Origin of the sequence: Heyndrickxia sp. FSL W8-0423, from assembly GCF_038009395.1 — a bacterium.
Classification (GTDB): Bacteria; Bacillota; Bacilli; order Bacillales; family Bacillaceae_C; genus Heyndrickxia; species Heyndrickxia sporothermodurans.
The window spans coordinates 2,821,956-2,879,626 of the sequence record NZ_JBBPBE010000001.1 but is presented as its reverse complement, the minus strand read 5'-3'; the positions used below and the strand labels follow the sequence as shown (position 1 = coordinate 2,879,626).

Genomic DNA, 57,671 nt, shown 5'->3' with positions numbered 1-57,671 from the left:
ATTGTATTCCCATTGCCTCCTTTTATAAAGCCATAGCCTACTTCTAAGTAAAAATCCCTAAGTTCTTTAGGTAACGTAAACCCAAGTCTCTCTTCTGCAATTAGCAATTCGTTTTCTTGCAGTTTAATAAATTTATGTTTTCCGTTTTTCACAAAATCAAATGTAGCCATTAAAACTACCTCCTTGGAAATAACTTATTTGATGGCGAACCTTTACCATGAATCCCTGCCTGGTGTTCATCAGGAAATTTAGTAGGATGTATATTCCACCATTCTTGAGGACCACCAAAATTATTTTCTATTATATGATGCGCATCATAGGGTTGGCCTATATCCCTTATTAATCTACCTTTTTTATCATAAATTTCCTCAGTATATCTTGGCTATATTTGTCCTGTGTTTTCTTCCCATTCACTAATCAATTTATTTTTTACACTATTGAATTTATTTCTGTGTTTTAAAGTTTCCAATGGTGTCATTTTTTCATACTTATATACCCTTAAAGCATCCTTTAATTTTTCAATTTGCGTTTTATGAAATTTTAAACCTGTTTTTGACTCAACATCTCTGATATACTCTTTAGCTAAATCGTAATCAATTTTCACTGTACCCTATGTTGTAATCTTAAAAGCTATAAATAAAAAAGTCAGCCATTTTGCCACCCTATTAAACTACTTCTTTCTCCTGCACTATCGGTAATTTATAGGCTGTTTTATGCTTCATCATTCCATAAACAATGTTCACAAGCCTTCTCATTATGCAAACCAATGCTTGTCCCTTTGTTTTGCCTTCTTTCAGTTTTCGTTGGTAATAAGCATGGAAAACTGGATTCCTCGGCAGTTTACTTCCATTTGCTACTTGCACTTGCTGGACTGCTAAATTGTAAAATAAAGCGTGCAGCTCCCGATTTTCCTGTTTGCTTTTTTGTTCCTTGTCTTTCCCACCGAACCTAAAGTAAACAGGCGCAAATCGTGCTAATTTGTTGGCATTTGGAAAACGTCTAACTTCACCAATCTCCGCAATTAAAGCGGAAGCTGTCACAAAGTCAATGCCTGGCATGGAGTCTAGTTGAAAGTCTAGTAAACTCATTAACTGTTTTAATTCTCTTTCCACGTAGCGCATTTCCTGCTTTTTAAATAAAATGTCTCGGACGGACGATGCTTCTCACAAGAAAGTCTCTTGTTTCTTGATGTTTTAGTTGTATTCCCATCTTCGTTCACTAGTTTAAATATTTCATTCGCTTTTTTCACTGAACAAATCGCCCATTTCTCGTACTTTTCTTATTATTCCTATATAAAATAAAACTCCATGATGGCATTACCTTCATGGAGTCTCTATTTTAAAACGTATCATTGTTCCTTTTGTCCAACTCAAAAATTTCAATTGTATTTCAGTTCACTTGCTTTATGTGCATATACGTAACAACCTTTCATATAACTAGTTTAGGCACTCGAGAGTGCTCTAAACACTTTACCTTTCCTCTCTACACAAATGAATGTAATGACCAAATTCAGGAAATACATCCCAGTTTCTTTCAAGGGTATCGCTAGTTTCGCGCTCCTCGACTGAACCGGTCTTTAAATCTCTTTTTTCCATTGCTATATAGCCATCTTCTCGGAAGCCCAAAATCAAGCTACTTACTTCCGTGTCAGTTTCATCATCATATTCCCAATACATGGCTGTTCTTAAAAAAATCTTACCATCACTCATAACTTCAAAATCATAATTTAAATACTTACGCATCAGGTCATCATAAAACCCCACCGAAACCCATTCATTTGTAACATTTACAATATACTTAGGTTTCTCATCCTCTAATAATACCGCCGTATATGGTTCATGTTTTTGATGGTATATGTAAGCAGTACGGTCATCAAGAATGTTCCAAGGCTTCTTTTTGATATCCGACCATTCGTCACAATAATAAACTTTCATAGTCAATTATACACCTTCCCCTTAATATCCCTAATAATAATCCTGTTTTTTGTTGCCTCATCAAGAATTGTTTGCGGAATTGGTTTATTTTGAACTGGTACTTCTAATATTAATTCACCTTTAAGTCGCCCTCCTTTGAGAGCATTAGGATTAAAAGTACCATTTGATATTTTAGAACCCGAAGAATATTTTATTGTGATTTCATTTAAGTAACTCTTAGCTGTCTTTTCTTGCACTTCACTAAGTTGAGTAAATTTTCTCGATACGATTTCCTTATTGGGTGCATATGAGTCAACTACGTACTTTTTACCCCCTACTTCTTTTGCTTCCAACTCTACCTCATTATAAGGGTAACGAGGACGATTTTCCTTATTAAAATTATTACCTGCTTCCCATCGCTCTTTTAGCCAATCTGGTACAGATTTCTTTTTAGGTGTAGCTTCACCCGTACCCTTAGTACCATCACCAAACGCTTTCCTCGCCGCTAGCTGAATCTGATCCTCCAAATGATTCATCACATTATAAGGAACGGGTCCAGCAGTAACGGTACCCATAGATGGAGTAAACCCCTCAACCTTGGTCGTTATTCTACCAAGGTTCCCCACTACCTGCTTTACTGATCCCTTTATCACCTAAAACTCCAATTCCTAAAGTGGTAAAAAGGTAAGTAAAATTTTTACTCCTACTTTCCGCATCTCCGTTGATGACATCTCGAACAAATCCATCTTTTATAGCCTTCACCATATATTTGCCCGTATCAACAGCTCTTCCGAATACAGCTTTTGAATCAAGGTAAAGTTCGGTTCCGATTAAGGCGGCTTTCAATAGAAGGTCGGGGCTTGAGGTGGGACCTAGATATTTTTCAGCCAATTTGTAAAGGCCTTTCCAGCCCTCAATGGTATCTCCTACTGCTTTGCCTGACCCTACATATATTCCTTTCAGGATTTTATCAATGGTTGGCTCGATAATTCCTTTTGCGCCATCTTTCACTTCCTTGGGAATGTCGGTAACTACCTCATAATATACATCTGAGTCTTTCCCGATTTTTTGATATTCCATGACGATAAGTCCGTCTGGATATACTTGGTATTTGATACTTTTGTAGTTTCCGTAGGCTTCCCTATGAATCGTTTGAATGGGAGTCATGTTTCCTTTTTGTACGAATTCACCTAGTAGACTCCGATATGCTTCTTCCCTCATTAATTTCTGAGGTGTAAAGTTGGTGATGATTTGCTTGTTTCCCTTAAGTTTGGAATCCATTTGTTCGATAAATCGGGACATTGTTTGAATATCTTTGCGAACGGAATCCAGTGATCGTGTTGCTTGTTGGTCAAAGGAATGCAGTTGATGAAGCGTCGTCTTCACCTTTTCTTTTGCTCGCTTGATTTGATGCATTGTTTCGTCGTCTTGTAATTTCGGCAAGTGGACAATATCACTGACTTTCTGCATGAGGCGATTGCCCTCGTCCGTTAGTGAACTTGTTACACTTTCAATCTTTTTTAAGCCATATTCTAAATTGTAATCAAGAAAAACTTCGTTTATCAACCCATTTTCATCGGGTTACTGTCCATGCAATGAATGATGGCTGTTCAATGCTTTTAATATCACAGCCATATTTCTTCAGCTCTCGTTGTATCAGTACCTTCACACTATCTTACCGCCAGAATCAGCTTGTGTTCAGCACCACCAAATAATCAATTTAGAAAGAAGAAAGGTGAGCCAACATTTCCTGTAAGCCCACCCTATCAATTTCTAATGCTTCTTCATTCAGTTTTGCGCCACTAATTCCTTCATCTCTAAAAATATGAATCAAGTTTAAGCCTTTTTCCTTACGATATGCTTTGATTTCATCTTCTTGATATTTCAAGCTATATCCATCTCTTGTCTGCCCTTGAGTTGAGACTCGTATATACCCAACAACGTTCAACTTTTCACCCCCGTTACATAAATTATAATTTTCTTAACGCTTATTAAACGAATAGCGAGTATTATACGACCGTCTTTAGTTAAAATACAACCCAAAATTTATATGCCAAAGGCAGTAAAAGAACGTCCTTTAACGTTACCTCTTGTTTATCGCTACGAGCTTTGTCAATCTCGTTAGTTTGTCAGCCACTCCTTATCATAACTACCCCTGCCATGTAAAATGTCATCTTGCCCATTTGTCTTTCTTATTCAGTTCCGCAAAGTATCAAACCGAAACTCCTTGATGGTACAACCATCATGAGCTTTCGATTTTCAATTAAATCATTTTCTTTTTACTCACTCTAAAATCCCCACTTTCTTTTTATTCACTAGATTTATGTATCTATGTCGTTACCATCCTTAGCATTACGAGCTTTGTCATTGTCTTTAGTTTGTGGGTTTTGCAGTATCATAAGTCTTCCTGCCACTTACAATGTCATCTCGCCTATTTATCGTACTTCTCTCAAAATCCAAATATAAAATCAATACTCCATGATGGTACTACCTTCATGAGCTCTGAATTTCATTTAAGCATTGTTTATGTTGCTCACACATCTTTCCTTTTTGTTACTAAGTTTATGTGTTTGTATGTTGCCACCATTAGCTTTACTTGCTTTGTCATTCTCGTGTGCAAATATAAACCAATTAGTAAGTGTGGTTGTATTTTTTATATGTCACTGCAACCAATCTCGTAAGTTTGCTAACCATCATGAGTTTTTGATTCAAAAGTGATATTGTTTTAACCATAAAGTTCTTAAAGTCAAAAAACCTTGAAGGCATATTAAACCAATCAAGGTTTTAAGTTTCTCTCTGAATTAACTTTTATTGGACCATAATTAACAATTAAAATATGCCTTCAAGAAATCAAAAAACGATGACCAACTTTCCTTTAATTCACCTTTAATAAGTAGTTCATCTCCACCCTCAAAATTAACTATATAAACTTTATCTGTTACAGTATCCAGTACTAATACAGCATTTGCTGACATTTCACTTAAAACCAGATATTGCTTCGGAAAACCATGTTCTTTTCTAGAAATGAGTGTGTATGATTCAATATTGTTTTCTTCATCTGCTATATCTAGTAATTCAAAGGGTACATGCTCTTCCCAAAAAGGTCCTGCATACTGGATATAAAATTCTTGGAAAGTATCCGATGCGTTTACACCTAGCCTTATTAAAGCATCCTGTACTAGATTGCTATCTTCACGTTTATATATTTCTTCTCCTAGAACTTCATCTAGTCTCTCAGGCAATATGCTCATATTATCTTCCTCCTAAAGCTTCTTCTCCTCGTATTTTCCAATAATTAATAGAATCTACTTTTTGAAACGCTCCTCTAGTTGTCTCATCCATTGGATAAAATGGGTTTAACTTTCCTTTATAAGGATGTAGTGGAGCTCTTTTAGCATTAGCGATATTATGGTACCTTGTTGAAGCTTCATATAATGGTCCAACACCTTTTTGTTGTGAATGATGCAATGTTGCAACACTACCTGCTTCATCAAGAATAGGGGCAAGTCCGTATTTCGCAGATGCTTCAGCATTTGTTAGCCCGCGACCTTTTTTAGCACCTTTTGTTCGGACCATATCCCAATTAATATCTCCTCTTTGATATACTTTATAAGTAAATCCTGTGCCATCTTTACCTGCATTATACTCTACACTTCTAGTAAAATATTTATTATTTTTATAGTCCTTTAGATGTTGATAAGTTTCTTTACCCGTACCCTTAGTACCATCCCCAAACGCTTTCCTCGCCGCCAGCTGAATATGATCCTCCAGACGATTCATAACATTATAAGGAATAGGTCCAGCATTTACAGTTGCCAAAGATGGGCTCAGGCTCTCAACTTTTGTTGTTATTCCGCTAAATCCGCCAACTTTTGTACCTACTTTACCAATTTTGCTGACCCCTTTATCACCTAAAATACCGATTCCTAAAGTCGTAAAGAGGTAAGTAAAATATTTACTCCTACTTTCCGCATCTCCGTTGATGACATCTCGAACAAATCCATCTTTTATAGCCTTCACCATATATTTGCCCGTATCAACAGCTCTTCCGAATACAGCTTTTGAATCAAGGTAAAGTTCGGTTCCGATTAAGCCGGCTTTCAGTAGTAAGTCCGGGCTCGGGGTTGGGCCTAAGTACTTTTCAGCCAATTTATAAAGGCCTTTCCAGCCCTCAATGGTATCTCCTACTGCTTGCCCGGAACCTACATATATTCCTTTCAAGATGTTATCAATTGTTGGTTCAATGATTCCTACCTTTGCGCCGTCTTGGACTTCCTTAGGGATATCTGTGACGACTTCATAATAAACATTTGAGTCCTTTCCAATCTTCTGGTATTCCATAACGATAAGCCCGTCTGGATAGACCAGGTATTTAATACTTTTGTAGTTTCCGTAAGCTTCCCTTTTAATCGTTTGAATGGGAGTCATGTTTCCTTTTTGTACAAATTCACCTAGTAGACTCCGATAGGCTTCTTCCCTCATTAATTTCTGAGGTGTAAAGTTGGTGATGATTTGCTTGTTTCCCTTAAGATTCGAATCCATTTGTTCGATAAATCGGGACATCGTTTGAATATCTTTACGAACAGAATCCAGTGATCGTGTTGCTTGTTGGTCAAAGGAATGCAGCTGATGAAGAGTCGTCTTCACCTTTTCTTTTGCTCGCTTGATTTGATGCATTGTTTCGTCATCTTGTAATTTTGGCAAGTGTACAATATCACTGACTTTTTGGATGATGCGATTGCCTTCGTCCGTTAGTGAACTTGTTACACTTTCAACCTTTTTTAGGCCATATTCTAAATTGTAATCTAAAAATACTTCATTTATAAACCCATTTTCATGCGGTTCCAGTCCATGCAAGGAATGTTTCATCTTTTCTATCATCGTATCATAATTTGCGAGAAAGGATTGAAAAAAGAGTAGAAATGTTTGATGAATTTCCTGATAGTAGGAGCGGATTGCCTCGCCGCTGTTCCCTTTTAACGAATCTTCCAGCGTAATGATTCCGTCAATGGCATGCTGTAATTGTTCAATTTGTTCATTCAATGCTTCCAGTCGTTCTTGAATTTGATCCATATCAGCACGAAACCCATGAACATCAAGTACTTTCATTCTCTCACCAGCTTTCTACTTCATCGGCTGAAATTGCTCGGAAACTCGTTCGTATAATTCTTTCATACTTTTAATTGCTTCCTTTGTGGCATTTTCACTTTTTAGTAAAAAAGATTGATAGCTTTGTAGAATTTTTTGAACGTCAGCCCCTATTTCATTAAACCGTGAAATGACATCCATATGATTTTTACCACCAATATCTGTTGGAAATGATGTTTTTAGGGATTTGGCTTCGGATTGAAGATTGGCTAGTTTTTGTGCTATTTCTGTATACTGAACCTTAATTTCTGTACTCATTTCTCCTTTTCCTCCTCCCTCAGTCTTTCGATTTCGGATTGAATAGCTCTTCTAAAACTATTTATTTCGCGGGTTATTGTTTGAATTTCTTGATGTAAAACGGTTAGAGATTTATCTATTTGATTATTTTTAATATCTTTATAGTTTTGAAGAATGCCATCGCGACGGATCCGTTCAAAATCCTTTGCAAACTTACCACGCCAAGTTGTGGGACTTAACTCAGGAGATAAACAAAATCGTTGATTGGCTTTAAACTCATTCCGACATTCTTTTAATTCACGTTCGCATGTATGTAGTCGTTCTAATTGATCCTGCTTGTTACATAACTGTCTATTTAGATAAGAAAGTGTACTCATACGTTCACCACTTTATTGTTAATGAGATTTTATGGGTATATTATCCAACTAAGGGAGGATAGAGTCAATTTGAATTTGGATTTTTATATAGGGGTCTCAATTCCCTTTGAGGTGTAAACAATGAAAGTTCGTCTGCGAAAAATTTGTCATATTAGCTTCTTCACTATTAATTTCTAAATACAGGAATTACATAGATCGAATTGATGATTTTTTGGAAACAATAAAACTTAATCACTTATATTACAGGAATAAAAAAATGACCGATAATGTACTAACATCAACGGTCAACTATCTGTGTTTTTTATTTTTTTAATATCGATTATAATTTCTTTCTATTTATCTATCTTAAAAGTCTTCTTCCCATGCTTCTTTTGCATCCAACAACCTTTGTGATAAAAACTCATAAAAATTTTCTGCCGTATTGTAGTCATCAAGTCCTCCTTGCTTATTCCACGCTATTACTGGGCACTCATTATTCTCCATATTGCTTGTATCTAAACAATAAGCATATTCATCTACATCCTCAATAACTACTAAATTCTCATTCATTCCTAATTCCCTATAACGCTCCGTTTCCATAACAACAGTAGCAATATTAGACCTAGCCACTCCTAAAATATCTACACCATATAAACCACCAGATCCGTAATTATTTAAAAACCATTTGTAACTTTCTGGCAATTTTAGCTTGAGGGTATCTTGAACATAATCAATCTGTTTTCCATCTACTCCTCCAGTAAAATCATCTAATTCCATATTTTTTTTAATAAAATTGGTTAATTCCTGTTTATTCATACAGAATTTCTCCTTTTATAATTCGCCATTATCTATTTGTTTAGCTCTCCATCTCCAATATTTCAATCTGAAGTTTTCATATTGTTTTTTCAATACAGGGTCATTTCTAAAGCTTCCTCCATTCTCCACTAAACCATGTAATATTCTATAATATTCTTTATGCATACTACCTGGGAGTTCTACCATTGAACCAGGTTCTCTTTGGATTATATGATGAAGTTCTATTTTAGTCCCATCTTTCCAAATTGGAGGTCTTCCGCTTTTCATTAATTGATAATTTGTCTTACCAGTTTTAGGGTCAACCCTATCATAATCAATATCTATCCTTTGATAGACCCGTCTGCTAGTATCCCTAACTTCTCCATTAATTTTAGTTGTACCATTATACTCTACAGTCTTATAATTTTTATAGTCTTTCCACGTACCCTTAGTACCATCCCCAAACGCTTTCCTCGCCGCCAGCTGAATCTGATCCTCCAAATGATTCATCACATTATAAGGAATGGGGCCAGCAGTAACGGTACCCATAGATGGAGTAAATCCCTCAACCTTGGTCGTTATTCTACCAAGGTTCCCCACTTTTGTACTTACACTACCTGCTTTACTTATCCCTTTATCACCTAAAACACCAATTCCTAAAGTGGTAAAAAGGTAAGTAAAATATTTACTCCTACTTTCCGCATCTCCGTTTATAACATCCCGAACAAAACCGTCTTTTACAGCTTTCACTATATATTTGCCTGTATCAACAGCTCTACCGAAAACAGCTTTTGCATCAAGGTAAAGTTCGGATCCAATTAATCCAGCTTTCAATAGTAAGTCAGGGCTCGGGGTTGGGCCTAAGTACTTTTCAGCCAATTTATAAAGGCCTTTCCAGCCCTCAATGGTATCTCCTACTGCTTGCCCGGAACCTACATATATTCCTTTCAAGATGTTATCAATTGTTGGTTCAATGATTCCTACCTTTGCGCCGTCTTGGACTTCCTTAGGGATATCTGTGACGACTTCATAATAAACATTTGAGTCCTTTCCAATCTTCTGGTATTCCATAACGATAAGCCCGTCTGGATAGACCAGGTATTTAATACTTTTGTAGTTTCCGTAAGCTTCCCTTTTAATCGTTTGAATGGGAGTCATGTTTCCTTTTTGTACAAATTCACCTAGTAGACTCCGATAGGCTTCTTCCCTCATTAATTTCTGAGGTGTAAAGTTGGTGATGATTTGCTTGTTTCCCTTAAGATTCGAATCCATTTGTTCGATAAATCGGGACATCGTTTGAATGTCTTTACGAACAGAATCCAGTGATCGTGTTGCTTGTTGGTCAAAGGAATGCAGCTGATGAAGAGTCGTCTTCACCTTTTCTTTTGCTCGCTTGATTTGATGCATTGTTTCGTCATCTTGTAATTTTGGCAAGTGTACAATATCACTGACTTTTTGGATGATGCGATTGCCTTCGTCCGTTAGTGAACTTGTTACACTTTCAACCTTTTTTAATCCATATTCCAAATTGTAATCTAAAAATACTTCATTTATAAACCCATTTTCATGCGGTTCCAGTCCATGCAAGGAATGTTTCATCTTTTCTATCATCGTATCATAATTTGCGAGAAAGGATTGAAAAAAGAGTAGAAATGTTTGATGAATTTCTTGATAGTAGGAGCGGATGGCCTCGCCGCTTTTTCCTTTTAACGAATCTTCCAGCGTAATGATTCCGTCAATGGCATGCTGTAATTGTTCAATTTGTTCATTCAATGCTTCCAGTCGTTCTTGAATTTGATCCATATCAGCACGAAACCCATGAACATCAAGTACTTTCATTCTCTCACCAGCTTTCTACTTCATCGGCTGAAATTGCCCGGATGCTCGTTCGTATAATTCTATCGTATTCTTATTTTGCACTCGCACTATTTAATAACCCCTAGAGTTAATTACTCTAAGGGTAAAAGCGATGATTCAATTATTTTTTTCTTTTGTACATCTACTATTCTTAATTATTATTAGTGGATGTCCTTAAAAATTCTATACTGATTCGGTCAACTCTGATCTCAACATTTTTATCGACCAATTCGGGATAATCTGAAAAATATTCATCTTCGTCAGTAAAAACTATCCCTGCATCAATTGTATCCTCATGTAACAAACCTCTTATATAATATTCATATCCCAAACCAATACGTTCTATTTCTTTCTTCTCTTCCTAGATTTCACGAATCATTAACTCATCTAAGATAGTAAACCATATTGATACAGGATAACTTTTCTCTAATTCAATTTTATAAGGGCAAATAAAAGAAAATCCTGTAAATTCAATACCCTCGATTTCAATTGTCACTTCTTCCTCAATTTGTGAGTCTAGCCTTTTAACAAGAGCCGTATATACCATATTTAAAGTCTCTCTTCCTATTCTGCCGGATTAATTACTGGCATATTTCCACCATTAATTATCTTACAAATCTTTTTGCCACTTCGGTTTATTATTTCTTAAGCTATCATTTTGCAAAATATCATGTGGAGATTACAACAAATAGACTTATTCTATATATGAAATACGGTTTACAGCGCTAGGGAGCCACACAAATAAAAAATCTTGAAAGACAATTGAGATATGCTATCTTTAGGATATACAGATTAAAAAATATATATTCTAACTGTGCTCTTTATGAAGACCTCTGTAATAAAAAATCCAATTAGCTGTTACTATCCTTTTCCTCTATGAATTCTAAAAACGAATCTTGGAGTTCTCCTTCCGTATCAATAGAATCGAGCAGTAATTTAGGTTCTAACGAACAATCTTTTAAAGTCGAACTTCCATCAATTACTCCTAGCATGTTTGAAATAGTATCAATCATAGTTTGTTCAATTATCTTCATTAAAGTATCTTTATTTTCGTCAGTTAAACTATCGTAAAAACCAATAGCTTTTTTCCAATAAACATCTGTTTTAGAAGTAACATTCGTTGTTTCATACAAGTCTTTGTATAGTTGAAGGTTCTCTTTAACGATAGACTCATACAGTGATTTCACAAAAATATCATTCATTTTATTTCCTCATTTCTGGATAGATTTTTTTGTTTAATTCAATAAGTTCTTTTAAAGTAGAATTCGGTATGCCATCATAGACTCTTCTAAGTTCCCTACTATCTCTTGCCAATAACTGTCTAGGATTATCTATTCCTTTTGTACTTTTTGAAACGATTCCATTAGGTCCTTTAATGGTGTGCCCCACCTTTGGAACGTGCAGCATTTATATCATAATTATCTACTAATTTCTTCATTGCTGCCTTCTGTCCTGTACGATTGCCCGTTGCACAAAAAAATGGCCTTGATATTATTTCAAGGTCATTAAAAATAGAAATCATCTACAAGCTTCTTCCCATTCCTTCATTCAATCTTTATACTCTTCTACAATCTTCTGTCTCCATATTAACATCAACTATAAAAATTCATCAGTTTCTATTGTATTTTCCAAAGGTTCATCAATCCGATAATGATGTTCAGCTATTGTTACATTTTTCTTGATATTTACACTCGTAGCATTCAATGTAATTTCAAAGTCTTTATATACCCCTTCTAAAACTTTCTTAACGTATCCTATATACTCATCCACTTCTTTTATTGTTGAAATATCTTCAATAAAATCCGAGAAAATACTTATTTTTTCTGGTAGTTCTATTCTTGTAATACCAAATGGATCTTTCTTAAATTCATATGAATATTTCATATTATTTATCACCTTCTATGCTATTTATTATATAATGGATAGGCTACTACAGCTACAGCTTGTTTATTGCAAAATAAAAATACACAATGTTGCAGAGAATTTGGCGTAGCCCAACTTTACATGGAGAGGCGGGCATGTTAGCCTTGTTTGGCAAAGCCAGCCCTTGATACTGCTGGCTTCTTGGCTTGGTAGTCATGCCCGTAGAGGCTCCATGTCAAGTTGCAATTCTCTGCATTCCCCGCTGCAAAACTATGTATTTTTCGATTGCACAAAACAACAGCTATTGAACCGTCCTTTTTTAAGAACATTTCAATTTTTATTCCAGATGAAGTTTCACCTATATATTTATAAGAACCTATCAATAGCTTTTAACACATCAACACGATTCCATTTCTTTGGAAAGAACTCGATTTAGCTACTTTTTCAACCCCCATCAATTTCAACTTTAGCTTTATTTACCACATTTTAATTCGGGCTCACATTACATAGTTCGAAGAATTGATGATTTTGGAAACAATAAAACTTAATCACTTATATTACAGGAATACAAAAAAATGACCGATAATGTACTAAGATCGGATTAACCCCCGTATTTTGGACACTATCTCTCTTAATCTAGCTTTTTCTTAAAATTACATTGTTTTTCGTTTCCTTTTGTCCTTTTTGGAGTCTAGCCATTTCTTCCATTCCATCAAGGGTAAAGGCTTCGCCCGACTATCGTCGCCCTTGATTCCACTCCAGAAATAGCTGTTTTTATTTTGGGACAAAAGGAAGAAAAAATGGAAGGGCAGATTAAACCCGAACCTCTTTGATTTGCATCTTTTCCTGCATTTGTTTCTTGTAAAATTCCATTGGTGATAAGTCTAAAATACTAGAATGCATGCGTCTCTCATTGTAGTAAACCATGAATTCTGTGACAACTTCATAGACCTGTGCATATGTTTCAAATTGCCATCTGGATAAGCAATCATCCTCAAAGATCCGATGGAACGACTCAATATGGGCATTCATATTCGGTGTTTTCGGTGGAATTCTTTCGTGCTCAATTTTGTAATTTTCACAAAACTCCTCAAAGGTATGGGAAATAAACTGTGGTCCATTGTCTGTTCGAATCACAGGTTTTTCCAATTTATCGAATTGTTGGCGTTTAAATAAAGCACGCTGCAACGCTTGAATCACGTCGCTGCCTGTACAACTAAGGCCGATATGGTAATCCACAATGCTTCGGTCATAGACGTCGATTATAGACATGACAAAGAAAAATCGATCTTCACCTTCGATGAAACCGTACTTAATGTCTGCCTCCCAAAGTTTATTAGAACAGCTAATGATGCGGTTTCGTGCTAGTTTTCTAGGGTACGAGACTTTCTTTTTGCGTTGCGGACGTAAAACGCCCAGTTCTTTACACAATCGGTAAACCTTTTTCTTGTTAATTTTAAGGTTGTATTTTCGACGAAGGACCTTAGTTAGCTTACGGTAGCCGTAGTTATAGCCATCGCCGGCAATCTCTTCGAGCAGAAATTCTTTGATCTGTTCATCGGATACCTTTTGACCGTCCTCTTTGAAGGAATAACCTGGTGCCGGACGCCCCTCACTCACTTTTTTCTCTTCCACCCGGTAATTCTTTTGATAATAGTAGGTAGAACGAGGAATACCAATGATTCTTAGCACCGTTGATACGGAGTAGCCTTTATTAATCCATTTGTCAGCTACTTCAAGTTTTTCAGTAAGTGAGGGTTTTTCTTTTTTATAAGATCTCGTAAAATCGCTATTTCAAGGTCTTTTTCGCCTAGCAGTGTCTTAAGTCTTTCGTTTTCTTTTGACATCTCCTTTGGATCAAAATCAGGTATTACGGCAACATCTACATCTCCATACTGGCCATTTTTGTATTCGGTGCACCAACGACTTACCATGTTGGCATTTAGGTTATAACGACGAGCTACTAGGGTCTTATTCCCTGTATCGATCGCCTCTTTGATGACTTGTAATTTAAATTCTTTTGAATGTTTTGTTCTTGGCATGATGTCAACCTCCTTGGTACATTAAGCAGTATAAAATAAATCACTCTTATTGTCCAAGTTCATTTAGGGGCTTATAAGAGATCAACGGTCAACTATCAAGTGTTTTTATTTTTTTAATATCTATTATAATTTCTTTCTATTTATCTATCTTAAAAGTCTTCTTCCCATGCTTCTTTTGCATCCAACAACCTTTGAGATAAAAACTCATAAAAATTCTTTGCTGTATTGTAGTCATCAAGTCCCCCTAGTCTATTCCACACTATTACCGGACACTCATTATTCTCCATTTCACTGATATATAGACAATAAGCTTATTCTCCAGCATCTTCAATAACTACTAAATCCTTGTCCATTCCTAAATCTCTATATCTCTTTGTATTAACAACAACAGGAGCTCTATTTGACTTAGCCACTCCTAAAATATCAACTCCGAATAACCCACCCGAACCATAGGTAGTTAAGAACCACTTATAACTTTCTGGTAATTCCACCCCTAGCTCATTTTGGATAGAATTAATTTGACTTTCATCCACTCCACCTGTAAAGTCATCTGATTCCTTATGTTCATTAATAAAGTTTATTAATTCCTCTTTATCCAATCAAGGTTCCTCCTTATAGAGTTCACTTTTATCTATTTGCCTAGCTCTCCATCTCCAATACTTACTCCTAAAATTATAAGTACTGCTTTTTTAATACAGGATCATTTCTAAAGCTCCTACCGTTCTCTACCAAACCATGCAAAATTTTATTATATTCATCATGCATACTCGCAGGAATTTCTACCCTTGAACCTGCCTCTCTTTGGATTAAATGATGAAGTTCTATAACTGTACCATCTTTCCAGAAAAGTGCTCTTCCTTTTTTCATTAATTGTAATTTTTGTTAGAACAGGATCAGGATAGTACTACCTTTATAAGCTATAAATTCCGAAAAACAGTATTCATGTAATATTCCATCCTTATTAATACTATCAACAAAAAGCACTTGCTGCTATAAAACAATCAGGTGCTCAGTTAATAAATAATAAAAAAGGTAAAGCAAATCAACTACTGTCGGTGATAGGTTGCCCAAAAAAGATACCTTCAAAGGCATTTTGCCAATCAAGGATTTAAAACAATCATTTTATATTTTAGGAACAACTTCTAACGCTTCTTCGTCTACTTTAGCCCCCACTAATACCCTCGTCCTTAAACAAGCGTAAAAGCGTGTATCCTTGTGCCTGACAATACGCTTTAATTTCATCCTCTTGGTAAGCAAGGCTATATCCATCTCTTGCTTGACCTTGTGTAGATACTCGAATATATCCGATAATATTCATGATGTTCCCCCCCTCCATTACGCTAATTAGGATTAACGTAACGCTTAGCCGCTATATTTTATGTAATTTCATTGTATGCGGCTTTAGCGATACAATCAACCCCTTTACCGATACAAATTTATTGTGTATCGTAAAAGTAGCAAGAAATAGAGAAAGGGAGTTACCATGGCAATTTCAATCAAACTGAAGGAAATTCTTAAAGAACGTGACCTTTCACAACGTGAATTGGCACGAATGACAGGGCTGCGGCCCAATACGATAAGTCATCTTTGTTCAGACAATGTGGACAGGGTTTATCTATCAACATTAGAAACGGTATGCAAAGTGTTAGACATCGACATTCAGGAGTTAATCGAGGTGGAGTAGTCCTCTCAGCATAGCAATCGTTCTATGTACGTCAAAGTTGCGAAAAATTTAAAAAGGCAAGGAGAAAGCGAAGGTAAAGTATTTGGGGATGTTTATGGTAGTAACTGATGATTTGGGGTTATTTCACAAGAAATGAAATACAGTAAATCGGGTACACTTTTTAAAGTGTATTGTACCTACTAAAGAATTTGTTTAAACATCATATAGTGCTTACAAAGTTTATCTGTATTTGATAAATTAAAATTGAGCCACATTTCAATGGTTCGATCACAAAAAAAATAAGCCACTTGATTTCCAATTAACAAATCCTCTCTTAAGATTGAAAGTGACCAAACTTTTAATATAGAGAGAGGAAAAAAGGATGATCAACATGGCTCAATTTTATAATATCAAATTCTTACATGAGGTAGAAGGGCTGTCACAGCGACAGATTGCCCAAAAATTGGGGATTTCGAGAAATACCGTTAGTAAATATCTTAAACAGAATGAAGCTCCCACAACTATAAATCGGCAAAATAGCTATATCGGAAGAGAATACTCTGATGAAACAAGGAGAGTCTTGCCAATAATAGATCAGTGGCTTGAAGATGATCTCAAACGTTGGGGAAAACAAAAACATACTGCAGCTCGAATATTTCGTAGATTGCAAGATGAATATAATTTTAAAGGCTCCGAATCAAATATCCGTAAGGTTGTTGCCAAACGCAGGAAAAAACTACAGGATGTCTTTATCCCTCTTGATTTTCAACTCGGCCACCAATTCCAATTCGACTGGGGAGAGGCGGATATTATTCTACAGGGTCGAACACAACGAATTTACCTCTTTTGTATGCAGCTTTCGGCAAGTCGAGTACGATTTGCACGCGCATACCTTCATGAGAAACAAGAGGCTTTCTTAGATGGCTTTGTCCATGCGTTTGAGTTCTTTGGTGGTGTACCAACAGAAGGGCTTTTTGATAACTTAAAAACAGCTGTAGTAAAAATACTCCAAGGTAGAGATCGCTTGGAACAGGAGGCATTCCTAGCTTTACAAGCTCACTACTTGTTCAAGGCAGAATTTTGTAATGTCCGGTCTGGAAATGAAAAAGGCCGCATAGAAGGAACAGTTGGGTATGTAAGAAGAAATGCCCTTGTCCCGTTACCCGAAGTCCAATCATTGGATGAATTAAATGACCACCTTTTGAAATGGTGCTTAAAGGATGCCGAACAGAAAACGGTCCCCCACACCAATGAAAAAGTGGCGCAAATGTGGGAAAAGGAAAAAGAATATCTGCACCCACTTCCGGAAAAGAAATTTGAAGCTTGCAGGCTGGTTTCCTGCCAGGTTAACAAGACATCTTTAATTACTGTAGAGACAAATCAGTATTCTATCCCTTGTAGCTATGTTGGCCAAGGTGTATGGGTCAAAATTTTTGTCGATCGTGTGAGCGTTGTGGCTCAAAATCAAGTGATCGCAGAACATCCTCGTTCTTATGAACGAAACCAAATGATCACAAACCTGGATCATTACCTTGAGGCATTATTGAAAAAGCCTCGAGCAATTCGGGATGCCCATGCATTCCAATCGTCTGATATTCCGGATGTGTTCAGGCGTTTTCATCGAAAGATGAGAGAACATGAAGGAGCCTCGGGTGATCGCAAATTTATCCGACTTCTCCTCCTTCATCGGGAGATAGGAATGGAAAAGTTGACTCAAGCCTTACTTGAAGCTGAACAAGCACAGATCTATCGGTACGAAGTTGTACATGAAATCATTCAAAGGCTCTCAAATAACTGCTTAAAAATCCAGGATCTATCTAAGGAGAAAACGCCGGTAAATCTACTGGACTATAAGATTCAAAAGGCAAATATTGCCCAGTATGGACAATTAACGGGAGGTCAGATGAAATGACAACAGAGATACTTTTAGATCATTTAACAAAACAACTAAGAATGCCTACCATCGCCAAGCAATATCGTTCTCTTGCAAGAGAAGCAGAAGAAAGAAATCTGCAATACGAAGAATATTTACTGGCATTACTTGAAATAGAAGTCCAGGCACGAGAGGAAAATCAAAGGCAAAGAAGGCTGAAACAAGCTGCATTTCCAGTCCATAAAACATTAGATACCTATGACTTTTCTTTAATGCCAAGTTTAAATCGAAACCGATTTCTTACTCTTGCAAAAGGTGAATTTGTCGAGAAAAAAGAGAATATAATTTTTTTAGGAAACAGTGGAACAGGAAAAACCCATTTGGCCACGGGCCTTGGAATCGCTATGATCCAAAATGGTTACAAAACAAAATTCATTACAGCTGCCGAGTTGGTAGAAGAGCTACTCATAGCTAAGGAAGAGCATAAACTTGGGGCGTTTGAGAAGAAGTGGCTCAAAAACGATGTGATCATCGTGGATGAGCTCGGTTACATCCCCTTCTCTAAAACGGGAGCAGAGCTATTATTTCAGTTCTTTTCAAGCCGTTATGAACGTGCAAGTGTTATCATTACGACGAATCTTGAATTTACAGAATGGACGAACATTTTTGGAGATGAAAAAATGACCGCAGCTTTACTTGACCGGCTTACTCACCGCTCACACATTCTTTTGCTTAATGGAGAATCATATCGATTCCGCCAAAGTTTAAAGCAAAAAGAAAATGAAGAGTAGGAGTAACGTGCGAGGTGTTTAGGTTTCTTGCCCCTCTCCCGGGGCAAGAAACCTAAACACCCATCTTCTCCCATATATAGGAGTGCTTATTCCAAGAGTGGCTCACTTTTGAAGTGATCGCTTTGGCTCAATTTATTATTGACAAAAACATTATCTTTACTATCTGAATAAAGAGTAGTGTATTCGGCACTCCGTATCGTAAAAAACCATGGGATAGCGTCCCATGGTTTTAAAAAAGTTATAGTTTATGAATTTTCAAATCACATTTATCTTCTTCTGCCACATCCATCGCTGTGTATATCACTTCAAAGAATGTTTTCCCATCAGTTGTTGCAAAATAATTCGCAAGGTTAGTTACTTTGGAACTTATTTTATCCCCCCACGGAGGTTTTTGTGATAAATCATCAATATCCCATATAACATGTTCTGGCGAGTGTTTTGATAATTCCTGTTCAATTTCAATTAAATTAGCTTTTGCCACAGAAACATCATCCGAATTTAGTTTGTCATTATATAACTCATTCATAATTAAAGGGTATTTTGTCCCCCATCCTTCTTTTTCTAAATGGTATGAGATTGTTGAAAAGAATGAATGTACAAAATCGCTATGACCTAATTCGTAATAAAAACAATCTACTAATATTCCTACTGTCATCTAAATTTCACCTCTAATCCATCTTAAAAATTATTTCTGCTACTCCGTTTGTTCTTCCATTTATTTTTTGTTTAATGTCCCTTAAAACATCCCTTGTGACATTTTGACCTCTAACATCAATAATAACAGACTGCTTAGTTTTATAAGGTAAATCACTTATCCGTTTATTAATTTGTTTTGACACGTTTCTTATTAAGTTACTTCTACCAGAAGACGTAGTCACTTTATAATTTTTAACTTCTATGCTATGACCGTTAATATAAAAATCTGGTCTTGAACTATTTTTAGTGCCATGACTTACTTCATTCCTATCCTTGAATGATACTTGGTCACGATATCCAGGATATTCTTTTCCTACATCAATTTCAGATTGTCTCCATGATGGTCTAGTTTTATCTATACCCTTAGTACCATCCCCGAACGCCTTCCTAGCCGCCAGCTGAATCTGATCCTCCAGACGATTCATCACATTATAAGGAATGGGGCCAGCGGTAACAGTTCCTAAAGATGGACTCAGTCCCTCAACCTTGGCAGTTATCTCACCAAATTTACCAACTTTCGTACCTAGATTGCCAATTTTGCTGATCCCTTTATCACCTAAAACACCAATTCCTAAAGTCGTAAAGAGGTAAGTAAAATATTTACTCCTACTTTCCGCATCTCCGTTGATGACATCCCAAACAAATCCATCTTTCACAGCTTTCACCATATATTTACCCGTATCAACAACTCTTCCGAAAACAGCTTTTGAATCAAGGTAAAGTTCGGTTCCGATTAATCCAGTTTTCAATAGTAAGTCAGGACTTGAGGTGGGACCCAGATATTTTTCAGCCAATTTGTAAAGGCCTTTCCAGCCCTCAATGGTATCTCCTACAGCTTTCCCAGAACCTACATATATTCCTTTCAAGATGTTATCAATGGTTGGTTCGATGATTCCTACTTTTGCGCCATCTTTCACTTCCTTGGGAATGTCGGTAACTACCTCATAATATACATCTGAGTCTTTCCCGATTTTTTGATATTCCATGACGATAAGTCCGTCTGGATATACTTGGTATTTAATACTTTTGTAGTTTCCGTAAGCTTCCCTTTTAATCGTTTGAATGGGAGTCATGTTTCCTTTTTGTACAAATTCACCTAGTAGACTCCGATAGGCTTCTTCCCTCATTAATTTCTGAGGTGTAAAGTTGGTGATGATTTGCTTGTTTCCCTTAAGATTCGAATCCATTTGTTCGATAAATCGGGACATCGTTTGAATATCTTTACGAACAGAATCCAGTGATCGTGTTGCTTGTTGGTCAAAGGAATGCAGCTGATGAAGAGTCGTCTTCACCTTTTCTTTTGCTCGCTTGATTTGATGCATTGTTTCGTCATCTTGTAATTTTGGCAAGTGTACAATATCACTGACTTTTTGGATGATGCGATTGCCTTCGTCCGTTAGTGAACTTGTTACACTTTCAACCTTTTTTAGGCCATATTCTAAATTGTAATCTAAAAATACTTCATTTATAAACCCATTTTCATCCGGTTCTAGTCCATGCAAGGAATGTTTCATATTTTTCATCATCGTATCATAATTTGCGAGAGTAGAATACCGCGACAAGGAGGAACGCATCTATCGGGTGGTTACCAACCGCTGGGACATTACAGCCGAACAAGTCGCCGAAATCTACAAGCAGCGCTGGCAAATCGAGCTTTTTTTCAAGTGGATCAAGCAGCACTTAAAACTGGTCAAGCTCTTCAACTATAAGCCAGAAGCTGTCTGGAATCAGCTTTGGCTGGCAATGATCGCTTATGCGTTGAGTGAGATTATTAAAATCAAAACAAGGGTTAACAAAACAACATAGCAAGTGCTTCAACTTCTGCGTATTTATTGGTTTGAGTCATGGAAACAGTTTTTTGAGGCCCTTCATCGCGAGCCAACAAGGACTTCCAAGGACAGAAGGAAAAAGGGTAAGCCTGGACGGCCAAGGAAACACCCGAAAAAGCTCAAACCAGTGAAACTGATAGATGACAAGTGAGCAATGGCTAACTAAATAACTGGGTAACCATCGACGTCTTAGTTTAGTGCGGTCGTTTTTTTAGTTGCCTATCTATGACTGGCTTGCCTGCTATGTTGAATTTACTATTTTTTGTATCCGTTTTGAAAGGCTAGTGCAAAATACGGGGGTTAATCCGCTCTATAATTTGGTAAAACATCATATAATGCTTATAAGGATTACCTCTACTCTCTAAATAAAAAGCAGTTTATTCGGCACTCACCCCACTAAAAAAGCCTTAAAAGAAAATAAAACTCTTTTAAGGTTTCTCATTACTAGACGTTATTGATTTTGTTTTTATAAACTTTTAAAATTGTTGTGTTTAAATCACTGATTTCTGATAAATGCCATTCAAACGTCGTTAGAATTCTATGAAGTTCAAATAACATTTTCTCTATTTCTTCACCATCGTTCTTATCCAATGAACCAAAATTGTTTAATATAATATCTAAATCTCTAGTTAACACCCTAAAATCCTCAAGGTTCTCGTACTGTTCATCTAAATCTTCTTTATTTACAATATTAATACTTGAATTAAGTTTTTCTAGTATGTCCAATATTCCTTCTAACTTTTTATCCATATAAATTCCTCCACTATTATTTCCACCCCTTAACTACTCGTCCAAGTGCTTTCTTAGTCTTGTCGGGGTTTAAAGTACCATCTAAATTCAATACGTATTTCACATTCCCTGTCTTATCTATTACTTCTAAATGGTCTTTGTGTAATGCGTCAAGATAAACTCCATAACCCTTTTTCAGATATTGGTTATCAGTTTTCTTTTCTACCTTATAAATTGATTGTCCATCGTACTTTACTTTTGATTTTGATAAGGAATTACTTATTGATTTTCCAAATTCCATATCAAAAAACTCATTCATATTTGAAACAGGTTTAACAATACCCTTAGGAATATCTAAATAAGTACTTTATAAAAGGATGGTAGTTTATTTAACCACCACCCATATTAGTTAACTAGCTATTGTTTCATGTTGATCTGGCATAATATAAGCCGTTTTATTTTTCATCATACCATAGATAATTCTGACTAATCTTCTCATAATGCAAAGAAGGGCTTGTGACTTTGACTTCCCCTCACTTAGCTTACGGTTATAGTAAGCATAAAAGACAGGGTTTCGAGGTATTTTACTGCCTTTACTAACTTGGACTTGTTGGACAGATAGGTTGTAAAAGATGTCATATAGCTTTCGATTACCTTGTTTTGTTTTCTTCATCGTTTCCTTACCGCCCGAACCCATCTTGATAGGTGCTATCCCTGCATATCTTGCGAGTTTGTCAGAATTGGCAAAACGATGAATGTCACCAATCTCTGCAATTAATGCAGAAGAAGTAACCGTATCAATCCCTGGCATGGTTTCAAGCTGCATATCTAGTGTTTGAATAGTTACTTTTAATTCTCTATCTACCTTCTTAATTTCCTGCTTTTTAAAGCGAATATCTCGAACTATGCTTTGAATGATAAAGTCTCTTGATGTTTGATATTCTCGTTTTATCTCGCCAGCAGCTTGAACGAGTGATAATACCTGTTCTGCTTTTCTAGTAGAACAAGCATTACTACTCGCTTCTAATAGAAATGTCCGTAATTTCTCTACCGTCTCCCCCTCTAAATGAGAGGGGGAAGGATAGCTTTCCCAAAAGGCTAAAGCTGTTTTCCCATCCACTACTGAAAAGAAATCCTTGTAGCTTGGATAATGATAGTTTAATTGCATATGCAGTTGGTTTTTCAAGGCTGTTTGTGCTTTTACTAAAGCATTTCTTCTTCCTACAAGTTGAGCGATTATCCAATGAATATCCGATGGTGTAGCGTCAGGTAAATACGGTAATTTACGAATTAAAACATCTGCAACACATTGAGCGTCCCAACTATCATTCTTTTGTGTCATCGCATAGTTGTTTCGTTCAGAATTGGATAAAGAGGAATTAACAAATTTCACTATGTATCCTTGTTCAATCAGATATAACGCTAAATCTCTTCCATAGCCGCCCACATCTTCTAATCCAAATACAGGGGTCAAACCTTCTGTTAGAAACCTGTTCACATATTCTAGTAAACTTGGAAAAATGGATGGTTTATTTTGAAACGTCATTTCACCTAGCTTTTCAAACCAACAATCCACTACCACGGCTGTATGTTGGAACTTGTGTAAATCTAGTCCTATATAAATATGCTTATCTCGTTTCATCAGAAAACCTCACCCCTATATTAGAATTGAACGGATAAAAGCAAGACAGAGAATGTCGGCAACCTTAGGTCGAGCGTTAGTCCTAAAAGACTCGCAAGGGTACGAAAGCCTATCCATTCTCTATCTGTTAACCGTTATAAAATGGCTTGATGTTTGCCATTTGCCGTTATTTCACCATAGCGGTAAAAACCACTATAAAAGGCTTTTCTATCTAAAATTCGTTTGATTTGGACTTTCGTAAACAACTTTCCTTGTTTTGTACGATGTCCTTCTTCATTCAGTTGTTCCGCTAGTTGAGTTAAAGACCATGAAGGATACTGTTCCTTTAAGTCAAACACTCTTTGTACGGTTTGTGCCTGTCTGTCATCTATGACAAGCCTTTTTTGACCTTTCTTCACTTTGTAGCCTAATGCGACATTTCCTCCTGCATAGCCGCCCTGTTGGGCTTTCTTGTTTCGTCCCCTCCCTAGCTTTAATGAAATTTCTAATCGTTGATATTGGTCTAGTAACTCCATTAAGCCATTGATTAAAAAGTCGCTAGGGTCTTTCTTATGGATACTGTATTGCGGTTGTTCAATACTCCGAATGTCCACTCCATACTTTTTCAATTCTCGATGAACCAACACTTTCACAATGTCTGACCGCCATAAACGGCTTGTGTTCAGTGTGACAACATAATCCACCTCATGGTGGGAGAGATACTCCAACATCTCCTGAAAGCCCATTCTGTCTACTTCTAATGCTTCTTCATCTACTTTAGCCCCACTAATACCCTCGTCCTTAAACAAGTGTAACAGCGTGTATCCTTGCGCCTGACAGTATGCTTTGATTTCATCTTCTTGGTAAGCAAGGCTATATCCATCCCTTGCTTGTACTTGTGTAGATACTCGAATATATCCGATAACTTTCATGATATTTTCCCCCTCCGTTACGCTAATCTTAATTAACGTAACGCTTAGCCGCTATATATAATATAAATTCATTGTATGCGGCTTTAGCGATACAAGCAACCCCTTTACCGATACAAATTTATTGTGTATCGTAAAAGTAACATGAAAAAGAGGAAGGGAAATATCATGCCAATATCAATCAAACTTAAGGAAATTCTTAAAGAACGTGACCTCTCACAGCGTGAATTAGCACGAATAACAGGGCTGCGACCAAATACAATCAGCCATCTTTGTTCAGATAACGTGGATAGAGTGTATCTGTCAACAATAGAAACGGTTTGCAAAGTGTTAGACATCGACATTCAGGAGTTAATCGAGGTGGAGTAATCCTCTTGTACTAGTAATCGTTTTATGTACGTAAAAGTTGCGAATAAATTTAAAAGATAGGGGGGAAAGCGAAGGTAGGGCTTTGAAGAATAGAGATGGTGGTAACTGATAATTTTAACTGATTTGTTTTAAATGAAAATCATCAAATAGGACATATGTTTTAAACATTGTTGTACGTCTTTATATTTTCTTATAAATGTTGTGTATGTCTAATAAGAGTTTTCTGTTTTCTCTAAAAAAAAGGCCTTTTATTCGGCACTCCCCCTCCAAAAATAAAACCTTAGAGAATGTTATTATCTCTAAGGTTTTTACAATCTATTCCTTTGTTAGGGGTGTAATATAACAATTATCTATTGAAACTCTTTTTAAAAAATCCAATGCTTCTTGAGTTACAACTAACTCACCTTTTGGTGATAAGCAGAAATGATGTCCTGACCAATTTTTGAAGTTCTCTCCTTCTACTTCAATTTTACCAAGTGGAATAAATCTGCTAAATGCAGGAATTTTTTTATTTGGATACATTTCTTTAAATTCATCAGACGTTGTAATCAAACACTCTTCAAGTTTGTAACCTATAAAATCACTATTCTCTAATTCAGTTTCAAGGATACTTGACACAATGAAGGCTGGTGTTGACTCTAATAGGTCATCTCCTAGCCATCCTTCAAATTCATAATGCAAATATTTTACCTTTCCTGATATACCCTCTGTTGCAATATCATCTTCTGTTCCATATATGGTATATTCACCATGACCACCTGATACTTCTGGTTCTAAAAAATATAATATCATTAGTTACTCCTCCCACATACCTACCTTTTCACTGGCGGATTAAAATTCTCACCATATTTCTTATCTAACTCTATCATATAATTTATTACTTCTTCTTTTGTAGGATTTGGATTATTTCTATAAAATCTATTCCAATCCCTTCTTATTTTTGATAAATGTATATCATTGTTTACTTCTTTTGGTATCCCTCTCAGGTTTTCTAAAGCATGTATTTCATCAAGTGAAAATAAATTAGGATGTCTTTTTAAAATTTGTTGCTCTATTGCATGATGAACCACAACACTACCTTTAAGGTCAGGATATTCATTAAAGAATGTCTTTTTATAGTCCTTAATATTATTGCCTTTTTCTATACCCTTAGTACCATCCCCAAACGCTTTCCTCGCCGCCAGCTGAATATGATCCTCCAGACGATTCATAACATTATAAGGAATAGGTCCAGCATTTACAGTTGCCAAAGATGGGCTCAGGCTCTCAACTTTTGTTGTTATTCCGCTAAATCCGCCAACTTTTGTACCTACTTTACCAATTTTGCTGATCCCTTTATCACTTAAAACACCGATTCCTAAAGTCGTAAAAAGATAAGTAAAATATTTACTTCTACTTTCTGCATCTCCTTCGATGACATCCCGAACAAATCCATCTTTTATAGCCTTCACCATGTATTTGCCTGTATCAATAGCTCTTCCGAAAACAGCTTTTGAATCAAGGTAAAGTTCGGATCCAATTAATCCAGCTTTCAATAGTAAGTCCGGGCTCGGGGTTGGGCCTAAGTACTTTTCAGCCAATTTATAAAGGCCTTTCCAGCCCTCAATGGTATCTCCTACTGCATTGCCTGAACCTACATATATTCCTTTCAAGATGTTATCAATTGTTGGTTCAATGATTCCTACCTTTGCGCCGTCTTGGACTTCCTTAGGGATATCTGTGACGACTTCATAATAAACATTTGAGTCCTTTCCAATCTTCTGGTATTCCATAACGATAAGCCCGTCTGGATAGACCAGGTATTTAATACTTTTGTAGTTTCCGTAAGCTTCCCTTTTAATCGTTTGAATGGGAGTCATGTTTCCTTTTTGTACAAATTCACCTAGTAGACTCCGATAGGCTTCTTCCCTCATTAATTTCTGAGGTGTAAAGTTGGTGATGATTTGCTTGTTTCCCTTAAGATTCGAATCCATTTGTTCGATAAATCGGGACATCGTTTGAATATCTTTACGAACAGAATCCAGTGATCGTGTTGCTTGTTGGTCAAAGGAATGCAGCTGATGAAGAGTCGTCTTCACCTTTTCTTTTGCTCGCTTGATTTGATGCATTGTTTCGTCATCTTGTAATTTTGGCAAGTGTACAATATCACTGACTTTTTGGATGATGCGATTGCCTTCGTCCGTTAGTGAACTTGTTACACTTTCAACCTTTTTTAGGCCATATTCTAAATTGTAATCTAAAAATACTTCATTTATAAACCCATTTTCATCCGGTTCTAGTCCATGCAAGGAATGTTTCATATTTTTCATCATCGTATCATAATTTGCGAGAGTAGAATACCGCGACAAGGAGGAACGCATCTATCGGGTGGTTACCAACCGCTGGGACATTACAGCCGAACAAGTCGCCGAAATCTACAAGCAGCGCTGGCAAATCGAGCTTTTTTTCAAGTGGATCAAGCAGCACTTAAAACTGGTCAAGCTCTTCAACTATAAGCCAGAAGCTGTCTGGAATCAGCTTTGGCTGGCAATGATCGCTTATGCGTTGAGTGAGATTATTAAAATCAAAACAAGGGTTAACAAAACAACATAGCAAGTGCTTCAACTTCTGCGTATTTATTGGTTTGAGTCATGGAAACAGTTTTTTGAGGCCCTTCATCGCGAGCCAACAAGGACTTCCAAGGACAGAAGGAAAAAGGGTAAGCCTGGACGGCCAAGGAAACACCCGAAAAAGCTCAAACCAGTGAAACTGATAGATGACAAGTGAGCAATGGCTAACTAAATAACTGGGTAACCATCGACGTCTTAGTTTAGTGCGGTCGTTTTTTTAGTTGCCTATCTATGACTGGCTTGCCTGCTATGTTGAATTTACTATTTTTTGTATCCGTTTTGAAAGGCTAGTGCAAAATACGGGGGTTAATCCGCTCTATAATTTGGTAAAACATCATATAATGCTTATAAGGATTACCTCTACTCTCTAAATAAAAAGCAGTTTATTCGGCACTCACCCCACTAAAAAAGCCTTAAAAGAAAATAAAACTCTTTTAAGGTTTCTCATTACTAGACGTTATTGATTTTGTTTTTATAAACTTTTAAAATTGTTGTGTTTAAATCACTGATTTCTGATAAATGCCATTCAAACGTCGTTAGAATTCTATGAAGTTCAAATAACATTTTCTCTATTTCTTCACCATCGTTCTTATCCAATGAACCAAAATTGTTTAATATAATATCTAAATCTCTAGTTAACACCCTAAAATCCTCAAGGTTCTCGTACTGTTCATCTAAATCTTCTTTATTTACAATATTAATACTTGAATTAAGTTTTTCTAGTATGTCCAATATTCCTTCTAACTTTTTATCCATATAAATTCCTCCACTATTATTTCCACCCCTTAACTACTCGTCCAAGTGCTTTCTTAGTCTTGTCGGGGTTTAAAGTACCATCTAAATTCAATACGTATTTCACATTCCCTGTCTTATCTATTACTTCTAAATGGTCTTTGTGTAATGCGTCAAGATAAACTCCATAACCCTTTTTCAGATATTGGTTATCAGTTTTCTTTTCTACCTTATAAATTGATTGTCCATCGTACTTTACTTTTGATTTTGATAAGGAATTACTTATTGATTTTCCAAATTCCATATCAAAAAACTCATTCATATTTGAAACAGGTTTAACAATACCCTTAGTACCATCCCCGAACGCCTTCCTAGCCGCCAGCTGAATCTGATCCTCCAGACGATTCATCACATTATAAGGAATGGGGCCAGCGGTAACAGTTCCTAAATATGGACTCAGTCCCTCAACCTTGGCAGTTATCTCACCAAATTTACCAACTTTCGTACCTAGATTGCCAATTTTGCTGATCCCTTTATCACCTAAAACACCAATTCCTAAAGTGGTAAAAAGGTAAGTAAAATATTTACTCCTACTTTCCGCATCTCCGTTTATAACATCCCGAACAAAACCGTCTTTTACAGCTTTCACTATATATTTGCCTGTATCAACAGCTCTACCGAAAACAGCTTTTGCATCAAGGTAAAGTTCGGATCCAATTAATCCAGCTTTCAATAGTAAGTCAGGGCTCGGGGTTGGGCCTAAGTACTTTTCAGCCAATTTATAAAGGCCTTTCCAGCCCTCAATGGTATCTCCTACTGCTTGCCCGGAACCTACATATATTCCTTTCAAGATGTTATCAATTGTTGGTTCAATGATTCCTACCTTTGCGCCGTCTTGGACTTCCTTAGGGATATCTGTGACGACTTCATAATAAACATTTGAGTCCTTTCCAATCTTCTGGTATTCCATAACGATAAGCCCGTCTGGATAGACCAGGTATTTAATACTTTTGTAGTTTCCGTAAGCTTCCCTTTTAATCGTTTGAATGGGAGTCATGTTTCCTTTTTGTACAAATTCACCTAGTAGACTCCGATAGGCTTCTTCCCTCATTAATTTCTGAGGTGTAAAGTTGGTGATGATTTGCTTGTTTCCCTTAAGATTCGAATCCATTTGTTCGATAAATCGGGACATCGTTATAATGTCTTTACGAACAGAATCCAGTGATCGTGTTGCTTGTTTGTCAAAAGAATGCAGCTGATGAAGGGTCGTCTTCACCTTTTCTTTTGCTCGCTTGATTTGATGCATTGTTCCGTCATCTTGTAATTTCGGCAAGTGGACAATATCACTGACTTTTTGGATGATGCGATTGCCTTCGTCCGTTAGTGAACGTGTTACACTTTCAACCTTTTTTAGGCCATATTCTAAATTGTAATCTAAAAATACTTCATTTATAAACCCATTTTCATGCGGTTCCAGTCCACGCAAGGAATGTTTCATATTTTCTATCATCGTATCATAATTTGCGAGAAAGGATTGAAAAAAGAGTAGAAATGTTTGATGAATTTCCTGATAGTAGGAGCGGATGGCCTCGCCGCTGTTCCCTTTTAACGAATCTTCCAGCGTAATGATTCCGTCAATGGCATGCTGTAATTGTTCAATTTGTTCATTCAATGCTTCCAGTCGTTCTTGAATTTGATCCATATCAGCACGAAACCCATGAACATCAAGTACTTTCATTCTCTCACCAGCTTTCTACTTCATCAGCTGAAATTGCTCGGATACTCGTTCGTCCAATTCTTTCATACTTTTAATTGCTTCCTTTGTAGCATTTTCACTTTTTAGTAAAAAAGATTGATAGCTATGTAAAATTTTTTGAACGTCAGCCCCTATTTCATTAAGCCTTGAAATAACATCCATATGATTTTTACCGCCAATATCTGTTGGAAATGATGTTTTTAGGGATTTGGCTTTGGATTGAAGATTGGCTAGTTTTTGTGCTATTTCTGTATACTGAACCTTAATTTCTGTACTCATTTCTCCTTTTCCTCCTCCCTCAGTCTTTCGATTTCGGATTGAATAGCTCTTCTAAAACTATTTATTTCGCGGGTTATTGTTTGAATTTCTTGATGTAAAACGGTTAGAGATTTATCTATTTGATTATTTTTAATATCTTTATAGTTTTGAAGAATGCCATCGCGACGGATCCGTTCAAAATCCTTTGCAAGCTTACCACGCCAAGTTGTGGGACTTAACTCAGGAGATAAACAAAATCGTTGATTGGCTTTAAACTCAATCCGACATTCTTTTAATTCACGTTCGCATGTATGTAGTCGTTCTAATTGATCCTGCTTGTTACTTAAATGTCTATTTAGATAAGAAAGTGTACTCATACGTTCACCACTTTTATTGTTAATGAGATTTTATGGGTATATTATCCAACTAAGGGAGGATAGAGTCAATCTTATTTTGGTTGTTTGCATAAGGGTCTTTATTCCTATTGAGGTATAATCAATTATAGATTGTTGGAAAAATTTGATCATATTAACTTCTTATTTCATAGTTAATTACCAAATATTGTTATTATATAGGCCGAATTAGCGGTTTTTGTTGCAACTAAAAACTTAATCACTTTCATTTTAAAATTCAGTATATTATGCTTAATATAAGAATAGCTAAAAGAACGCCGATGCTGTAACATCAGCGTTCAGGTAGCTACTCCGCAAGAAGTGCGGTGGCTAAATCGTAAAGAGTAACCCTTCACCTATTAGCGCACAGGGAGGGTTACTTTTCTATGTTCTTATCATAATCTATCAATTATAAAATATTTTTATTGGCCCTTGGTACCAAATACGAAGGCATTTCCTCTCTCAATCTCCATATAAAACTCACCGGCTTATTGCCTGTATGTTTCACATAATCGGCGGTTCCTAAAAATACAAATGGGGAGGTATATCCATTTTCTTTCTTATACTCTCTGACGAATAAAGCAATTTGATGATTTCTTTTGCGATGCTGGATATATCGTTTAGCTGTTTCACTAGTTTCCGACACTCGACTTTGTGTTTGCCAGTGAAATAATCGCTCATTTATCGCGTAATCATCATAGAGAGTTGATGGAGAAAATTCTTTGTCTGATTTATTCAATGTTATAAAGAAAATATCGACATTTTTATCCTTGAAATGCTTTACTCCTTCTCGAGAAGCTGGTGATTTCGTCTCATTATAATAATCAAATGCAGCCATTATCTGTGAAGTTGTATACTTACAATGTACTTGTAATGGGCAAGAAAATGAAAAATCATTTTGGATCTCCATCGTCTCAATGGACTGATATAAATATTCGAATATCGCAATAATCTCCGTTTTAAACGCAGGAAAAGAAATTATTTTATGAATTCCCTCCTTAATAGATGATAGCCCTTCTTTTTCAGGAAACCTCTTATAAAACGTATAATAAAACATTGATAACATTAATTTTTCTTTATCATTACTAACTTTGCCTTCCTTCACATAAGAAAGCATAAAACGAATAAATGTAGGCGAATTGATATGGAATAAGGAAGGAAGTCGACTTGTAATCAATTTTTCATTTTCACAATCGAAATCGTTGCTAATCCCAGCCTCTACCAACATTCTACTAAAACTCCGATCACCATTTTTACCATAAAAGTCATATAATGATAGATGAAAATGCTGAAGAAAATTTGCAAGAGTAAGCGGTTTACCGGTGTCCTCCTCAAAATACTTCATCTTCGCGATAAGATTTCCTTTTGTATTCGCACTGCTTTTAATATTCCGCAAAATATAATCACTTGCTTGCTTTTCTAATTGGATAAAACAGCCTTTAGGCAAATTGAAAAACCCATTCTCTACATAATACTGAACAGAATGTTTTGTTTTTCCGAGTAGAGCTTTAAATTTTTCCTCGAAATTATAGTTTTTATGGGCTTGGCCAACAAAATCTAATACGGTTAAACATTCCTTCCCTTCATGAAGCCTCAACCCCCGTCCAAGCTGCTGTAAAAAGACCGTTAAGCTTTCGGTTGGTCGAAGGAATAGTATTGTATTTATTTCGGGAATATCAATCCCTTCATTGTAAAGATCTACTACAAATATAAATTTGATTTCTCCGATAACTAGTCTGTCTTGTGCTTCTTCTCTAATTTTCGGATTGACATTTCCATACAATGCAACAGATGGAATACCCGCTGCATTAAAAAAATCGGCCATATACTTCGCATGCTCAATCGAAACGCAAAATCCAAGTCCTTTTACTTGGTCAATATCTGTTACATATTTATATACACTTTTTACGATATTGTTGCTTCTTAGCGAATTAGAAGTGTATACATTTTCCAATTCTTTAATTTCATATCCCTTTCTGCTCCACTTTAATTTAGATAAATCAACAACATCACTAACGCAAAAATATTGAAATGGACTTAATAGTTTTTGATTAATGGCCTCTGTTAATCTCATTTCCGCCGCAATCGTTTCATCAAAATACGATAAAATATTTTTACCATCCATTCGTTCCGGTGTTGCGGTAAGCCCTAATAATATTTTTGGTTGATAGTAATCTAATAATTTTTGATAAGAATCCGCTGCAGCATGATGAAACTCATCAATAATGATAAAATCATAAAAATCACTCGTTGTATGCTCATATAATCTTTTACTATTAAAGCTTTGGATACTAACGAATAAATGATCCAATGAACTAGGCTCATGATTCCCCACGAACAGATCGCCGAAATTAAAATCCTTTAAAATCGCACGAAAAGTATCTAAACTTTGTTTTAAAATCTCTTCACGATGAGCAACAAATAGAAGCTTTGCATGTTGACGATGTTCCCTTTGAAAACGACGGTAATCAAAGGCGGAAATAACCGTTTTACCGACTCCTGTAGCAGCAACTAATAAGTTTTTCATCCTACCATAAATATCCCGCTCCACTTGCAGTTTCTCTAATATCTCCTTCTGATAAAAATAAGGCTGAATATCAAAGGCAAAATGAATCAGGTTTTCATTTTGAGATTTGGATTTTGACAACGCTTTTTTTAACTGTTGGTGGTCTTCTTCACTAGAAGGATCAAATGTTCTAAACTCACGATCATTCCAATAGCTCTCGAAAGTAGCTTCAAACTTTTTGATAATATCAAATGAATCTTTCTCGGTTACTTTTAAGTTCCATTCCAATCCAGAGGTTAAAGCCGGGTTTGACAGGTTGGATGAACCTATATAAGCCGTGGTAAAACCAGTTTCTCTTTTAAAAAGGTAAGCTTTTGCATGAAGCCGTGTTCTTTCAACATCATAGGAAATTTTCACTTTCGTGTTTGGTAGACTGCTAAGCTCTTGAATCGCTTTAAGATCGGTAGCTTCCATATAGGATGTGGTAATAACCCGAAGCTTTCCACCTTTTTCAGTAAAATTTTTTAACTCTTCAATAATACATCTCAAACCGCTCCATTTTATAAAAGAAACAAGCATATCAATAGAATCGGAACTAACGATCTCCTTCTTCAATTCGCCAAGCATATTCGGCTCATAATTAGATCCAGTAAATAAGGAACTTTGAGATATTGGTGTAACCGGGCGAATCACAGGAGTATTTTGAATACTTGTTGTCGTATTGATTCGGGAGTAAATAGAAGTTAATACTTCTGCCTCTTCTTCAATTTTCAATGCATTGAATTCTTGATCACCTAGATTCTCACTTAAAATGGCGATAATTTCATTGCAAAGATTGATCTGATTTAACAATGCAACTTTGTCATCATTTTCATTATCTCTTACGAATTTCAAAGCTCTTCTCGTTACATGAGAAATATAGCTTGAAAGCATTTTCCTAGCCTCTTCAACATCCAACTTTTCCTTACCTATCCCGAATGTTTGATTAGGAATTTGTTCTAGTTCTGTTTTTAATTTGTGCGTGATAATTTCTTCGTATATGCCTTGTTTTAGCACCTTGTGGGTCACCTCTTAAATTATGAAAGTATCATTTCATCCCGTTTTTTTGTATATATTTAAAATAACGGAAAATATTGTAAAATAGAAGAATTGAATGATAGATTATTGTTAGTTATGCATTATAATTCCGAAATTATTTCCATCTCGATGATACACAATTTTCATACTTTCATTTTGAAATTCAGTATATTATACTTAATACTAGAATAAACTAAAAAGAACGCCGATGCTGTAACATCAGCGTTCCAATAGCTACTCCGCAGTAGATCGGTGGCTAATTAGTAAGGAGTAACCCTTCGCCCAATAGCCAGTCAGGGAGGGTTACTTTTCTCGTATAATCATGACAATCAAAGTCGCAAAACTGATCATTAAGACCAGTGCCTCGAAGATCGTCATCGGCAACACCTCCTTTCTTGCTGTGACATGGTCACGTGACAAGAAACGAAAAAACGGTGCCACCGCCCTCCCTGCTTATGTAGCTAAATTAATAATATCACACCGCCCACATCAAAAACATATGTTCTTATACAATTTTTTCATCGTTTCCAAAGACAACATTTAGGTAATGAATTGACAACTATCGAACAATTGTAAAGATCAGAAGCAGAACCGTTTTATGTTGATTCTTCAAATAGATTTGTAGTAACAAGTTATTCTAATACTTTCTTTTTCCGATCGAGTATATTACAATTACTATAAGCATATTTTAAAAAGTGAAAGAGTAACCCTCACCCTATTTAGCCGTCAGGGAGGGTTACTTTTCTTTCATAATCAAGACAATCAAAGATGCAAAACTGATCATCAAAACCAGTGCCTCGAAGATCGTCATCGGCAACACCTCCTTTCTTGCTGTGACATGGTCACATAGCAAGAAACGGGAAACAGTTGCCACCGCCCTCCCTGCTTATGTAGCTACAATTATCATATCATAAATCACCAAAAAGAAACATATGTTCCTAGTTATTCATTCAATTATAATGGTTATTTTATTATCGCTTTAGAGACAATTAACCTTTTTCAGTATTTTTCTTCTCTTTTAATTGCTCAAACAACTTTTCTACCGTACCGACCCCAACGTTTACATATTTTGCGAGAATAACCAGTTCTTTCGGTAACTGAACAACCGTTTCAATTTGATCTTCATTAAATTGTCTCAGAAGACTAGGAATTCCAATAAATTCAGATGCCGATAAAGGGATTCGAGATAACTCCTCGGTAACGACAATATACTTATCTTTATAGAATAAGAACAGTTCACCAGGACGTTTTAAAATTAATTTTCTTCGGATCTTCTCTTCTTCTATGAAAATCTTTAATTCCTTATAAAAGGTCTCATCATTCTTATCATTATAGCGTTTCACATGCAAATGGAGCCCTTCTAAATTTTTGGGTAATTCGCTCATAATTCTTGCTTGTTGCTCTGCACCTAATCTAATTAAAAACGTTTCAGATTTATCAAAGCGTTGAGGAAGTAAAAATGCATCGCGTAAAAAATATGGAACTTCTGGTGAGTCTCCATTATAAAAAAGAGTTCGAATAGTTCGAATAGTAGTGAATCCTGGAAAATCTGTTGCCACCGCCGTGTCTTCTATTGTAGGCACAACTTCTTCAGTTACAGGCCCGCTTCCAAGTTTTTGAAATGAATCCGTGAGAAGTTTTCCATAGTCTTTAAACGTACTTCAATTTCACTAATATAATATTGATCTGTTTTTGGAGAAGGATCTTGATATTCGGTACTTCATAATCGATCGGACAATAAACTTCAACATACCATTTTACAATTTTATATACCGATTCCTATGATAGTAATGCTTCGGAGTAGCGAAATACCCGAGTATCATGTGCTGCTTGATTACCAACCTTACGAACATAATGAAGGGCATTACATATATCTGGCGACAAATAACCATTTTCATTCAGCAAATCGATTCGACCCGCGACAAAATCCAGCTTTCTCCTGTTATTGGCACACGCTATTTCCATGGGTTTTACAATCATACTTAAGTTACTCTGATGCTAAAATGTTTTTCACAAAGAGAATGGGAAATATGTTATATTTACCTTGAAACAAATTAACTTTAGGGTGTGTATTGAATGCCAGCAAATTCAGGGTTAACAAAAAGGGATCCGATCATCATGACACCAGCAGAAGTAAATGACATTGTCTCAAAAAAACTCCAAAGACATGGATTTTATGTTAAAAATGGTAGTAAACATCAAGAAGTAGATGTTAGAGCCATTAAAGATAGATTTGAATTAATTATTGAGTCTAGAGGGAACCAAGCAAAAACTGGGTAAATGAGCTTGATGAAATTATTATTGAAGGACCAGAAGAAATAAATACTATTTTAATCTAATACATTAGAAATCCCGCTCATCTTTATGAACGGGATTCTAGATTAAAGTGTTATCCCCTTAATCAACAAAACTAAGCAAACGCTCGGATAAAGAATCACCGAGTAGTTTCAATTATTTCTTTAATAGGTAGTTCTCTTTATCAACTATTCCTGCCAGTAAATGTAAACTTCTTGTTATTCCCCTGTTGCAATATTACAAACCCACAACAACTAATTAAATGGCAAAACTCAGAAAAAGTATTTTTATGAATTGAGGTACAAAATGGAAGTAATTATAGCAAGTATTTTTTCATCTATAATAATATTTATTACTGTGTTTTATATGATAAAGGCTTTCATTTTCGCTTATAAAAGGGATGAAATACCGCTTCGGAAATTTATTGTTTTTTCAATTTCATCAACTATCATTGGTATTTTAATTGCTTTGGTTTTTCCTCTAGGTTATCAAAAAATAATTAATTACATCTATAGACTAATTTTTTTATAGTTCACATATCCTATTTCTTTTGAGGATTCTCGATAAATGGACCATCTTTATGTGGAAAGCCCACTTCTTCTAAATATTCCCCTATTACTTCACCAAGCACGGTATTGGGAATATAATTCAAAGTGGCTTTGTCGAATCGAACCTCTACTTTAATTTCGCTCATTAACGCTGCAACTTTTGTAATTTTAATGGCCTGATCAAAACTAGACTTCTTACTCCCTCTCTTTATCCAATTGCCAATCAATCCAATGTTCGATATCCTTATGGTCTTTAGTTGTAAGAATTTTTTCCGAAAGATTCTCAAGGAACGACAAATCCTTTATCTTATCGACCTTTACTTGGATTTCATGAAAATCATTGGGGAATTGGAGCTGTCATGAACTGATCTGCTTCCTCTTTCTTCCACTATGGTACCCAATTATTAATATGAAAAATGTAAAAAAGTTAGAAACAATGACCTCGCGGGTATATTAATAAACCTTCCATTAGCTGAAAATGAAATATTTATTTTGTTCCAAAAACCCAATTTCCAACTAGTATGTTTTACAAACTAGTTATTACATGATACAATATCTTTAACTAATATGCTTAACAAACTAGTGAGGTGAGTAAATGAAGGAGACACAATTATTAAAGGGTGTCCTCGAAGGATGTGTGCTTGCCATTATTAAAGAACAACAAGTATACGGTTATGAACTTGTACAGATGATGCGTAATTATGGGTTTACCAATATCGTAGGTGGAACGATTTATCCTTTAATGCAAAAGTTAGAAAAACAAGGACTTATTAAGATTACGGAGCTTCCTTCACCAGATGGACCGAATCGAAAATACTTCTTCATTACTCCTGAAGGAGAACAGCAATTAAAAGATTTTAAAGAACATTGGAGTTCGTTAGTTGTAAAAGTAGATCGGATTTTAGAAAAGGATGGAGAGTGAATGAATTGGAAAATATTGCGGCTAAACAATTAGTGGAGCAAAATAACAAGCTTAGAGAACAACTAACTCCGGAAAATAAAAAGTATTATGAAGACATCCTCCTGTATATGCGAACATTTGGATTTTTTCATGAAGAATTAGAAACAGAACAACATTTAATGACAATCTTGCAAGATATTTTAGAAGCGCAAAAGCATGGGGAATCAGCAGAAGAATATTTTGGTAAAAATCCGAAAGAAATCGTCAATCAACTGACAAAGCAATTTGAGAAACCCTCATGGAAATCAATTTTTAAAATAAGTGGTTTGATTTTTTTAATAAGCTCATTCTTCTCTATATGCGGAGGCTTTATTGCACCAACTTTACAAGTAAATGTATTTGTTCTATTAATGGATGGAATTCTATCCATTGCATTGGTTTATGGCGCTTTTAAGTTGTTACATTGGAGTATTTATATAAAAAAACAATTTCCAAAAATAATTAAATTTTTCTTTGTATGGATCTTACTCATGATTCCATTAGGCTTATTTATCTTAATTAATTTGTATGCACCAAAACAAGGCATTGTGAAAATAGGTTCTCCATTTGATTGGATGGCCATTCTTATTATTCTCATCATGGCAATTGTTTATGTTTTATTCAAGAAGAAACGAGACTTCTATGGAGGCGTTGTTTATATTGTCAGTTTAGGTTTTTTTGGGTTATTATTAAGGATTCCACAAACGAAGGAATTGTTCCAAGGGGGTAAAAATCCAACTTTTCTTGTTCTGGTTATTATTTTGCCCCTTGCACTTTTTGGACTAGTCAATTGGTTGGTTTTTCGAAAAATGAAAGATGAAAATTAATTGTGGATAGAACATATCCTATTATTTTCCCAAACATAGAATAGGCGCGTTATCTTTTAATAATCGCGCCCGTTTTGCTTAATAACTTCCCTCGTATTTATTTACTATACTTTCTTTAAGCTTTGGTAATTTTAAAAATAAAATGAGCGTTGGTAACATAATCACGGCTATAGCCTAAAACCCTATAATCAAAGTTAATCAAATCAAACCCAAACATAGTTACTGGGTACATTATGGAAATCATTAATAAATACGGAAAAACCATTATAGAATATAAGCCTTTTCCATTTCTATATTTAAAAAATGCGCTCCACTTTTCTTCATTCATATTAAAAACTTTTTTCATTGTTATAAAAAGCAGCAACAATAATCCAACATAAATCAATGAACTAATTACATCTAACACAATGTAAGAAACAATTAATAAGAATATTTTCAAAGACTATCACCTCTGTTCTATAATCTGATCCGTTTTGCCTACCATCTCTATATTTTAATTTTAACATATTTTCATAATTTTCCATTTAGACATAAAAAATGCTGTCAACGATAGCCTTTTTTATAATTCAATCGTCATAGTACATGTTTTACTTCATGCTAGACTGCTTATCTCACTTTCAATTTCGTCTATTAATTCTTCCTCCGTATTTTCCCCACTTACACAATCACGATAAAAGGAGCGACCAGTCGTGATATGCAAAGCCCAGGCTTCTAATAATGCTTGGTAGGTTGTCTCTAGGTGATTTAAATCGCTTATTGAACCTACATATCCATTCCCAGCTGCAAATGTTTCAAATCTAACTGGATATACTTCGATTGCGCTTGGCGTTCTATTTACTAATTGAATTAGTTTAGGCATCCCTTCATAATCAATCACCAATGAATTGGAAACGTTATCGTCACCGTTGATTAATACATTTTTTAATTGTTGTCTTGTGATAACTGGATTTTTCGGTTTTGTTGTACGATGTGCAACTATCTCAAAAGAATAACCATCATCGAATAATTTTCCTTCTACTTTCGGTATCGTACTTGTTTCTACTCCATTAATTATTACTCTGCCAGTTGAATCAAGCCAAAACTTAGCATCTTCATAAGATTTAAACAACATGTCCCTAGTATCATCAAACGATGTGAACTTTTCTAATGTTATCCAAATACCATCTTTACAAAGTCGATATGTGTTATCGAAACCTAATAGATATTTATAAGCGTTTATTGAAAAATACAAATTTCCCACTCCTTTTGGTTAAGCTAGATTTTACTAGATAATGAGTTTTTGAAGGATTTTGAATTTCCGTTTTTTGTAGATATAGACTACCCCGTAACATTCACTTACTGTCCATAACACTCATCCATCTTCACCTGCCGATAAATCGAATTCAATTTCCCTCGGAATCGCTCTTCCAGCAGGAAATGAATCGGTTGATGGTCTGTATTGCTTTTGTTTCTCATCATACGACTCAACTTCTTCTACGGTTAGTAAAGATTCATTTTCCCAGTTTTTCAGAATCCCCACGATATAATTCAGCTTTCGCTTGTTATTGGCACACGCTATTTTCATGGCTTTTAAGATCATTTCTTTCGGTTGTAAAAAACTTGAATTATTCAACCACGACAACAACTGTACTTTTGCATTTACGTTCGTAAAACCAAATCCGTTTGCATCCCAAAACTCCATAATTTCCATCACATCATCATTTTTTGGATTACTTAGTGACGGATTCTCTATGTGTAGATTATTCTCTATACTTGGGTAGAGATCTTTTTGTTGTTGTTTTTGTTTTTCTTTTTGTTTTTCTTTTTGTTTTTCTTTTTGCCCACGTGTCGTAAAACGAGTCGTTAACGTATCGTCAAATTGTATGCAGACGTCTTTTTCATCCTCTTCATTTTGTTCCCCTGTCGTATAGGGAGTCGTTAACGCATCGTTTTCTATACATACATCTTTTTCTTCCATCTCAATGTGCGTTGCATTTTGTTGATAAAAAGATTCATATAACTCCCTAATCTCTTGCTTATGTATTGATTCCGACACATATTGGATAAGTGAGGGATCCACGACCTCTTTCAATTCGGAAACAATACAATCCATGACCGGTTTTCCACCTTTTTGGAGGTTCTCTTTTCCCCAATCCTTAATTGCCAGTTCCCTCGTTTCAGGATTGTAACGAATTAACTGATGATGCTTTTCGAATCGCTCCATTAACGATTGAACACTCTCAATCGAATACCCCAGATCAAACGCCATTTGTTTCTTCGTAATTCGATAGATTCCAATTTGAGTAGTATGCGGATTCGTAAGCAGGTAAAGGTAAAAATACTTATCCTCCGGAGTCATCTCTTCTAGCACAATTGGACTCTATATGATAATGGTCCATATAAGGGTAATAATTTCAAAAGCTAACCACTATCACGGTAAGTAGTTAGCTTCTTTCACTTCTTATTTCAAAGCTGATGGCTTTACATCTTTCGGAATCGGTGGGATATATTCATTGCCTTCTTTTTCCCTAGCAAGTTCTTGTTTGGCCTTGTCGATAAGCTCTGGGTGTTCGAAGAGATGCAAGGTTGTTCCGGCAAGAACTTTTGCTGCTTGGATCATTCCTTTCGTGCCAATGGTTGATCCCCCTTGGGAGACTACTTGCCATGTGTGTAACGGGGTTCCAAAGACGAAGGTTCTTCCCCAGAATTGTGCAGTTGGAATATTCCAGCTGACATCTCCTACATCAGTCGAGCCGAACATAATACCGTCTGTTTTGTGAAACGGAATGACCTTCTCGATAAATGGACTATCTTTAAGAAAACTCTCAATTTTTTTAACGGAGTATCCCGTTATATTTTTGATATCATTGATTTTATTCTCAACATCTCCAGGCGTAATGGTGGCTTTTACATTGCGTGCAAATGCCAATTCCTCTTCCGTGTATTGCGGAAAGCCGACTTCTTCTAAATATTCCCCCATGACTTCACCAAGCACCGCGTTGGGAATATAATTCGAACATGCTTTATCAAAACGGACTTCTACTTCTGTTTCGGTCATTAATGCTGCCCCTTTGGCAATATTGATGACTCGATTATAAATGTCAATGACTTGGCTAATTTTCGGTGCACGAATAAGATAAAGTACTTCCGCATCAGCTTGAACAACGTTAGGTGAAATTCCACCTGTATTGGTAACGGCATAATGAATTCTCGCTTCCGGAATCACGTGCTCTCGTAAATAGTTGACACCAACATTCATGAGCTCCACTGCATCCAATGCACTTCTGCCTAAATGTGGTGAATTTGCCGCATGAGAAGCAATCCCTTTAAAGGAGAAATATACTTGATAGTTTGCAAGAGAGCTTTGGTGGAACACTCCGCTATAAGATTCAGGATGCCAAGTTAGTGCAGCATCGATTCCTTCAAAAACCCCTTCACGAACCATAAAGGTTTTTCCTGATCCTCCTTCTTCACCCGGACAGCCAAAATATTTCACCGTACCTTTTATTTGCGGATTTGCTTCAAGAAAGTCTTTTAATGCAACTGCCGCGGAAATCCCTGCCACTCCAAGCATATTGTGGCCGCAACCGTGACCATTTCCGTTCGGGACAATTGGCTTCGCTTCAGCGACATTTCGTTCTTGGCTCAAACCAGATAAAGCATCGTATTCTCCTAAAATCCCAACAACTGGTCCACCTTGATCAAATGTTGCTATGAAGGCTGTTTCAATCCCTCCAACGCCTTTTTCTACAACAAATCCTGCTTCCTCTAAAACATTCGTTAATAGTTTGGCAGATTCAAATTCTTCGAACCTTGTCTCAGCTAGTTCCCAAATTTTATCAGCTAGTTCCACAAAATTCTTTTGTTTATTATCAACTAATTTTTCGATTTCCTTTAAATGTATTAAAGTCATGCTTTCAAGACGCCTCCTTAAGAATTATTTTGCCACTACTACCTTTTATTCAGTTAAGGTTCTTCGTGCTAATCGTTCTAATAATGAAACCGCATTGAATAATGCTTCTTCCTGTATATCAAATTTCGGATGGTGATGGGGAGCGGGATGATCGACACCGACAACCATATAGGTTGCTTTTCCACCATTCTCTTGAACTCTGCGAATCATGTAAGATGCATCTTCACTTCCTAATGCACTGTCTGATGATCCTTGTGAAATCGTCTTAAATCCGGGAATATGCTGTGCTTCCTGTTGGGCAAGTTCGACAAGTTCCTTATCACAGTTAATTGGAATCGCTCCGCCAATCACCTCTATTTCAGCAGTCACACCTTGCATGTCGGCACTGCTTTTTACGATGCTTTCTACTCGTTTAACCAGTTCTTTATTTACTTTTTCAGATGAGGATCTTGTTTCCAAAATGAGCTTGGCGTGTTCGGGAATGATGTTAGCTGCAGTCCCGGATTGTAGCACTCCCACATTGATCCTTGTATCTGCTTCACTATAACGTGGGATTGCATGAATATTTAATGTTGCTGTTGCAGCTGCTAGAAGGGCATTACGTCCATGCTCGGGCGATGCTCCTGCATGGGCAGCCGTTCCGGTGAAATCAGCTCGTAATTTCGTCGTTGCTAAAAATCCACCCGTTCCACCGTGGAATTCACCAAGCGGTACACCAGTTCCCAAATGATAGCAATAAAGATAATCCACATCGTCGAGAACCCCTTTTTCTACAATGGAATAAGCTCCTCTTACGCCTTCTTCTGCGGGTTGGAAAATCAGTTTTACTTTTCCGGGAAAGTCACCATTTCTTAATTTCTCGGCTAGACCGATTCCGGTTGTAGTATGGCCATCATGACCACATGCATGCATATTTCCTTTGTATTTCGAGCGAAATTTCTTCGCTGCGGGCACATGATCAGCCTCATCGCTTTCTAAAATAGGTAAAGCATCCATGTCAAAACGAAAGGCTACAACAGGACCCGGCTGGTTCCCTTCAATTTCACCAATAACGGCCGTATATCCACCTTTCATTTTTTCAATGATTTCAGGGTTGGCTCCATCTTTTAAAGCTCTCTCATAAGCCTGTTCAAGAATTTCCTCATCTGGAACCCCTCTTCGGGATGGTCCATCCATTACTTCTTTGCCATATTTCACCTTAATATTAAATGATTTCAATAATTCTACGACTTTTCCGGCTGTTCTGAATTCAGTAAAGCCAACTTCCGGATGTTGATGAAAATCTCTTCTTAATTTTATTAAGTCCACCATATGATTCACTCCTTTATATTTTTAATCAACTTATTTCATCAGAGGGTAGATACCCGGGCCAATTGGAAGTCCCAACAAGTACCAAACGACTAAGAATAAAATCCAAACGATTAAAATGATAATCGGATATGGAAGAATTAAAGAGTAATAGGTTCCCAGCTTCGCCTCTGGTCGATATTTTTGAAGAAATCCAAGAAATAACGGAACGAATGGTGAGACGGGTGACAACGGAATAACCGATGAATCCGCCACCCGAAACACTACTTGTGCAAACGCTGGATGATACCCTAGCATCATAAACAATGGGATAAATACAGGTGCAAGCATCGACCAAATCGCTGAACCACTCGCTATAAATAGACTCATTAAAGCAGAAATGAACAACAAGCCGATGATGACAGGCAATCCTGAGACACCCATTTTATTTAAAGCAGAAACAATTGATAAAGCGATAAATTTTCCCATGTCACTATAACTGAAAAGTGCGACAAATTGCGATAATGGAAAAACAAGAACAATAAAGCCAGCCATCCCTTTCATCGGCTTTACCATTAGCTCTGGAATATCATTTTGCTTTTTGATCACACCGGCAACACAGCCGTATGTAATGGATACGACAAAGAATAACCCCATAATTAAGCCGACAATACCGGACATAAATGGTGATGGCAAAACCGTTCCATGCTCTGGATCTCGTAAAATACCGGATCTCGGAATTACCATACATGCAATGATTACAACATAAATAAGAGCCGCTATTCCCGTTGCTTTTAGTGCCTTATTTTGCTGAGGAGTAATCTTCTCTAACTTTGTTTCTACTTTTCCTTTAAACGTTCCTATGCGTGGCTCTACAAATTTATCCGTAATAATTGAAATCACAATCGTGAGGAGAATAACGGATGTTGCCATAAAGAACCAGTTGTCTAGTACTGAGACGGATACAGCTTTATCAATCGTCGTTGAAATTTGGCTGCTGATTCCCGATAATAGAACATCTGTTGTTACGATGAGCATATTCGCGGTAAAACCTGAAGCAACCCCGGCGATGGTAGCTAGAAGCCCTGCAATCGGATGCCTTCCTACTGCCATGAAGATAATCGCTCCTAACGGTGGCATAATAACAATGGCCGCATCAGAAGAAACATGGCTGAAGAAAGCGATAAATACAACAACGTAACTTGCATACTTACCAGAAATGCCAGTGGTCATTTTGCGAATCAATACTTCCAATAGACCTGTTTGCTCAGCTAATCCGAACGCTAAGATTAACGCTAGAATATAGCCCAATGGAAGAAAGCCCGAGAAGTTTTTAATCACATTTGGTAGAAACCATTGTAAGCTTTCCGCGCTAAGTAAATTCTTTACACGAACAACTTCACCACTTGAAGGATCATGAACAGTTAAGCCTAACCAAGAGATAATCGCTGTAACAACGACTAAAATTGCCGTTAAATACACGAACAAAAGAAAAGGATTCGGGATTTTATTTCCTACCTTTTCAATGGAATCAAAAAAACGATAGCTTTTTTTCGTCATGTAAACGCCCCCTTTTACCTACAAAGCTTAAACAGCAGAAAATGTTCGCGTTTTCATTAACCATTTTCGGAATATTTAAGGACTTTGTCTATAAATAATATTAATTGTCTATATTAGAAATAGCAATAATTTTTTAAAAATAGGCAAAAATAAATAAGCATCATCTGGATGCTTACTGTATTTTATATATTTTACTGGGGCGCCCGCGATTTGTAGATAGTTCTTCCCCCACACATTGGAGGAGATCAATATTACATAAATCCGTTACAATCCGTCTTGCATTTCTTTCCGTCATTCGAAGCTGATCCGCTAAATCTTTGACGGTAAAATTGCTCCATCCATTCCGATGGATAATAGCAACAATTTTATTATAGGTCTTCGCACTAACATTTCCCTTTTTTAATTTTTCTACAATTTCTTGATCTTCAGTACGGGATGAATACTCAAACAACTCTTGATTATCCGTTAACTCCGCGATTGTACCATCTTCTTGTATTATCACAATCTCTTGTTTTGTTTTTTCCTTTGATTGTTGAAGGGCAAGTGTCGCGTTCACCTCTGCAAAATGAACCGTTTTCCCATATCCAATGCCCACCGCGATCGTTGAATCCGATTCTGAAGACAAATAATGAATCGTATTATTAATCGACTCCAATTCTCTTTCAATGGCTCCTCGGGTATTAAAAATTACATATCTTCCATTGCCTTTTTCTACGAATGATCCATTTAATTTTTCACACAGTTTAATAATCATTTCTTTAAAACGAAGTTCCAAGTACTGCAAATGATAAGGTGTTTTTGTTTTTTCAATGATTCGATCAAATTGTTCGATTTCAATAATAATGACCCCAATTTGTGTATCTTTGAAATAAGAGGCTCTAATTTTTTCCGTAAGAATATTCAGCGTTTGCCGAATCTGCATACGTGTCGGGGTTGTCCAGTATGCAGGAATCCCCTGTTTCTTTAGTGCCTGATATACACTTGAAAAACAGGTTAAAACCGCCTCCGTTTTTCCGGAATTCCACAAGTCCAAATGGAAATCAAGAATTTCGTTTGAATCGATATCAGACCAAAATGGTTTCGTATATACACGTTCAAAGGAAACGGTTAATTGTTCCAGAGCTTCCTCTAATTCGTTTGTTGGCATAATGACGTCTACGCTTACCTGCTTTAACAATTTTCCTTGTTCGTAGGTCATCTCCAAAAAGGATTTATAAAAACTTGCTTCCATGATTGGAACATAAGCCATATTCGCGTCATTTCCAAGTTCCTTCTTAGCAATCTCATAAGGAATCTGTCCGGAAAATAGCCACGCATTCACCTGCATGCCGTATTTCTTAATAATCTCGGCCGTTTCCTTCGAATCATGATAAGGATAGGGAGTAAATTGCAACTCACCCTCATACTCTTCTACTAAACTTAAAATTCGATCTACCGATGCAGTCGGACCCACTACCCCAATTTTATACATCTTCCCCACCAGCCCCCAAAACATGAATTTCCTTCATCATAACAAAAAGTTGTCCAATAATCATGTGGTTGGTGGAAGATTATGAAATGGTTCGATAGTTCGTGGACTGTGAGTCCGCTATTTCTATTAAAATGTCATATTTTAATAGCGAAGCGGACTCGGGAGGCGTTTATTTACAAACGGAACTGGTGACCGCATATTTATAAAAACAAACTTGTTGCATCGACATTTATCTTTCACTTGTACGCCGATTAAAATCCTTAACAACTTCTTCCTTCCAGCCCCGATCCATCTTCTTCCCGCGACGAATCGTAAGCACCGCTTCATTTATCGCTTCATAACTTACTTGTGTGCCTACCTGATCAGCATGATAATCTACGGCAAAGTCCGCATCAATTCCAAAGCGAGCAGCAGTTGAGATGGCATCAATATTCGCGCCTAGAAAGATAAATTCCCAATCGTATTTCTCTTTTTGATGCTGAATCATTTTTTTGATTTGATCTGTTGTATATTCTTTACTGGCATTTTCCATGCCATCAGTAGTAATAACGAATAGTACCTTTTCAGCACGTTCGTCTCCATTTGTTTTCTTTTGTACATTGACGATTTTTTGAATGGTCAAACCGATAGCATCTAATAATGCGGTGGTGCCACCTACTTCATAATCTTTTTCAGTGATAGGTGCGATGCCTTTTACATTTATCCGATCGTGGAGTAATTCGTATTCATTATTAAATAATACGGTTGTAATGATCGCTTCTCCTTCAGCTTGTTGCTGTTTCTTTAACATTGAGTTGTAACCACCAATGGTGTCAGTTTCAAGCCCCGCCATTGAGCCGCTTCTGTCTAAAATAAACACCAGTTCTGTTGAATTCTTTTTCATCGTTCATCATCCTCCATTCTTTGATGAACTTAGAATAGCAAGAATCGGATAAAAAAAGGTCGCTTTAAAAGCGACAATTCAGGAACCTAGTAATGGCTGGTCAAAAGCAAATAATGCTTCATTGATTTTATGTATATTGTAATTTTCTTGTTCGATGAAATACTTAATAATAATGTCAAATTTACTACTATGTGACAAAGTATAGCCGGCGCTGGTCAACAATTCCTGTGTTTCCTCTAAACCTAATTTTAACGCAATGGCAAATGCAACAGCCGTTCTCTTCTTTGGCGTATAGTCCGTATCTTTCCTAATCTTTGAGAATAATCTGCGGTCAATATTCGCACTTTTATACGTTTCAACATCTGTCATGTTTCTTTCATCAATGAAACGAAGGAGGCGTTGAGAGAAGCTTTCATCCAGCTGATTCAAACGATATTCTAGAGAGGCATTTACTTCTTCAATTAAATCCTTATGGTGAAAATCGACTTCCGTTGGTTCTACACGACTCCGTATAAATTCTTTTTCAACTTCTTCTACATAATGCTCATCAATGTATTGATGGATGGATGAAAATAGCTTCTGACTGATTCCGAAAGATGTATTATCAAAAACTACGAGATAGACAAGCATGTCATGTTTAATTAAAAATGAACTAATGGCGGAGATCGCAATTTGCAATGCCGCTTCTTTCGGAAAGCCATATACACCGGTAGATATCAATGGGAAAGCAATGGATTTACACTGATATTCTTTTGCGAGGTTCAAAGAGTTATTGTAAGAAGACATTAATTGTTCCGCTTCTTGGTTACCTCCCCCTTGCCAAACCGGACCTGGGGTATGTATGATATATTTTGTATCTAAATGAAAGCCCTCTGTAATAACTGCTTCCCCGACTTTGCATCCATCGATTTTATCGCATGCCTTCTGAAGTTCATTGGCACCTGCAGCTCGAAAGATCGCACCACATACACCCCCGCCCATTTTCAAAGCTGTATTGGCTGCATTCACGATCACATCCACTTTCAATTTTGTAATATCATGACGAATGAGTTCTAATGGCATCATTTTCCCCTTTCTAATCTGCGATATGACCTATTATTAATGAGCAAAAAAATTCGCAGGGATGGATATTTTTAATGAGTATAAACAGACAAGAAAACAACAAAACAGGATGTCAAGAATGATTAATTCTTGACTTCCCATTTTGTTCAAGATGTGCTTTGAAATTCCCTTAATTTTTGTCAGTTCTCCACTGCATAAAGTTTCAAGATTATCAAAAATTTTACGAGCGGGCCAATCCCACCATTTAATGGTAAGGAGATGATCGATAAGTTCGTCACGTATCCGCGAACTATCTGTTTTGCGCTTGCATGAGTTCATATATTTTACGAGCGGTGTTGACATTTCTTACCGTAACTTGTTTGTATAACTTTGATCCAATGATCTTTGTCATCCCGCTTTTGGTTACATTTTTCTTGTCAACAGACCATAAAATTGCGCCAGGAACGTATTTCACCGTATCAATATTTGGTTTGATGACCAAAGTCTTAAGTACAGATTCATGATCAATTTCATCCCATAAAAACATGACATCACTTTTCATGTCTTTGTCATTTTTCCAAGTGTCAGGAATAGCGTTAATGATTGCTCTGACATCATTAACGCTACGAACTACAACTTTAATTTGTAATCCGAAATCATTATGTATCGCTTCTTCCAAAATCCGTGATAATTCCATTTTTGATAGTTCGCTGGATGAAAAAATAATATTCCCAGTATTAATGTATGTCAGCACATCATACATCCCGGCTTTTTCAAACGTTTGTTTAAGCATCTTCATGTCAATTTTATTTTTGCCACCCACATTTATCCCACGAAGAAGAGCGATATAGACCATAACTATTCTCCTTTCGACTTTTACCTATCATTGATTATATCTTTTTGACTATATCCGTTATTGATATACTTGTTTAATAAACTCCCGCATAAATCCAGGAAGATCAGGCCATGCGTGACCGGAAACAAGATTTCCTTCTACGTGAAGATGATTTTCGATATAGGTAGCTCCCGTTGCTTCTACGTCCGGCTTACATGCGATATACGCAGTTAGTTCCCTCCCCTTCATATATTCCTTGACTGTTGTTAGGATGAGACTTGCATGACAAATCGCCCCAACTGGTTTGTTCTTTTCAAAGAAATGAGCAACAATTTGTGGGACATGTTCATTTAAGCGAATGTATTCTGGAGCTCTTCCGCCTGGAATAATTAAGCCGTCATACTCTTCAGGATTGACCTCTTCAAAGGATAGTTGCGATTCAATTAAATACCCTTTGCTTTCCGTATATGTGTCCCACCCGATAAAATCATGTATAACGGTTTGCAATTGTTTTTTGGAAGGAGCTGCTATTTGTACATCGAATCCTTCTTCCAGACAACGAAAATATGGATAATAGATTTCGAGTGCTTCAACGGCATCGCCGGCTAGTAATAATACTTTTTTTGACATATTATTAACCTCCTAAATATTTTACTTATTCTAGTATATTCTTTGAAACAATCATATTTTCCTTCAAAATGTTCATTTTTTATTCCTACTTATGTCTCTACTCCTTGGCTTGCCTTCCGATTGGATATTCAAGTGAATAAATAATGAAAAAGTCAATCCAAAAGGCAACAGACGCTCCCCTCAGTCAAAATGAATGTTGACCGTTCGTAGCGCCTGTGCTATAACTGGATATTAAATATTGTCTTGAAAAATATCTTTCAAATCAACGTGAAAACCCTTCAAAAAATGCGATGTGATCTTTCCTATTTCAGTTTTCATATCGTGTTGTATATAAAGCTTTTCCTCATTTAAGGCATAAACCGATACTGAATTTAACATAGGATTCACAATCCAATATTCTTGGACACCATAGTTCATATAAAGATTTAATTTTGTGATTAAATCATGGGTTTGATTAGATGGACTTAGGATTTCTACGATAAGATTAGGTACCCCAATATATTTTGAGTCAGTGAATCCACTTTTATCACAAATGATACATAAATCGGGAATCACAATTTTTGTCCCATCTATTTTTTCATTTTTTAATTCGATATCAACGGGAGCATGAAATACTTCACAAGTTTTTTCTTCAAGAAATTCCCTAAATTTAATATATAGATTTCCCGATATTCTTTGATGCTTAATCGATGGTGATGGCGACATATAGATATATCCGTCAATATACTCTAATATCTGCTCACAATTCTCTCTAATTTCAAAATAATCCTGTACGGACATAGGGTCATTTCGATAGAGATTCATCTCACCACTCCTAAGCTTTTTACTTTATTTTATCACACTTACTCACGGGTTCTAGCTGCATGTTCATCAATGAAGGAATTGCTGCATTGGATTTCACCTAATCAATTCTCCCAATGTCTCAACGGAATAATGAAACATTTCTACTAAATCATCGATCATTTCTTCTGTTATCACCCGTGAAAAATTGATGATGATTTCTTCTTTAACCCCTTCTAAGGAGGAGTTAATTTTTCGTTCATCATAAATATAATCCGGTCCCCAACGATGCTTTATTGTTTCCATATAGTTTGAATTTTCCTGATTCCACGAAAAAGAGAGATATACAAAGGCCCCAACCTGCTTTTGATTTCCTCCTTGTAAAAGCTCGGTAGCTAACTGATTTAGTTTTGCTTCTAATGTAAATTTCGCACGTATATCTGGTGTGTGATTTAAACAATAGGTGATTTCATACCACCTTGAAAGCGTCGCTAAATCGATAATATCCTTGCGGTCAATAACTTTAATCTGGCCTTCTAAATCCGAATCATAGGCCGCACCCTCGATAACAACCTTCATATTTTCATATGCTGTTGGATCGAACATAGAATTCACTCCTAAACCTTACACGCCTGCAATTTGAAATCGTTTTTTCTCCGTTTTCTTAATCGCCCTTTGCAAATCGTCAGAAAGACTTGTATTTTCTCTCTCATCCAGCCATTTTGCCAATGTTTTCAGTGTACTTAAAAAGTCCTTTACTTGTGTCTTACTAACTGAGTAGAACAAATCGAAATAATCATTTAAAACAATTCGCTCCCAGTTAGTTTGATCCAGTTGGTCCCAACTATTTAATGGTGTGGATTCTAGAATCAATCTTAAGTCATATAAACTATTTTTATATTTTCTTACTGTATTTTCACTTTTACCTTCAGTTTTTTCTTTAAAAAATCTTACTAATGACTTTGCATAAAAGTTGTCAATTGTGTCTGGCGTAAATCCTAGACTTTCGTAAAACGGGATATCTTCATTATTTACAAGGGGTGTTTTATTCGACGCTTTGATTGGCATAACCCCTGAAATTCGACTTTCTCCGCCTGTGACAAAAGGAGACAATGGTAGCCCTAATACTTTTCGGATCGTATTAAAATCCGCAGTTTTTTCTACCTTTCCAAAATCGTTTTTCACAAGTTGATATAGGTTATATTCGTGGTGTCTTAACCACGTTTCTGCTTCCTCTGTCCGTCCGCTTTCGACCAATTCCCGAATTGAAAACCCACCATACATTGGGATTTTTTGATCCATTTCGGATTGCAAATTGTTCTGTGCATAAAGCGCAAAATATTTCGGTATATTCTCGCTGAATTGTACCGCCATATTTTTAACTTCAACTTGAAACGGAATGAAGTGTGATTGAATCTTTTCATTGATTAAAACTACGAAATTGTTTAACTTTTCGACCTTTTGTTTAAATCGTTCAAGAATTTTTTTATCATAACAATAAAATTGAAGGAGATTTTTTTCTAATGAAATCGTTCCTAAATTTTCAGCAATTTGAGCTTTACCATTCATTTCGCTATCAAAAAATTCCATCCTGTTGGAAAGCCAGCTAAGTTTTTTATCATCTTGCTCCCAGAAATCTATAACAAATTCTGGTTCTTCTTGTAAGAAATCTGTAACGGCTGCCATATCCTTAACCTGATATTGAATTGTGCATTCGTGAATTTCCTTGCGATCAATCTCAAAATCTTTTGATTCGGCGAGAAATTCTCCAATTATTTCAGGATAATATTCAAAAAGAACGTGATCACGACTTGATTTTGTTTCTTCCACTAACTTTTGAATAAAGGCTTTGACCCTGCTAATGTTTTGTGGTCCCAAAAACACCCTGACACCATTGAAATAGTACTGGTTTCCGTAATTTTCAATTAAACTAATCGTGCCAACCCATGGTGCAAAGAAAGATTCTTTATTATCTGCAATCGTGTACTGTTCCTTTGTCTCTACCTCTTCAAAAAGAATATCGTTGCCAGATTTCCCGATAGCTTGAACGACTTTTGGTGTTAATTTAACCCAATTCTCAGCTAATTTTCTCTCCTCATTAGTTAGTTTGGAATTATTTTCCTGAAAAAACCATTCAATTCCACGAAGCCCATTATCAAAGAAACGAAAGTAATTGAGCCAGTATTGAAAGAATCCTTGTATATTGGACTCTGCCAATTTTCCCTGTGTTCTTCTTCGGAACTCCGAATGTAATTGATACATTTGGTTTATTGAAATTTTCCTTTCCAAAAATCTATTCAATTTCAAAACAAGTTCATGCCGTTCTTGAAGGAACCGCTCTTCTCTTGCTTCACCTATTTGCACAATATTTTCCTTTAATAAACAACATTTTTTATATTTCTTCCCACTTCCACATGGACATGGATCATTTCGATTAATTTTCATTTTTTCACCTACATTTTTAAATCGACTCTATTCAAGGTTAATAATAATAAATTTGATAGGTTTTGGTCAAATAAGGTGAATTCTTGCACTCTTTTATCACGGGAAAAATTTATACTTGAAAAATAAAAAAAGGCGTAGTAAAATGTTCAAGGTGAACATTAGAAACTAAATATAACCTGTATAACCTCTAGAATATGGCTAGAGGGTCTCTACCAGGAACCATAAAATCCTGATTACAGAAAATGAATTATTCGTTTTTTGTAATCAGGATTTTTTTGTTTTCGTAAAAAAATCCGCTAACTATCAATCTATGAGAAAGGATGCAAAACAACGATGAATTTTAAAGTTTTTATACTCGCATTATCGACGATCGCTGTAGGATTAGTTGAATTAATTGTCGGCGGGATATTACCTACGATCGCTGACGATTTTAACATTTCATTAAGTACTGCTGGACAGCTGATTACAGTATTTGCACTTATTTATGCTATTGCTGGGCCTGTTCTGCTTGTATTAACTAATAAAATTGAACGTAAGAAACTGTATCTTGTTTCCTTATTCGTTTTTTTTCTAGGTAATATTATGACCTATTTCAGTCCGAATTTTACCTTTATGATGGTTGCAAGGGTATTGACGGGAACGAGCACCGCCCTTATCGTCGTACTTTCCTTAACTATTGCAGCAAAGGTTGTCGATCCGGCTCACCGAGCGAAGGCTTTAGGTCTCATTTTCATGGGCATTAGTTCGTCACTAGTGTTAGGCGTACCGCTAGGAATTTTGATTTCTAATACATTTGGCTGGCGCATCATTTTTCTTGGAATCGCAGTGTTATCAATCGGCTCGATGGTGCTTATTTCACTATTTTTGGAGCGCATTCCCGGGGAAAAGACGATTCCACTTGTCCAACAATTAAAAGCTGTAGGCAGTGCGAAAATAGGTAGCGCTCATCTTGCGACCATGTTTATGCTTGCAGGTCACTATACGCTTTATGCCTATTTCACTCCATTTTTAGAAAAGAATCTTCATTTAAATTCCTATTGGATTAGTGTCTGCTATTTTGCATTTGGGATTGCAGCAGTATTTGGAGGAGCATTAGGTGGCACACTTTCGGATTGGATTGGTCCGAAGAAAAGTATCATAATCGTTATCAATGCATTTGCGATTGTCCTAGGCTTGTTGCCATTCACGACTTTTTCTCTTGTCTTATTCATTCCGATGATGATGATTTGGGGCGCATTAAGTTGGAGTCTGGCACCGCCGCAGCAAAGCTATTTGATTCAAACCGATCCTGTTACGTCCGATATCCAGCAAAGCTTTAATAATTCAGCCTTGCAGGTAGGTATTTCACTTGGATCAGCAATTGGCGGAATCGTCTTAAACAAAACTGACTCCGTCACAAGTACGGCGTGGTTCGGGAGTGCTGTTGTCATTATCGCCTTGATATGTGCCGTCTTTTCTTTGACTAGACCGGCGATAAAAAGAGAAAAAACAACAGCCACCTCTTCCTTTCAAAGTTAAGGAACTGAAATACGGCTATGTTTTAAAATAGTGTTGAAAATCAATCGATTTTCAACACTATTTTTTTGTTATACAAGTGAATAAAAACTTCTTTGAGCACTAGCTGGATCCAATTCCATTCAAACAACCATTCTGAGAAATTTCTTCTTTACTTGGACTTTTTTCTCCTTTAAAATTCATTTTACATAATAATCCATGTGCAATTAATAACAGAAAACCTAGTACATGTGGAGTATTTTTCGGGTTTAGTAATAGGTCCCTTCGCGTATAGATAAGCAATATATTATAGGCACTCTTATTCATTTTTTAAATTTTTAGCATTTCGTCTATCAGATTATTTTGAATAGTTGTATGATTTAGTAGTACGAAATAGAAAACTAGTAAAGGGGTGGGTGTTCTGAAGTTTTTAAAAAGATTAATAGTTGGTGCCATTAGTGTTGGTTTTATTACCGTTTCTACCACAGCGTATGCGGCAAAGCCCGGATTGAAGTCTTTTCCGGATCCTGTAGATCCTCAGTCTTGGGTTCTGCCCCGGGATATGACATGGGATGATTATCGACCGGTTCCTGGAGTTGACTGGAAAACTGCAGATGTAAAACCTGAACGAGTCATTAAAGGTGCTTTAATCATTGTTGATTTTCCTGATCGAGAATTTATGCTGAGTCAGCCTGAAGGATCAGAAATAGCAGGAAATCCCGTTGGGACTGGAAATATCCCACGTGATCAATTAGGAAAGTTTTGGGTGGACTTTTTAAGCAAACCACAGCCACTAAACAACTATAGTACCGTAAATGATTATTGGAGAGAAAATTCATATGGCAAATGGAAAATCGAGCTAGATTCATTCGGTCCATACCGTATGGATTCTAATGAATTCCAATATGGACTGAATGAATTTGGACAAAATGTGAATATGCCTGAAGGGTTCAGCGGGAAGAATTTGCGGACAGAAGCGGTGAATAAAGCCAAGGCGGACATGGATGCCTCAGGTGAAACATATGATTTCAAATTCATCGTTCATGCTGGGTATGATGAATCTGGTGTTTGGCAGGAATTTGGTGAAATGATGTTTTTAAATCCGGACGCGATTCCCGATTCATTCGGTCCGCAAATCAATGGCATGAAGAACTCAGCGGCAACCCGTTATGTTCCGTGGACTTCTTGGTACGCCGCTAAAGGAATTTGGTCAAGTGCTGGTGGTGGTACGTCCATTCAAGGTGAAAATGATGGCATGGGTACCTTTGCACATGAATTTGGTCACATTATGAATCTTGGCGATAATTATAATAATCCATATGGAGTTCCGGTTTCTCGTTCCTATTCTGGCCCTTGGGAGCTCATGAGCCGCGGAAGCTTTAATGGCCCAGGTGGACCGCACACACGTTGGATGGTTCCTTCTGTCCTTGGTGCTTCAGCCCCTTCACATCATATGTTGCGAAACAAAATTAAACAAGGATTCCTAGAAGATGATGAATATCTTCGATTAGATCGAGATCAATTGGCCGAAACTGGTCCTGTATTCGCTGATATTCTTGCAAGAGAAGTACCTATCGGGAAAGAATTTGGTCGTACTGGATTACACGGAATCAATATCAGCATGGTCGATCACACGCCGAAAAATTCATTAGAAGATGATTGGCGTGCAGATATGCAGCGCGGGGAAAAATGGTATAACAATTATACCGTTGAAGTTGTTGACAGAGTTGGTTATGACTCCTTCGCTCCCGATTCAGGTGTATTACTAGCTAAAACGAAAAATACCGAATCAGCACCTAATATTTGGGTCGTCGATTCCCATAAAGAAGATATTAATCAAGAAGATTTCAAGAGACCGGATGGCACAACGGCTATGCTATCAAAAGGCGATTATCAACAGTTAGCAGATTCATTGTTTAAAGCTGGGACAGGTGATGGCGTAGTAAGCGAGTATGAGGACAAATACAACCGTCTACATTTCTATGTGTTAGGAAAAAAATACGACAAAAAAGGAGCCTTATCTTATCGTGTGGCCGTACGTCATATGGATGGATCCGGAAACTACAAACGCGGTGTATCGGTAAAATCAAGTTCCACTAAAACGATACCGGCAGTACCCGGTCGTGTAGCAGTCTATTACTTTAACGTAAAAAATACCGGTAAAGCTACAGATCTCATTCGACTGAATGTAAAAACACAAGCGAATTGGGAAACAATGCTAGAAAATAATGTCATTGAAGTAAAAGCTGGTGAAAGTGTGGATATTCCTGTATATGTTAAAATCCCGCTGGGTGGAAAAAATAATCAAAAACCTACACCAAACAAGCTCACACTTACAACTACATCTGAAACAGATTCTAGCAAACAAGCAAAAGTTGAGCGTTGGGTAGGTCCTGGCCAAGTTAAATAACAATGAGAAAAAGGAGGTGGATTTTCGTTAATCCCCTCCTTCTCTATGAAAATAGTAACCTTTGATTAAGAATCAAAAACTTTTATACACTCATATTTGAAACCAACGTATTGATAGTTTTGCTTTAGATACATTTCCCTCGGTGTATCATTTCCATCCGCAACAAGAATAACCGTTTTTTCAGGAAAGTGATCCATCACAAACTTTTGCAATCGTCCGCCAATCCCCTTTCGCTGCATCGTATCTAAAACAGACAGCTGATCGATTTCCGCTGTATCGTCAGAAATAATAA

Annotated in this window: 58 protein-coding genes, 9 pseudogenes and 1 riboswitch (2 of these 68 cut by a window edge); of the genes and pseudogenes, 11 read left to right on the top strand and 56 right to left on the bottom strand. The window is 36.4% G+C overall.

Going from position 1 to position 57,671, the window contains the following annotated elements; translation table 11 throughout:
- The 23 genes and pseudogenes from MKY81_RS14600 to MKY81_RS14495 form a co-directional block, all read right to left on the bottom strand.
- Nucleotides 1–170 carry the 5' end (the start) of an SMI1/KNR4 family protein gene (locus MKY81_RS14600; RefSeq protein ID WP_108073461.1) on the bottom strand. 271 nt of this gene lie to the left of the window's left edge, so the window shows 170 of its 441 coding nt (coding positions 1–170); the start codon lies at nt 168–170; its stop codon lies off the left edge, out of view.
- 5 nt (nt 171–175) lie between these two features.
- Nucleotides 176–610 (bottom strand): annotated as a pseudogene (locus MKY81_RS21150) (WXG100 family type VII secretion target); the annotation flags it as partial.
- Between the two features lie 55 nt (nt 611–665).
- A pseudogene (locus MKY81_RS14590) lies at nt 666–1,255 on the bottom strand (transposase); the annotation flags it as partial.
- A gap of 214 nt (nt 1,256–1,469) precedes the next feature.
- Nucleotides 1,470–1,934, bottom strand: coding sequence for a hypothetical protein (locus MKY81_RS14585; protein WP_108073460.1), 465 nt, complete (start codon nt 1,932–1,934; stop codon nt 1,470–1,472).
- Between the two features lie 2 nt (nt 1,935–1,936).
- Nucleotides 1,937–2,488: a hypothetical protein gene (locus tag MKY81_RS14580; protein WP_341118135.1), complete on the bottom strand. Its 552-nt coding sequence runs from the start codon at nt 2,486–2,488 to the stop codon at nt 1,937–1,939.
- Nucleotides 2,489–2,522: 34 nt separating this feature from the next.
- Nucleotides 2,523–3,482 (bottom strand): annotated as a pseudogene (locus MKY81_RS14575) (T7SS effector LXG polymorphic toxin); the annotation flags it as partial.
- A gap of 28 nt (nt 3,483–3,510) precedes the next feature.
- A pseudogene (locus MKY81_RS14570) lies at nt 3,511–3,861 on the bottom strand (recombinase family protein); the annotation flags it as partial.
- 874 nt (nt 3,862–4,735) lie between these two features.
- Nucleotides 4,736–5,164 (bottom strand): SMI1/KNR4 family protein, encoded by a 429-nt coding sequence (locus MKY81_RS14565; RefSeq protein WP_094910184.1) that lies wholly within the window; start codon nt 5,162–5,164, stop codon nt 4,736–4,738.
- Between the two features lies 1 nt (nt 5,165).
- Nucleotides 5,166–7,022, bottom strand: coding sequence for an LXG domain-containing protein (locus MKY81_RS14560; protein ID WP_341118134.1), 1,857 nt, complete (start codon nt 7,020–7,022; stop codon nt 5,166–5,168).
- Between the two features lie 15 nt (nt 7,023–7,037).
- Nucleotides 7,038–7,319 (bottom strand): YwqI/YxiC family protein, encoded by a 282-nt coding sequence (locus MKY81_RS14555; RefSeq protein WP_341118133.1) that lies wholly within the window; start codon nt 7,317–7,319, stop codon nt 7,038–7,040.
- Nucleotides 7,316–7,675 carry a YwqH-like family protein gene (locus MKY81_RS14550; protein WP_108073685.1) on the bottom strand — a complete coding sequence of 120 codons (360 nt, stop codon included), beginning with the start codon at nt 7,673–7,675 and terminating at the stop codon, nt 7,316–7,318. Before MKY81_RS14550 ends, MKY81_RS14555 begins: the two co-directional genes overlap by 4 nt.
- A 345-nt stretch (nt 7,676–8,020) precedes the next feature.
- Nucleotides 8,021–8,470: an SMI1/KNR4 family protein gene (locus MKY81_RS14545; protein ID WP_107921443.1), complete on the bottom strand. Its 450-nt coding sequence runs from the start codon at nt 8,468–8,470 to the stop codon at nt 8,021–8,023.
- Nucleotides 8,471–8,485: 15 nt separating this feature from the next.
- Complete coding sequence (locus tag MKY81_RS14540) at nt 8,486–10,288, bottom strand: T7SS effector LXG polymorphic toxin (protein ID WP_341118131.1); 1,803 nt, start codon at nt 10,286–10,288, stop codon at nt 8,486–8,488.
- A 169-nt stretch (nt 10,289–10,457) separates the two neighbouring features.
- Nucleotides 10,458–10,853: pseudogene (locus MKY81_RS14535) on the bottom strand (hypothetical protein).
- 304 nt (nt 10,854–11,157) lie between these two features.
- Nucleotides 11,158–11,493, bottom strand: coding sequence for a transposase (locus MKY81_RS14530; RefSeq protein WP_244913559.1), 336 nt, complete (start codon nt 11,491–11,493; stop codon nt 11,158–11,160).
- Nucleotides 11,494–11,509: 16 nt separating this feature from the next.
- Entirely contained in the window at nt 11,510–11,713 is a 204-nt protein-coding gene (locus tag MKY81_RS14525) for a hypothetical protein (RefSeq protein ID WP_341118130.1), read from the bottom strand.
- Complete coding sequence (locus MKY81_RS14520; RefSeq protein ID WP_244913560.1) at nt 11,679–11,828, bottom strand: hypothetical protein; 150 nt, start codon at nt 11,826–11,828, stop codon at nt 11,679–11,681. The genes MKY81_RS14525 and MKY81_RS14520 overlap by 35 nt, the downstream gene beginning before the upstream one ends.
- Before the next feature lie 74 nt (nt 11,829–11,902).
- On the bottom strand, nt 11,903–12,190 hold the full coding sequence (locus tag MKY81_RS14515; protein WP_107921416.1) for a tRNA-Val4: 288 nt from the start codon (nt 12,188–12,190) through the stop codon (nt 11,903–11,905).
- 792 nt (nt 12,191–12,982) lie between these two features.
- Nucleotides 12,983–13,861, bottom strand: a complete 879-nt coding sequence (locus MKY81_RS14510; RefSeq protein ID WP_373454613.1) for an IS3 family transposase — start codon at nt 13,859–13,861, stop codon at nt 12,983–12,985.
- Between the two features lie 38 nt (nt 13,862–13,899).
- Nucleotides 13,900–14,211 (bottom strand): transposase, encoded by a 312-nt coding sequence (locus MKY81_RS21145; protein ID WP_066229168.1) that lies wholly within the window; start codon nt 14,209–14,211, stop codon nt 13,900–13,902.
- A 149-nt stretch (nt 14,212–14,360) separates the two neighbouring features.
- Nucleotides 14,361–14,810, bottom strand: a pseudogene (locus MKY81_RS14505) (SMI1/KNR4 family protein).
- A gap of 73 nt (nt 14,811–14,883) precedes the next feature.
- The gene (locus MKY81_RS14500) at nt 14,884–15,078 is read right to left on the bottom strand and encodes an HNH/ENDO VII family nuclease (protein WP_235993168.1); all 195 of its coding nucleotides are present in this window, start codon (nt 15,076–15,078) and stop codon (nt 14,884–14,886) included.
- 270 nt (nt 15,079–15,348) lie between these two features.
- A pseudogene (locus MKY81_RS14495) lies at nt 15,349–15,529 on the bottom strand (recombinase family protein); the annotation flags it as partial.
- A gap of 165 nt (nt 15,530–15,694) precedes the next feature.
- Here MKY81_RS14495 and MKY81_RS14490 point away from each other — a divergent pair.
- From MKY81_RS14490 to istB, 3 genes are all read left to right on the top strand, one after another.
- Nucleotides 15,695–15,895, top strand: coding sequence for a helix-turn-helix domain-containing protein (locus tag MKY81_RS14490; protein ID WP_107921418.1), 201 nt, complete (start codon nt 15,695–15,697; stop codon nt 15,893–15,895).
- A gap of 370 nt (nt 15,896–16,265) precedes the next feature.
- On the top strand, nt 16,266–17,786 hold the full coding sequence (gene istA / locus MKY81_RS14485; RefSeq protein WP_235993179.1) for an IS21 family transposase: 1,521 nt from the start codon (nt 16,266–16,268) through the stop codon (nt 17,784–17,786).
- Nucleotides 17,783–18,538, top strand: a complete 756-nt coding sequence (gene istB, locus MKY81_RS14480; RefSeq protein WP_107982156.1) for an IS21-like element helper ATPase IstB — start codon at nt 17,783–17,785, stop codon at nt 18,536–18,538. The genes istA and istB overlap by 4 nt, the downstream gene beginning before the upstream one ends.
- Before the next feature lie 238 nt (nt 18,539–18,776).
- Here istB and MKY81_RS14475 read toward each other — a convergent pair whose 3' ends face one another.
- Together MKY81_RS14475 and MKY81_RS14470 are read right to left on the bottom strand one after the other, a co-directional pair.
- Entirely contained in the window at nt 18,777–19,193 is a 417-nt protein-coding gene (locus MKY81_RS14475; protein ID WP_107920982.1) for an immunity 70 family protein, read from the bottom strand.
- Between the two features lie 13 nt (nt 19,194–19,206).
- On the bottom strand, nt 19,207–20,808 hold the full coding sequence (locus MKY81_RS14470; RefSeq protein ID WP_341118127.1) for an LXG domain-containing protein: 1,602 nt from the start codon (nt 20,806–20,808) through the stop codon (nt 19,207–19,209).
- Here MKY81_RS14470 and MKY81_RS14465 point away from each other — a divergent pair.
- Nucleotides 20,801–21,040, top strand: a pseudogene (locus tag MKY81_RS14465) (transposase); the annotation flags it as partial. The gene MKY81_RS14470 and the pseudogene MKY81_RS14465 overlap by 8 nt on opposite strands.
- Before the next feature lie 467 nt (nt 21,041–21,507).
- Here MKY81_RS14465 and MKY81_RS14460 read toward each other — a convergent pair.
- From MKY81_RS14460 to MKY81_RS14445, 4 genes are all read right to left on the bottom strand, one after another.
- Nucleotides 21,508–21,813, bottom strand: coding sequence for a hypothetical protein (locus tag MKY81_RS14460; protein WP_066235604.1), 306 nt, complete (start codon nt 21,811–21,813; stop codon nt 21,508–21,510).
- 16 nt (nt 21,814–21,829) lie between these two features.
- Nucleotides 21,830–22,111, bottom strand: a complete 282-nt coding sequence (locus MKY81_RS14455; protein ID WP_066235606.1) for a hemagglutinin — start codon at nt 22,109–22,111, stop codon at nt 21,830–21,832.
- A gap of 90 nt (nt 22,112–22,201) precedes the next feature.
- Nucleotides 22,202–23,434 (bottom strand): IS110 family transposase, encoded by a 1,233-nt coding sequence (locus tag MKY81_RS14450; protein WP_066235608.1) that lies wholly within the window; start codon nt 23,432–23,434, stop codon nt 22,202–22,204.
- Nucleotides 23,435–23,568: 134 nt separating this feature from the next.
- The gene (locus tag MKY81_RS14445; RefSeq protein WP_066235610.1) at nt 23,569–24,345 is read right to left on the bottom strand and encodes a recombinase family protein; all 777 of its coding nucleotides are present in this window, start codon (nt 24,343–24,345) and stop codon (nt 23,569–23,571) included.
- A gap of 165 nt (nt 24,346–24,510) precedes the next feature.
- Here MKY81_RS14445 and MKY81_RS14440 point away from each other — a divergent pair, with 165 nt between their 5' ends.
- Complete coding sequence (locus MKY81_RS14440) at nt 24,511–24,711, top strand: helix-turn-helix domain-containing protein (protein WP_066235612.1); 201 nt, start codon at nt 24,511–24,513, stop codon at nt 24,709–24,711.
- A 315-nt stretch (nt 24,712–25,026) separates the two neighbouring features.
- Here MKY81_RS14440 and MKY81_RS14435 read toward each other — a convergent pair whose 3' ends face one another.
- Entirely contained in the window at nt 25,027–25,503 is a 477-nt protein-coding gene (locus tag MKY81_RS14435) for a hypothetical protein (RefSeq protein WP_066235614.1), read from the bottom strand.
- 20 nt (nt 25,504–25,523) lie between these two features.
- A complete protein-coding gene (locus MKY81_RS14430) occupies nt 25,524–27,071 on the bottom strand; it encodes an LXG domain-containing protein (protein WP_341118126.1) in 1,548 nt (515 codons plus the stop codon).
- Between MKY81_RS14430 and MKY81_RS14425 the strand changes: the two are divergent.
- Nucleotides 27,064–27,303 (top strand): annotated as a pseudogene (locus tag MKY81_RS14425) (transposase); the annotation flags it as partial. The gene MKY81_RS14430 and the pseudogene MKY81_RS14425 sit on opposite strands and share 8 nt — an antisense overlap.
- A gap of 467 nt (nt 27,304–27,770) precedes the next feature.
- On the opposite strand, the gene MKY81_RS14420 reads toward MKY81_RS14425, so the two are convergent.
- From MKY81_RS14420 to MKY81_RS14390, 9 genes are all read right to left on the bottom strand, one after another.
- The gene (locus MKY81_RS14420; protein ID WP_066235604.1) at nt 27,771–28,076 is read right to left on the bottom strand and encodes a hypothetical protein; all 306 of its coding nucleotides are present in this window, start codon (nt 28,074–28,076) and stop codon (nt 27,771–27,773) included.
- 16 nt (nt 28,077–28,092) lie between these two features.
- Nucleotides 28,093–29,790 (bottom strand): LXG domain-containing protein, encoded by a 1,698-nt coding sequence (locus tag MKY81_RS14415; RefSeq protein WP_341118124.1) that lies wholly within the window; start codon nt 29,788–29,790, stop codon nt 28,093–28,095.
- A gap of 15 nt (nt 29,791–29,805) precedes the next feature.
- Nucleotides 29,806–30,087: a YwqI/YxiC family protein gene (locus MKY81_RS14410; RefSeq protein ID WP_066235620.1), complete on the bottom strand. Its 282-nt coding sequence runs from the start codon at nt 30,085–30,087 to the stop codon at nt 29,806–29,808.
- Nucleotides 30,084–30,443 (bottom strand): hypothetical protein, encoded by a 360-nt coding sequence (locus MKY81_RS14405; RefSeq protein ID WP_066235621.1) that lies wholly within the window; start codon nt 30,441–30,443, stop codon nt 30,084–30,086. The genes MKY81_RS14410 and MKY81_RS14405 overlap by 4 nt, the downstream gene beginning before the upstream one ends.
- Nucleotides 30,444–30,867: 424 nt before the next feature.
- Nucleotides 30,868–34,020 carry a DEAD/DEAH box helicase gene (locus MKY81_RS14400; protein ID WP_108073506.1) on the bottom strand — a complete coding sequence of 1,051 codons (3,153 nt, stop codon included), beginning with the start codon at nt 34,018–34,020 and terminating at the stop codon, nt 30,868–30,870.
- Between the two features lie 324 nt (nt 34,021–34,344).
- Nucleotides 34,345–34,419, bottom strand: a complete 75-nt coding sequence (locus MKY81_RS21140; RefSeq protein ID WP_425319846.1) for a putative holin-like toxin — start codon at nt 34,417–34,419, stop codon at nt 34,345–34,347.
- 358 nt (nt 34,420–34,777) lie between these two features.
- The gene (locus MKY81_RS21135; RefSeq protein ID WP_425319847.1) at nt 34,778–34,852 is read right to left on the bottom strand and encodes a putative holin-like toxin; all 75 of its coding nucleotides are present in this window, start codon (nt 34,850–34,852) and stop codon (nt 34,778–34,780) included.
- Nucleotides 34,853–35,030: 178 nt separating this feature from the next.
- Nucleotides 35,031–35,600, bottom strand: a complete 570-nt coding sequence (locus MKY81_RS14395) for a hypothetical protein (protein WP_108073510.1) — start codon at nt 35,598–35,600, stop codon at nt 35,031–35,033.
- Nucleotides 35,601–35,820: 220 nt separating this feature from the next.
- Nucleotides 35,821–36,021 (bottom strand): DUF4145 domain-containing protein, encoded by a 201-nt coding sequence (locus MKY81_RS14390; protein WP_108073512.1) that lies wholly within the window; start codon nt 36,019–36,021, stop codon nt 35,821–35,823.
- 96 nt (nt 36,022–36,117) lie between these two features.
- Here MKY81_RS14390 and MKY81_RS14385 point away from each other — a divergent pair, with 96 nt between their 5' ends.
- Nucleotides 36,118–36,321 carry a hypothetical protein gene (locus tag MKY81_RS14385; RefSeq protein ID WP_108073514.1) on the top strand — a complete coding sequence of 68 codons (204 nt, stop codon included), beginning with the start codon at nt 36,118–36,120 and terminating at the stop codon, nt 36,319–36,321.
- A gap of 556 nt (nt 36,322–36,877) precedes the next feature.
- Here MKY81_RS14385 and MKY81_RS14380 read toward each other — a convergent pair.
- On the bottom strand, nt 36,878–37,111 hold the full coding sequence (locus MKY81_RS14380; protein WP_142406547.1) for an amidohydrolase: 234 nt from the start codon (nt 37,109–37,111) through the stop codon (nt 36,878–36,880).
- A 368-nt stretch (nt 37,112–37,479) separates the two neighbouring features.
- Between MKY81_RS14380 and MKY81_RS14375 the strand changes: the two genes are divergently transcribed.
- Complete coding sequence (locus MKY81_RS14375; RefSeq protein ID WP_341118122.1) at nt 37,480–37,806, top strand: PadR family transcriptional regulator; 327 nt, start codon at nt 37,480–37,482, stop codon at nt 37,804–37,806.
- 5 nt (nt 37,807–37,811) lie between these two features.
- Entirely contained in the window at nt 37,812–38,651 is an 840-nt protein-coding gene (locus tag MKY81_RS14370) for a hypothetical protein (RefSeq protein WP_341118788.1), read from the top strand.
- Between the two features lie 115 nt (nt 38,652–38,766).
- Here the strand turns inward: MKY81_RS14370 and MKY81_RS14365 are convergent, their stop codons facing one another.
- From MKY81_RS14365 to MKY81_RS14295, 14 genes are all read right to left on the bottom strand, one after another.
- Entirely contained in the window at nt 38,767–39,090 is a 324-nt protein-coding gene (locus MKY81_RS14365; RefSeq protein WP_341118120.1) for a hypothetical protein, read from the bottom strand.
- Between the two features lie 153 nt (nt 39,091–39,243).
- On the bottom strand, nt 39,244–39,882 hold the full coding sequence (locus tag MKY81_RS14360; RefSeq protein ID WP_341118119.1) for a hypothetical protein: 639 nt from the start codon (nt 39,880–39,882) through the stop codon (nt 39,244–39,246).
- Between the two features lie 120 nt (nt 39,883–40,002).
- Entirely contained in the window at nt 40,003–40,989 is a 987-nt protein-coding gene (locus tag MKY81_RS14355; RefSeq protein ID WP_341118787.1) for a DnaD domain-containing protein, read from the bottom strand.
- A gap of 102 nt (nt 40,990–41,091) precedes the next feature.
- The gene (locus tag MKY81_RS14350; protein WP_108073522.1) at nt 41,092–42,543 is read right to left on the bottom strand and encodes a M20 family metallopeptidase; all 1,452 of its coding nucleotides are present in this window, start codon (nt 42,541–42,543) and stop codon (nt 41,092–41,094) included.
- Nucleotides 42,544–42,588: 45 nt separating this feature from the next.
- Nucleotides 42,589–43,854 (bottom strand): amidohydrolase, encoded by a 1,266-nt coding sequence (locus MKY81_RS14345; protein WP_108073524.1) that lies wholly within the window; start codon nt 43,852–43,854, stop codon nt 42,589–42,591.
- Between the two features lie 30 nt (nt 43,855–43,884).
- On the bottom strand, nt 43,885–45,390 hold the full coding sequence (locus tag MKY81_RS14340; protein WP_108073526.1) for an AbgT family transporter: 1,506 nt from the start codon (nt 45,388–45,390) through the stop codon (nt 43,885–43,887).
- 172 nt (nt 45,391–45,562) lie between these two features.
- A complete protein-coding gene (locus MKY81_RS14335) occupies nt 45,563–46,861 on the bottom strand; it encodes a hypothetical protein (RefSeq protein WP_325948250.1) in 1,299 nt (432 codons plus the stop codon).
- A gap of 229 nt (nt 46,862–47,090) precedes the next feature.
- Nucleotides 47,091–47,744 carry a vWA domain-containing protein gene (locus MKY81_RS14330; RefSeq protein WP_066235658.1) on the bottom strand — a complete coding sequence of 218 codons (654 nt, stop codon included), beginning with the start codon at nt 47,742–47,744 and terminating at the stop codon, nt 47,091–47,093.
- Nucleotides 47,745–47,822: 78 nt separating this feature from the next.
- Entirely contained in the window at nt 47,823–48,806 is a 984-nt protein-coding gene (locus MKY81_RS14325) for a macro domain-containing protein (RefSeq protein ID WP_108073529.1), read from the bottom strand.
- A 289-nt stretch (nt 48,807–49,095) separates the two neighbouring features.
- A complete protein-coding gene (locus MKY81_RS14315) occupies nt 49,096–49,641 on the bottom strand; it encodes a DUF1697 domain-containing protein (protein ID WP_066235662.1) in 546 nt (181 codons plus the stop codon).
- Nucleotides 49,642–49,698: 57 nt separating this feature from the next.
- A complete protein-coding gene (locus MKY81_RS14310; RefSeq protein WP_108073530.1) occupies nt 49,699–50,250 on the bottom strand; it encodes a DJ-1/PfpI family protein in 552 nt (183 codons plus the stop codon).
- 231 nt (nt 50,251–50,481) lie between these two features.
- Nucleotides 50,482–51,054 carry a Uma2 family endonuclease gene (locus tag MKY81_RS14305; protein WP_341118116.1) on the bottom strand — a complete coding sequence of 191 codons (573 nt, stop codon included), beginning with the start codon at nt 51,052–51,054 and terminating at the stop codon, nt 50,482–50,484.
- A gap of 93 nt (nt 51,055–51,147) precedes the next feature.
- Nucleotides 51,148–51,636: a hypothetical protein gene (locus MKY81_RS14300; RefSeq protein WP_108073533.1), complete on the bottom strand. Its 489-nt coding sequence runs from the start codon at nt 51,634–51,636 to the stop codon at nt 51,148–51,150.
- 18 nt (nt 51,637–51,654) lie between these two features.
- Complete coding sequence (locus tag MKY81_RS14295) at nt 51,655–53,475, bottom strand: YecA family protein (RefSeq protein ID WP_341118115.1); 1,821 nt, start codon at nt 53,473–53,475, stop codon at nt 51,655–51,657.
- A gap of 156 nt (nt 53,476–53,631) precedes the next feature.
- Nucleotides 53,632–53,731: riboswitch (purine riboswitch) on the top strand.
- A 77-nt stretch (nt 53,732–53,808) separates the two neighbouring features.
- Here MKY81_RS14295 and MKY81_RS14290 point away from each other — a divergent pair.
- Together MKY81_RS14290 and MKY81_RS14285 are read left to right on the top strand one after the other, a co-directional pair.
- Complete coding sequence (locus MKY81_RS14290; protein WP_325948249.1) at nt 53,809–54,993, top strand: MFS transporter; 1,185 nt, start codon at nt 53,809–53,811, stop codon at nt 54,991–54,993.
- A 388-nt stretch (nt 54,994–55,381) separates the two neighbouring features.
- A complete protein-coding gene (locus tag MKY81_RS14285) occupies nt 55,382–57,379 on the top strand; it encodes a M6 family metalloprotease domain-containing protein (protein ID WP_341118114.1) in 1,998 nt (665 codons plus the stop codon).
- 65 nt (nt 57,380–57,444) lie between these two features.
- Here the strand turns inward: MKY81_RS14285 and MKY81_RS14280 are convergent, their stop codons facing one another.
- On the bottom strand, nt 57,445–57,671 hold the end of the coding sequence (locus MKY81_RS14280; protein WP_341118112.1) for a GNAT family N-acetyltransferase. Its footprint extends 532 nt past the window's final position; only the last 227 of its 759 coding nucleotides appear in the window; its start codon lies off the right edge, out of view; its stop codon occupies nt 57,445–57,447.

Excerpts from the sequence above, each read along its gene's own strand:
- MKY81_RS14585 (WP_108073460.1), bottom strand. The coding sequence starts at position 1,934 with ATGAAAGTTTATTATTGTGACGAATGGTCGGATATCAAAAAGAAGCCT.
- MKY81_RS14580 (WP_341118135.1), bottom strand. The coding sequence starts at position 2,488 with ATGGGTACCGTTACTGCTGGACCCGTTCCTTATAATGTGATGAATCAT.
- MKY81_RS14565 (WP_094910184.1), bottom strand. The coding sequence starts at position 5,164 with ATGAGCATATTGCCTGAGAGACTAGATGAAGTTCTAGGAGAAGAAATA.
- MKY81_RS14560 (WP_341118134.1), bottom strand. The coding sequence starts at position 7,022 with ATGAAAGTACTTGATGTTCATGGGTTTCGTGCTGATATGGATCAAATT.
- MKY81_RS14555 (WP_341118133.1), bottom strand. The coding sequence starts at position 7,319 with ATGAGTACAGAAATTAAGGTTCAGTATACAGAAATAGCACAAAAACTA.
- MKY81_RS14550 (WP_108073685.1), bottom strand. The coding sequence starts at position 7,675 with ATGAGTACACTTTCTTATCTAAATAGACAGTTATGTAACAAGCAGGAT.
- MKY81_RS14545 (WP_107921443.1), bottom strand. The coding sequence starts at position 8,470 with ATGAATAAACAGGAATTAACCAATTTTATTAAAAAAAATATGGAATTA.
- MKY81_RS14540 (WP_341118131.1), bottom strand. The coding sequence starts at position 10,288 with ATGAAAGTACTTGATGTTCATGGGTTTCGTGCTGATATGGATCAAATT.
- MKY81_RS14525 (WP_341118130.1), bottom strand. The coding sequence starts at position 11,713 with ATGCTGCACGTTCCAAAGGTGGGGCACACCATTAAAGGACCTAATGGA.
- MKY81_RS14520 (WP_244913560.1), bottom strand. The coding sequence starts at position 11,828 with ATGATTTCTATTTTTAATGACCTTGAAATAATATCAAGGCCATTTTTT.
- MKY81_RS14515 (WP_107921416.1), bottom strand. The coding sequence starts at position 12,190 with ATGAAATATTCATATGAATTTAAGAAAGATCCATTTGGTATTACAAGA.
- MKY81_RS21145 (WP_066229168.1), bottom strand. The coding sequence starts at position 14,211 with ATGCCAAGAACAAAACATTCAAAAGAATTTAAATTACAAGTCATCAAA.
- MKY81_RS14500 (WP_235993168.1), bottom strand. The coding sequence starts at position 15,078 with ATGAAAAAAGGAAGAGCACTTTTCTGGAAAGATGGTACAGTTATAGAA.
- MKY81_RS14490 (WP_107921418.1), top strand. The coding sequence starts at position 15,695 with ATGGCAATTTCAATCAAACTGAAGGAAATTCTTAAAGAACGTGACCTT.
- istA (WP_235993179.1), top strand. The coding sequence starts at position 16,266 with ATGGCTCAATTTTATAATATCAAATTCTTACATGAGGTAGAAGGGCTG.
- istB (WP_107982156.1), top strand. The coding sequence starts at position 17,783 with ATGACAACAGAGATACTTTTAGATCATTTAACAAAACAACTAAGAATG.
- MKY81_RS14475 (WP_107920982.1), bottom strand. The coding sequence starts at position 19,193 with ATGACAGTAGGAATATTAGTAGATTGTTTTTATTACGAATTAGGTCAT.
- MKY81_RS14470 (WP_341118127.1), bottom strand. The coding sequence starts at position 20,808 with ATGCGTTCCTCCTTGTCGCGGTATTCTACTCTCGCAAATTATGATACG.
- MKY81_RS14460 (WP_066235604.1), bottom strand. The coding sequence starts at position 21,813 with ATGGATAAAAAGTTAGAAGGAATATTGGACATACTAGAAAAACTTAAT.
- MKY81_RS14455 (WP_066235606.1), bottom strand. The coding sequence starts at position 22,111 with ATGAATGAGTTTTTTGATATGGAATTTGGAAAATCAATAAGTAATTCC.
- MKY81_RS14450 (WP_066235608.1), bottom strand. The coding sequence starts at position 23,434 with ATGAAACGAGATAAGCATATTTATATAGGACTAGATTTACACAAGTTC.
- MKY81_RS14445 (WP_066235610.1), bottom strand. The coding sequence starts at position 24,345 with ATGAAAGTTATCGGATATATTCGAGTATCTACACAAGTACAAGCAAGG.
- MKY81_RS14440 (WP_066235612.1), top strand. The coding sequence starts at position 24,511 with ATGCCAATATCAATCAAACTTAAGGAAATTCTTAAAGAACGTGACCTC.
- MKY81_RS14435 (WP_066235614.1), bottom strand. The coding sequence starts at position 25,503 with ATGATATTATATTTTTTAGAACCAGAAGTATCAGGTGGTCATGGTGAA.
- MKY81_RS14430 (WP_341118126.1), bottom strand. The coding sequence starts at position 27,071 with ATGCGTTCCTCCTTGTCGCGGTATTCTACTCTCGCAAATTATGATACG.
- MKY81_RS14420 (WP_066235604.1), bottom strand. The coding sequence starts at position 28,076 with ATGGATAAAAAGTTAGAAGGAATATTGGACATACTAGAAAAACTTAAT.
- MKY81_RS14415 (WP_341118124.1), bottom strand. The coding sequence starts at position 29,790 with ATGAAAGTACTTGATGTTCATGGGTTTCGTGCTGATATGGATCAAATT.
- MKY81_RS14410 (WP_066235620.1), bottom strand. The coding sequence starts at position 30,087 with ATGAGTACAGAAATTAAGGTTCAGTATACAGAAATAGCACAAAAACTA.
- MKY81_RS14405 (WP_066235621.1), bottom strand. The coding sequence starts at position 30,443 with ATGAGTACACTTTCTTATCTAAATAGACATTTAAGTAACAAGCAGGAT.
- MKY81_RS14390 (WP_108073512.1), bottom strand. The coding sequence starts at position 36,021 with ATGATTGTAAAACCCATGGAAATAGCGTGTGCCAATAACAGGAGAAAG.
- MKY81_RS14385 (WP_108073514.1), top strand. The coding sequence starts at position 36,118 with ATGCCAGCAAATTCAGGGTTAACAAAAAGGGATCCGATCATCATGACA.
- MKY81_RS14375 (WP_341118122.1), top strand. The coding sequence starts at position 37,480 with ATGAAGGAGACACAATTATTAAAGGGTGTCCTCGAAGGATGTGTGCTT.
- MKY81_RS14355 (WP_341118787.1), bottom strand. The coding sequence starts at position 40,989 with ATGACTCCGGAGGATAAGTATTTTTACCTTTACCTGCTTACGAATCCG.
- MKY81_RS14350 (WP_108073522.1), bottom strand. The coding sequence starts at position 42,543 with ATGACTTTAATACATTTAAAGGAAATCGAAAAATTAGTTGATAATAAA.
- MKY81_RS14345 (WP_108073524.1), bottom strand. The coding sequence starts at position 43,854 with ATGGTGGACTTAATAAAATTAAGAAGAGATTTTCATCAACATCCGGAA.
- MKY81_RS14340 (WP_108073526.1), bottom strand. The coding sequence starts at position 45,390 with ATGACGAAAAAAAGCTATCGTTTTTTTGATTCCATTGAAAAGGTAGGA.
- MKY81_RS14335 (WP_325948250.1), bottom strand. The coding sequence starts at position 46,861 with ATGTATAAAATTGGGGTAGTGGGTCCGACTGCATCGGTAGATCGAATT.
- MKY81_RS14330 (WP_066235658.1), bottom strand. The coding sequence starts at position 47,744 with ATGAAAAAGAATTCAACAGAACTGGTGTTTATTTTAGACAGAAGCGGC.
- MKY81_RS14325 (WP_108073529.1), bottom strand. The coding sequence starts at position 48,806 with ATGCCATTAGAACTCATTCGTCATGATATTACAAAATTGAAAGTGGAT.
- MKY81_RS14315 (WP_066235662.1), bottom strand. The coding sequence starts at position 49,641 with ATGGTCTATATCGCTCTTCTTCGTGGGATAAATGTGGGTGGCAAAAAT.
- MKY81_RS14310 (WP_108073530.1), bottom strand. The coding sequence starts at position 50,250 with ATGTCAAAAAAAGTATTATTACTAGCCGGCGATGCCGTTGAAGCACTC.
- MKY81_RS14305 (WP_341118116.1), bottom strand. The coding sequence starts at position 51,054 with ATGAATCTCTATCGAAATGACCCTATGTCCGTACAGGATTATTTTGAA.
- MKY81_RS14300 (WP_108073533.1), bottom strand. The coding sequence starts at position 51,636 with ATGTTCGATCCAACAGCATATGAAAATATGAAGGTTGTTATCGAGGGT.
- MKY81_RS14295 (WP_341118115.1), bottom strand. The coding sequence starts at position 53,475 with ATGAAAATTAATCGAAATGATCCATGTCCATGTGGAAGTGGGAAGAAA.
- MKY81_RS14290 (WP_325948249.1), top strand. The coding sequence starts at position 53,809 with ATGAATTTTAAAGTTTTTATACTCGCATTATCGACGATCGCTGTAGGA.